General features: G+C 62.0%; 45 protein-coding genes (2 of these 45 cut by a window edge). 23 read left to right on the forward strand and 22 right to left on the reverse strand.

Annotation, left to right across the window (positions count from 1 at the left end; translation table 11 throughout):
- The 3 genes from AC3A5O_RS09590 to AC3A5O_RS09600 form a co-directional block, all read right to left on the reverse strand.
- Positions 1–842, reverse strand: the 5' portion of a protein-coding gene (locus tag AC3A5O_RS09590; protein ID WP_305470208.1) for a DUF6279 family lipoprotein. The gene continues 25 nt to the left of window position 1, outside the view; the window shows 842 of its 867 coding nt (coding positions 1–842); it begins with the start codon at positions 840–842; the stop codon falls past the left edge of the window.
- Positions 843–922: 80 nt separating this feature from the next.
- Complete coding sequence (locus tag AC3A5O_RS09595; RefSeq protein WP_122569061.1) at positions 923–1633, reverse strand: TorF family putative porin; 711 nt, start codon at positions 1631–1633, stop codon at positions 923–925.
- A gap of 196 nt (positions 1634–1829) precedes the next feature.
- Positions 1830–2018: a hypothetical protein gene (locus AC3A5O_RS09600; RefSeq protein ID WP_018607615.1), complete on the reverse strand. Its 189-nt coding sequence runs from the start codon at positions 2016–2018 to the stop codon at positions 1830–1832.
- A gap of 339 nt (positions 2019–2357) precedes the next feature.
- Here AC3A5O_RS09600 and AC3A5O_RS09605 point away from each other — a divergent pair, with 339 nt between their 5' ends.
- On the forward strand, positions 2358–3194 hold the full coding sequence (locus AC3A5O_RS09605) for a CvfB family protein (protein ID WP_122569060.1): 837 nt from the start codon (positions 2358–2360) through the stop codon (positions 3192–3194).
- A 400-nt stretch (positions 3195–3594) separates the two neighbouring features.
- Positions 3595–5049, forward strand: coding sequence for an NCS1 family nucleobase:cation symporter-1 (locus tag AC3A5O_RS09610; RefSeq protein ID WP_487753148.1), 1455 nt, complete (start codon positions 3595–3597; stop codon positions 5047–5049).
- Here AC3A5O_RS09610 and AC3A5O_RS09615 read toward each other — a convergent pair whose 3' ends face one another.
- Entirely contained in the window at positions 5050–6222 is a 1173-nt protein-coding gene (locus AC3A5O_RS09615) for an MFS transporter (protein WP_305470213.1), read from the reverse strand. It lies immediately after the preceding gene.
- A gap of 104 nt (positions 6223–6326) precedes the next feature.
- Here AC3A5O_RS09615 and ptrR point away from each other — a divergent pair, with 104 nt between their 5' ends.
- The gene (gene ptrR / locus AC3A5O_RS09620; RefSeq protein ID WP_122569056.1) at positions 6327–7220 is read left to right on the forward strand and encodes a putrescine utilization regulator PtrR; all 894 of its coding nucleotides are present in this window, start codon (positions 6327–6329) and stop codon (positions 7218–7220) included.
- Between the two features lie 139 nt (positions 7221–7359).
- Positions 7360–7488: a PA1414 family protein gene (locus AC3A5O_RS09625; RefSeq protein ID WP_003198971.1), complete on the forward strand. Its 129-nt coding sequence runs from the start codon at positions 7360–7362 to the stop codon at positions 7486–7488.
- Between the two features lie 209 nt (positions 7489–7697).
- On the opposite strand, the gene AC3A5O_RS09630 is transcribed toward AC3A5O_RS09625, so the two are convergent.
- The 4 genes from AC3A5O_RS09630 to speB all read right to left on the reverse strand — a co-directional run bounded on the left by AC3A5O_RS09630 (position 7698) and on the right by speB (position 12218).
- Positions 7698–9086 carry a sodium:solute symporter family protein gene (locus tag AC3A5O_RS09630; protein ID WP_122569054.1) on the reverse strand — a complete coding sequence of 463 codons (1389 nt, stop codon included), beginning with the start codon at positions 9084–9086 and terminating at the stop codon, positions 7698–7700.
- Positions 9087–9284: 198 nt separating this feature from the next.
- Positions 9285–10799, reverse strand: a complete 1515-nt coding sequence (locus tag AC3A5O_RS09635) for a purine-cytosine permease family protein (protein WP_305471161.1) — start codon at positions 10797–10799, stop codon at positions 9285–9287.
- Between the two features lie 51 nt (positions 10800–10850).
- The gene (locus AC3A5O_RS09640; protein ID WP_305483005.1) at positions 10851–11258 is read right to left on the reverse strand and encodes a YybH family protein; all 408 of its coding nucleotides are present in this window, start codon (positions 11256–11258) and stop codon (positions 10851–10853) included.
- Positions 11259–11267: 9 nt separating this feature from the next.
- Positions 11268–12218 (reverse strand): agmatinase, encoded by a 951-nt coding sequence (gene speB, locus AC3A5O_RS09645; protein WP_487753149.1) that lies wholly within the window; start codon positions 12216–12218, stop codon positions 11268–11270.
- Positions 12219–12558: 340 nt separating this feature from the next.
- Here speB and AC3A5O_RS09650 point away from each other — a divergent pair, with 340 nt between their 5' ends.
- Positions 12559–13452: a LysR family transcriptional regulator gene (locus AC3A5O_RS09650; protein ID WP_003184133.1), complete on the forward strand. Its 894-nt coding sequence runs from the start codon at positions 12559–12561 to the stop codon at positions 13450–13452.
- A 2-nt stretch (positions 13453–13454) separates the two neighbouring features.
- On the forward strand, positions 13455–14051 hold the full coding sequence (locus AC3A5O_RS09655) for a tRNA-uridine aminocarboxypropyltransferase (protein WP_487753150.1): 597 nt from the start codon (positions 13455–13457) through the stop codon (positions 14049–14051).
- Between the two features lie 147 nt (positions 14052–14198).
- Here AC3A5O_RS09655 and AC3A5O_RS09660 read toward each other — a convergent pair whose 3' ends face one another.
- From AC3A5O_RS09660 to AC3A5O_RS09670, 3 genes are all read right to left on the reverse strand, one after another.
- Complete coding sequence (locus tag AC3A5O_RS09660; protein WP_122569050.1) at positions 14199–15563, reverse strand: HlyD family type I secretion periplasmic adaptor subunit; 1365 nt, start codon at positions 15561–15563, stop codon at positions 14199–14201.
- Between the two features lie 249 nt (positions 15564–15812).
- Positions 15813–17972 (reverse strand): type I secretion system permease/ATPase, encoded by a 2160-nt coding sequence (locus tag AC3A5O_RS09665; RefSeq protein ID WP_122569073.1) that lies wholly within the window; start codon positions 17970–17972, stop codon positions 15813–15815.
- A 30-nt stretch (positions 17973–18002) separates the two neighbouring features.
- Complete coding sequence (locus AC3A5O_RS09670; RefSeq protein ID WP_122569049.1) at positions 18003–19361, reverse strand: TolC family outer membrane protein; 1359 nt, start codon at positions 19359–19361, stop codon at positions 18003–18005.
- Positions 19362–19816: 455 nt separating this feature from the next.
- Between AC3A5O_RS09670 and AC3A5O_RS09675 the strand changes: the two genes are divergently transcribed.
- Positions 19817–27649 (forward strand): retention module-containing protein, encoded by a 7833-nt coding sequence (locus AC3A5O_RS09675; protein WP_487753151.1) that lies wholly within the window; start codon positions 19817–19819, stop codon positions 27647–27649.
- A 161-nt stretch (positions 27650–27810) separates the two neighbouring features.
- On the opposite strand, the gene AC3A5O_RS09680 is transcribed toward AC3A5O_RS09675, so the two are convergent.
- Positions 27811–28206, reverse strand: a complete 396-nt coding sequence (locus tag AC3A5O_RS09680; RefSeq protein WP_122569046.1) for a YbaN family protein — start codon at positions 28204–28206, stop codon at positions 27811–27813.
- Between the two features lie 8 nt (positions 28207–28214).
- Positions 28215–28802: a UPF0149 family protein gene (locus AC3A5O_RS09685; RefSeq protein WP_060738682.1), complete on the reverse strand. Its 588-nt coding sequence runs from the start codon at positions 28800–28802 to the stop codon at positions 28215–28217.
- A 419-nt stretch (positions 28803–29221) separates the two neighbouring features.
- Between AC3A5O_RS09685 and recQ the strand changes: the two genes are divergently transcribed.
- From recQ to AC3A5O_RS09700, 3 genes are all read left to right on the forward strand, one after another.
- Positions 29222–31348 (forward strand): DNA helicase RecQ, encoded by a 2127-nt coding sequence (gene recQ / locus AC3A5O_RS09690; RefSeq protein ID WP_122569045.1) that lies wholly within the window; start codon positions 29222–29224, stop codon positions 31346–31348.
- 117 nt (positions 31349–31465) lie between these two features.
- A complete protein-coding gene (locus tag AC3A5O_RS09695) occupies positions 31466–31900 on the forward strand; it encodes a MarR family transcriptional regulator (protein WP_003199001.1) in 435 nt (144 codons plus the stop codon).
- Positions 31901–32019: 119 nt separating this feature from the next.
- Positions 32020–33990, forward strand: coding sequence for a FimV/HubP family polar landmark protein (locus tag AC3A5O_RS09700; protein ID WP_487753152.1), 1971 nt, complete (start codon positions 32020–32022; stop codon positions 33988–33990).
- A 167-nt stretch (positions 33991–34157) separates the two neighbouring features.
- On the opposite strand, the gene AC3A5O_RS09705 is transcribed toward AC3A5O_RS09700, so the two are convergent.
- Positions 34158–36347 carry a patatin-like phospholipase family protein gene (locus AC3A5O_RS09705; RefSeq protein WP_122569043.1) on the reverse strand — a complete coding sequence of 730 codons (2190 nt, stop codon included), beginning with the start codon at positions 36345–36347 and terminating at the stop codon, positions 34158–34160.
- Between the two features lie 71 nt (positions 36348–36418).
- On the opposite strand from AC3A5O_RS09705, the gene AC3A5O_RS09710 reads away from it, so the two are divergent.
- Positions 36419–36706: an Rdx family protein gene (locus AC3A5O_RS09710; protein ID WP_060738678.1), complete on the forward strand. Its 288-nt coding sequence runs from the start codon at positions 36419–36421 to the stop codon at positions 36704–36706.
- On the opposite strand, the gene AC3A5O_RS09715 is transcribed toward AC3A5O_RS09710, so the two are convergent.
- Together AC3A5O_RS09715 and AC3A5O_RS09720 are read right to left on the reverse strand one after the other, a co-directional pair.
- Complete coding sequence (locus AC3A5O_RS09715) at positions 36700–37590, reverse strand: DMT family transporter (protein WP_122569042.1); 891 nt, start codon at positions 37588–37590, stop codon at positions 36700–36702. The genes AC3A5O_RS09710 and AC3A5O_RS09715 overlap by 7 nt on opposite strands.
- A 356-nt stretch (positions 37591–37946) precedes the next feature.
- Positions 37947–38696 (reverse strand): helix-turn-helix transcriptional regulator, encoded by a 750-nt coding sequence (locus AC3A5O_RS09720; RefSeq protein WP_122569041.1) that lies wholly within the window; start codon positions 38694–38696, stop codon positions 37947–37949.
- A 135-nt stretch (positions 38697–38831) separates the two neighbouring features.
- Between AC3A5O_RS09720 and AC3A5O_RS09725 the strand changes: the two genes are divergently transcribed.
- A complete protein-coding gene (locus AC3A5O_RS09725; protein ID WP_122569040.1) occupies positions 38832–39650 on the forward strand; it encodes a UDP-2,3-diacylglucosamine diphosphatase in 819 nt (272 codons plus the stop codon).
- Positions 39651–39774: 124 nt separating this feature from the next.
- On the opposite strand, the gene AC3A5O_RS09730 is transcribed toward AC3A5O_RS09725, so the two are convergent.
- Together AC3A5O_RS09730 and AC3A5O_RS09735 are read right to left on the reverse strand one after the other, a co-directional pair.
- Positions 39775–40365: an HD domain-containing protein gene (locus tag AC3A5O_RS09730; protein WP_305470222.1), complete on the reverse strand. Its 591-nt coding sequence runs from the start codon at positions 40363–40365 to the stop codon at positions 39775–39777.
- A gap of 12 nt (positions 40366–40377) precedes the next feature.
- Positions 40378–40689: an Mpo1-like protein gene (locus AC3A5O_RS09735; protein WP_122569038.1), complete on the reverse strand. Its 312-nt coding sequence runs from the start codon at positions 40687–40689 to the stop codon at positions 40378–40380.
- A 160-nt stretch (positions 40690–40849) separates the two neighbouring features.
- Here AC3A5O_RS09735 and AC3A5O_RS09740 point away from each other — a divergent pair, with 160 nt between their 5' ends.
- On the forward strand, positions 40850–41911 hold the full coding sequence (locus AC3A5O_RS09740; protein WP_122569037.1) for an AraC family transcriptional regulator: 1062 nt from the start codon (positions 40850–40852) through the stop codon (positions 41909–41911).
- Here the strand turns inward: AC3A5O_RS09740 and AC3A5O_RS09745 are convergent.
- On the reverse strand, positions 41868–43322 hold the full coding sequence (locus AC3A5O_RS09745; RefSeq protein WP_122569036.1) for a TrkH family potassium uptake protein: 1455 nt from the start codon (positions 43320–43322) through the stop codon (positions 41868–41870). The genes AC3A5O_RS09740 and AC3A5O_RS09745 overlap by 44 nt on opposite strands.
- 161 nt (positions 43323–43483) lie before the next feature.
- Between AC3A5O_RS09745 and AC3A5O_RS09750 the strand changes: the two genes are divergently transcribed.
- A complete protein-coding gene (locus AC3A5O_RS09750) occupies positions 43484–44053 on the forward strand; it encodes an NAD(P)H nitroreductase (protein ID WP_305491892.1) in 570 nt (189 codons plus the stop codon).
- 219 nt (positions 44054–44272) lie between these two features.
- Here AC3A5O_RS09750 and AC3A5O_RS09755 read toward each other — a convergent pair whose 3' ends face one another.
- From AC3A5O_RS09755 to phhA, 3 genes are all read right to left on the reverse strand, one after another.
- Positions 44273–45466 (reverse strand): amino acid aminotransferase, encoded by a 1194-nt coding sequence (locus AC3A5O_RS09755; protein ID WP_487753153.1) that lies wholly within the window; start codon positions 45464–45466, stop codon positions 44273–44275.
- Positions 45466–45822, reverse strand: a complete 357-nt coding sequence (locus tag AC3A5O_RS09760) for a 4a-hydroxytetrahydrobiopterin dehydratase (protein ID WP_003184087.1) — start codon at positions 45820–45822, stop codon at positions 45466–45468. Before AC3A5O_RS09760 ends, AC3A5O_RS09755 begins: the two co-directional genes overlap by 1 nt.
- A 99-nt stretch (positions 45823–45921) precedes the next feature.
- Positions 45922–46707 (reverse strand): phenylalanine 4-monooxygenase, encoded by a 786-nt coding sequence (gene phhA, locus AC3A5O_RS09765; RefSeq protein ID WP_122569033.1) that lies wholly within the window; start codon positions 46705–46707, stop codon positions 45922–45924.
- A 310-nt stretch (positions 46708–47017) separates the two neighbouring features.
- Here phhA and AC3A5O_RS09770 point away from each other — a divergent pair, with 310 nt between their 5' ends.
- The 9 genes from AC3A5O_RS09770 to AC3A5O_RS09810 form a co-directional block, all read left to right on the forward strand.
- Positions 47018–48571, forward strand: coding sequence for a sigma-54-dependent transcriptional regulator (locus AC3A5O_RS09770; RefSeq protein WP_122569032.1), 1554 nt, complete (start codon positions 47018–47020; stop codon positions 48569–48571).
- A 130-nt stretch (positions 48572–48701) separates the two neighbouring features.
- On the forward strand, positions 48702–49403 hold the full coding sequence (locus tag AC3A5O_RS09775) for a WbqC family protein (RefSeq protein WP_122569031.1): 702 nt from the start codon (positions 48702–48704) through the stop codon (positions 49401–49403).
- Positions 49404–49455: 52 nt separating this feature from the next.
- Positions 49456–52992: a glycosyltransferase gene (locus AC3A5O_RS09780; protein ID WP_487753154.1), complete on the forward strand. Its 3537-nt coding sequence runs from the start codon at positions 49456–49458 to the stop codon at positions 52990–52992.
- 44 nt (positions 52993–53036) lie between these two features.
- On the forward strand, positions 53037–53765 hold the full coding sequence (locus tag AC3A5O_RS09785; RefSeq protein ID WP_122569029.1) for a class I SAM-dependent methyltransferase: 729 nt from the start codon (positions 53037–53039) through the stop codon (positions 53763–53765).
- Positions 53762–54610, forward strand: coding sequence for an NAD-dependent epimerase/dehydratase family protein (locus AC3A5O_RS09790; RefSeq protein ID WP_122569028.1), 849 nt, complete (start codon positions 53762–53764; stop codon positions 54608–54610). The genes AC3A5O_RS09785 and AC3A5O_RS09790 overlap by 4 nt, the downstream gene beginning before the upstream one ends.
- A complete protein-coding gene (locus AC3A5O_RS09795; protein ID WP_487753155.1) occupies positions 54607–55584 on the forward strand; it encodes an ATP-grasp domain-containing protein in 978 nt (325 codons plus the stop codon). The genes AC3A5O_RS09790 and AC3A5O_RS09795 overlap by 4 nt, the downstream gene beginning before the upstream one ends.
- Entirely contained in the window at positions 55565–56242 is a 678-nt protein-coding gene (locus AC3A5O_RS09800) for a metallophosphoesterase family protein (protein WP_122569026.1), read from the forward strand. Before AC3A5O_RS09795 ends, AC3A5O_RS09800 begins: the two co-directional genes overlap by 20 nt.
- A 51-nt stretch (positions 56243–56293) precedes the next feature.
- Positions 56294–57445: a dTDP-4-amino-4,6-dideoxygalactose transaminase gene (rffA, locus tag AC3A5O_RS09805; RefSeq protein WP_122569025.1), complete on the forward strand. Its 1152-nt coding sequence runs from the start codon at positions 56294–56296 to the stop codon at positions 57443–57445.
- A gap of 174 nt (positions 57446–57619) precedes the next feature.
- Positions 57620–57671, forward strand: the start of a protein-coding gene (locus AC3A5O_RS09810) for a flagellar basal body rod protein FlgF (RefSeq protein WP_122569024.1). Its footprint extends 686 nt past the window's final position; only the first 52 of its 738 coding nucleotides appear in the window; the start codon lies at positions 57620–57622; the stop codon falls past the right edge of the window.

Below are 57671 nucleotides of genomic sequence, written 5' to 3' on the forward strand. Positions count from 1 at the left end.
TTCAAGTCAGTGAAATCCTTCTTCACCCCGTCGATTTTCTTCAGCAGCCGTTCGCGCTGGGGCGGGGTGCTTTCGGCCATCAGGTCCACCAGCAGGCTGCGGGCCTGGGCTTCGGTTTTGCTGAATGCCTCGCGGTAGGCAGGGGTCCAGAGGCTTTCGCGATTGACCAGCAGTTGCTCGATGCGTTTGGGAAAGTCGGGGCTGTGGCGTTGGGCCACGGCTTCGCTGAACTGGTTCTGCCAGTGCGCGCGGTTGGCGATCCATTGCTGGTTCTGGTCGCCGAGGGCGGTGGACCAGGCTGTCACCCGTTGGCGCTGGGCGTCATTGAGTGGACCGAGCCAGTCGTCCAGGCGTTTGACCATGCGTTCGCTGCGTTCCTGGATCTGCTCCTGCAGCGTCGGCTTGAGGTATTGCTGCTGGCGTTTGCGCTGGTCCTTGACGAAGGCGGCGTCCATGTCGGCGACTTGGTCGTCGCTCAGGCCTTGCAGCAATTCGATGGCCGAGGGGGTGATTGCCCGGGCGGTTTCGGCGATGGCGGCCTTGGCTTCCCGGGTGCGCTGTTGTAGGGCTTGGTCGGTCACCTGGTTGGTCTGCACCATGGTTTCCAAACGGTCCAGCCAATCGAGGTAGCCGGGCAACTGGGTGGTGCAGTGCCAGGTCAAGTGGTCCTTGAGGCGTTCGTTGAACCAGTCTTTTTGCTCGCCTTTGATGTCCAGGTAATCGTTGAGGGTCCAGGGGATGATCAGGTCGAGGTTGCGGTACGCCAAGCCGACTCGGCTACAGGCAGTGAGCGTCAGCAACAGGGCGATGACCATGGCGATGCGTGTGAACCAGCGCGACATGAGCGAGTCCTTGCAAAAACGTAAGTGTCTTGTTTGAGCATGGCAGGCGCACGGCAGTTCAGCCGATTAATGCGTAACGCTTAGTAAAAAGGATGGGCCATCTTGAGGGTCAGCAGGCTGTCGCATTCGCTGTTGTGGCCGGAATACGCCGAGCAGCTGCTGCCGCTGAGGCTTGAGTCGCTGTAGATCAGGTCCAGGTCGATGCCTTTCCAGGGACGGGAAATTTTCAATGACCAGTCGCTGAAACTGCCTACATAACCGTTCTCCACCGAAACCGGTGTATTGAGCTGGTGGGTGGTGTATTTGGCGCTGATGCCAATGCCGAACGGCACGTTGCCGCCCAAGTCGGCAAACAGTGTGCTGTTCTGTTTGTCTGGATCGTTGCTCAAGGCCGCGCCGAAACGGCTGCCGAGCACGGTCAGGCCGCCATAGAACTCCTGGCTGTCGAGGGTATCGAGGGTGGGGTAGCTGTAGTGGATCAGGCCGACTTCGTAGCCCAGGGTCTGGTCGAAGGGTTGTTTAAAGCCCATGTAGGAATCGACTTCAAGGTCGGCGGATACGCCCGCGCTGGGCGACCACTGGCCGACGTACCAGCCGCTGTCGTGGCTCAGGTCCAGGCCACCATGGAACGAACCGGTGCTCGACGGCGTGACCAAGCCCTGGGCCATGCTGCGGCTGGGGGTGGTGCCAAGCTTGAGGTCGAAGTCGCCGAGTTCGCGCTGGAATACCTGCCCATGGACGAGGGAGCACGAGAGCAGGCTGAATGTCAGCGGAACAATGGGGATGCGCATGCTGCATTCCATCAATAGCGAGGAAGCCGGAACGATAACTAAGCTGAAACGCTTGAGTTAGAGAGGTGAAAGCATACCGGCGAATGCTCGGCAGTGAGGGCCGTTCGTCGATTCATGGGAAATGGGTAGAGCGGGGAGGGGTTCCAGTCCAAGCGCTTCGAAGCTCAAAGCGCTTTGGGACCAGGTGACGCGCAGGTTACTTCTTGCCCAGGCTGATCTGCTTGGACGGGCCGAATGTCTGGCCGCTGACGCCTTTGGCAATTTGCTGGATCTCGCCGCCGGACTTGAGGAACGCAGCGATCTGGTCGTTGATCGACTCGCTGGTTTCAACGGCTGGAGCTGGCTTTGCTTTGCTGTTGGATGCTTTTACGCGCATGACGGCCATTAACCTGTAGATAATTAATTGGGCCAGGCATCGTACAGGAAATACTTGACAATTGCTTGGCAAATATCCTTCTGAATTATCGTTGTCGTGATGGGAATAATGCGCGGTTATCCGGCAATTATTGCCCTAAGCCACTGTTTTAAATAACAACCGTGTGAAAAATAGTGTGCCGATGGCAAGCGGTACGCACCGTCGCTCGCCTGACGAATGGCCCTGTCCGGAGTGAAAACCCAGGAAAATCAACGGTTGTGCCAGGCCTTGCCGGCAAACCTTGCCGGCGGCCACGAATCGCGCCGCAAAACCGGGTAGAATGCCGCCCACGCAATGAGGGTATTGGAAATGGCTTTAGTCGGGCGCTACAACAGTTTGCAAGTGGTTAAACACACTAACTTCGGTTTATATCTGGACGGCGGTGCGGACGGCGAAATCCTGCTGCCCAATCGATATATTCCCAAGGATATTCCCAGTGAAGATGAAGATTGGCTCAATGTTTTCATTTATCTGGACAGCGACGACAAATTGATCGCCACCACGGAAAAACCCAAGGTTCAGGTCGGTGAATTCGCCAGCCTGAAAGTGGTTGAGGTCAACAGCATCGGCGTGTTCCTGGACTGGGGCCTGCCCAAGGACCTGTTGCTGCCGTATTCCGAAGAAAAACGCCAGATGACCGCCGGCGAATACTGCGTGGTGCACGTCTACCTCGACAAGCACACCCGTCGCATCACCGCCACGGCGCGCCTGGATCGTTATCTGGACAAGACCCCGGCCAACTACACGCCGGGCCAGGAAGTGGATTTGCTGGTCGCCGAAGCCACCGACATGGGGTTCAAGGCGATCATCAATAACAAGCACTGGGGCTTGATTCACAAGAATGAAATCTTCAAGTTCATGCGCGCCGGTAAACAGGAAAAAGGCTTCATCAAGGAAATCCGCCCGGACGGCAAGATCAGCCTGAGCCTGCAGCCTGTGGGCCAGGAAGCCGCCACCAGCCTGAACGCGAAGATCCTCGCCAAGTTGCGGGAGAACGATGGCACCCTGGCAGTCAGCGACAAGAGCGACCCGGCGCTGATCAGCAGCCTGTTTGGCGTGAGCAAGGGCAACTTCAAGAAGGCCATTGGTGCGCTGTACAAGAATGGGCAGATTGTCATTCATGCGGATCGCATTGAATTGAGCTGATCTTCAGTCGAGCCACTGCATCTGTGGCAAGTAAGGGTTTATGTGGCCAGGGAGGCGAGCTGTGGGAGCAAGGCTTGCCCGCGATGAAGGCGATGCAGTCTTTCTGAAACCGAGGCGCCTGTTTCGCGAGCAAGCTTTGCTCCCACATAATAGCGACGCGCCGCGACTTTCCTCTGTATACAAACTCCTGCACCTTTAGCATGCACCCACGCCCTGTTCGTGGGCGTATGCCTGCTCCTGCTCAACTTTAACCCCCACTGCACACCCCGGTTTGTCTCACATCCAGCGCCTATGGCACGCATTCTGCGTAGTAACGCGTATACAAACCATGCCGGCTCCCGTGCGCAGTATGGTGAGCAGGTCGATACGGGGGCACGGCGGTACACAAAGGAGCCCCGCAATGTCCGAGCAATTGCCCAACGGCTACAGCCCCCGCCTCTATAACCAGGACCTGGGCCCGCTGCCGCAGAAATGGAATTGGTACAACATCTTCGCGTTCTGGATGAGTGATGTGCACAGCGTGGGCGGCTATGTGTTTGCCGCCAGCCTGTTCGCCTTGGGCCTGGCGAGTTGGCAGGTGCTGATTGCCTTGCTCGGAGGGATTTGCATCGTGCAGTTGATCGCCAATCTGGTCGCCAAGCCGAGCCAGCAGGCGGCGGTACCTTATCCGGTCATTTGCAGGCTGGCGTTCGGCGTGTTCGGGGCGAATATTCCTGCGGTCATCCGCGGTTTGATCGCCGTGGCTTGGTACGGCATTCAGACGTACCTGGCTTCCAGCGCGCTGATCATCGTGGTGCTGCGGTTTTTTCCTGCAATGGAAATCTATGCGACGCCGCATTTTGCCGGTTTGTCCTACTTGGGTTGGTTCGGTTTCCTCAGCCTGTGGTTCGTCCAGGCGCTGGTGTTCTGGACCGGCATGGAGTCTATCCGTCGTTTCATCGACTGGGCCGGCCCGGTGGTGTATGCCGTGATGTTTCTGTTGGCCGGCTGGATCGTGTGGAAGGCCGGTTGGAGCAATATCAACTTCACCCTGTCGGAAAAGTCCTTGTCCGGCTGGCAGGCTTTCGGCCAGGTGATCGTGGCGACGGCTCTGGTGGTGTCGTACTTTTCCGGCCCGACCCTGAATTTCGGCGATTTCAGTCGTTACTGCCGAAGCATGTCTGACGTGCGCCGGGGCAATTTCTGGGGGATGCCGGTGAATTTCCTGGCGTTCTCCTTGGTCACCGTGGTGATTGTTTCAGGGACCTTGCCGGTGTTCGGCGAAATGCTCCATGACCCGATCGCCACCGTGGCGCGCATCGACAACGACGTGGCCGTCTTGCTGGGCGCCTTTGCCTTCGTGACCGCCACCATCGGCATCAACATTGTCGCCAACTTCGTCTCGCCGGCGTTCGACTTCGCCAACGTCGCCCCCAGCAAGATCAGTTGGCGTGCCGGCGGCATGATTGCGGCGGTGGCGTCGATTTTCATCACGCCGTGGAACCTGTTCAACAACCCCGAAGTGATCCACTACACCCTGGACGTGCTGGCCGCATTCATCGGCCCGCTGTTCGGGATCCTGCTGGTGGATTACTACCTGATCAAAAAACAGCAGATCGACGTCGACGCGCTGTTCAATGACGGGCCTAGCGGGCGCTATTACTACAGCGGCGGCATCAACTGGACCGCGGTCAAGGCGCTGATTCCGGCGACGCTGATGGGCGTGGCGATCACTTTCACGCCGCTGCTGCAACCGATGGCCAACTTTGCCTGGTTTACCGGTTGCTTCCTCGGCGGGGTGTTGTATTTCGCCTTGGCGCGACGGGAGCCGGCCGCGCAGTTGAGCAAAGCGTTGAGCCCGGCCGGTCAGGCCTGATCAACGCAGGGCGGTTTGGGCGCAAGGGCTCGTCGCGCCCCGGCTGGCGGGCCGCAGCAACAGGCCACCGGCCAGCACCAGGCCGCTACCAGCAATGATCAACGCCGGTTGCAGGCCGCCGCTGAAATGGCTGCTCAGCGCCGCCAGCAGGGGCCCGCTGAGCTGGCCCACGGCAAAGCAGGCGGTCAACAGGCCAGCGTTGCGCTGGGTGGCGTGAGGCGCCAGTTCCCGGGAGCGCAGCATCACCAGCTGCATGCAGGCCAGGAACGGTGCACCGCACAGGATCACCCCCAGCGCCAGCCCTGGCCCACTGCCCAGCAGACAGGCAAACACCCCGGCGGCTTGCAGCCAGAGCGTACCGATCAGCCAGCGGCCGGTGCTGTTCGGGTTGGGGCGACGCAGGCTGACCAGCAAAACTCCGGTGGCCGCAGCCAGGCCAAAGCAGGGCCAGAACAGGTCGGCCAGCCATTGTCCGTGGAACTGCGCCGAGGCCATTTGCGACAGGAACGTGGCCGGAATGATGTAGCCCACGCCGTACAGGGCGTACACCACTCCGAGCCGAGCGATGCCACGGTTCGGTGACGCACTGACCGGCATTGCTACGGGCGCGGCTGCGGCCGGTCGAGGCAGGATCGGCAAGATCACCAGCAACATCGCCAAGGCTACGCCGGCATACACCAACCACAGGGTCGCGGAGGTCTGCCCCAGCAGGTTCGAGCCCAACGCCAACAAACCTGTCAGGAAAATCCCCAAGCCCGGTCCGGCAAACACCAGTGCGCCGAGCCGTGGCCGTCCCGCCGCTGCGGCCAAGGGTTGGCTCAGGGCGGTGATCATCACCATCACCCAGGCGCTCGCCACGCCGGTGCCGAAGCGCAACGCCAGGTGCGGCCAGAAGCCCCAGGCCCAGAACGACGCCAGGGTCAGCAGCACGCACAGCCACAGGCCGCCGAGCAACCGTCGCCGCACCTGTTCCGGACGACGGGCGAACATGGCGTCCAGCGCGCCGAGGAAATAACCCAGGTAGTTGGCGGCGGCAATCAGACCGGCGGCGGTCAAGTCGACCTGACCTTCGCCGATCAAATGAGGTAACTGCGGTGTGAGGGCGAAGCGGCCAATGCCCATGGCCATCATCAGCGCGATGAAACTGCCGAGCAGGCGAATAAAAGGTGACATGGTCGTTCTCCGGGTGTCGGGGCGAATGACCGTCAGGCTAGGACTGATTGACTTTCATTAAAAATGAATAATAGTGAGTAACTTGTTCTTTTTTGGAGAAGGTTATGGAGTTCAGCCAACTGCGGATTTTTCAAGCCGTGGCCGAGGAGGGTTCCATCACCCGGGCGGCCGAGCGCTTGCACCGGGTGCCGTCGAACCTGTCGACCCGGCTCAAGCAGCTGGAAGAGCAGCTGGGCGTGGACCTTTTCCTGCGCGAGCGTCAGCGTTTGCAGTTGTCGCCGGCAGGAAAAGTCCTGCTGGACTATGCGGCCAAGCTGTTCGCCTTGCACGACGAGGCCCATGCCGCCGTGCAGGGCGGGCAGCCAGCCGGGGATTTCCTGCTGGGCACGATGTACAGCACGGCGGCGACGCATTTGCCGGACCTGCTGGCGGCGTATCACCGGGCGTATCCGGCGGTGAACCTGCAAGTGCAGTCCGGGCCGAGTGGCGAGTTGTTTGAAGGGTTGCTCACAAATCGGCTCGATGCGGCGCTGGTGGATGGTCCGCTGGAGTTGGCGGGGCTGGATGGCGTGCCGTTGTGCGACGAGCGGTTGGTGCTGATCACCGAGGCCGATCACCCGCCGGTGCGCAGTGCGCTGGATGTGCAGGGTCGCGCGGTGTTCACGTTCCGGCGTGGTTGCTCGTACCGGATGCGCTTGGAAGCCTGGTTTGCCCATGACCATGCAACCATGGGTCGGGCGATGGAAATCGAGTCTTACCAAGGGATGCTGGCGTGTGTGATCGCCGGGTCCGGGGTGGCGTTGATGTCTGAGTCGATGCTGGCCAGCCTGCCGGGCCGCGAGCGGGTGACGGTGCATCCGCTGGCAGAGCCGTTTGCCAGCGCCACCACCTGGCTGATGTGGCGCAAAGGCATGGTCGGGGCCAACCTGAACGCCTGGATCGAATTGCAACAACAGGCCTGGCCGCGAGCGCCAATGATCACGGCGCAATCGGCTTGAACTCCGGGAGGTGGATTTGGATCAATTCAGTAACAGATCATTGCAAACTGAGACGAGCATTGCGTAGAACATCGGACTATTATCAGTGCGAAGGGGCCACAGAAATCTGCCGCTCGCACCACCCTGAGGGGGCACCACGATGAAAGAGAAAATCCAGAACTGGCTTCACGACTTGGGTGTCGCGCTTGGCCTGATCGAGCCGCCGATGCAACCGGTACCGATCCGCACCGATGACGAGCAACGCCGCCGCCAACCGCGCCGCCGGTAAACACACCGCAGAATTTGGAGAGATCGCAGCTCCGGACCATTTCAATTGAGATGGGCCGGAACTGCGATCTTTTTATTTCTGAAGACAGAATCTGTGGGAGCGAGCTTGCTCGCGATGACGGGGGAACATTCAACAGGTGTGTTGCCTGTACAGCCGCTATCGCGAGCAAGCTCGCTCCCACAGGGGGTTTCATTGCCAAGGGTTGTCGGTCAAACCGCCTTGGTTACCACACCCGGCCGTGGCGCCAACACACTCACCAGCACAAAACTCACCAGCGCCACGCTTAGGCTGTAGTAGATCGGCGTGTTCGCGTCCAGGCCGTCCTTGAGCATGAAGAACAGTGCGGTCAAGAAGCCCAGCGACATGCTGGTGATCGCGCCGGCGGTGGTGGCGCGTTTCCAGTAGATGGCGCCGATCAGTGGGATCAGCATGCCGCCCACCAACAGGTTGTAGGCCAGGGTCAGGGCGCTGATGACGTCGCTGACCACCAGGGCGATCACCAGGACCACCGCCCCCATCAGCAGGGTCGCGATGCGGTTCTCGTGGACATCGCCACTGCCGCTCTCACGGCCCTGGCGCAGACGGGGCAGCAAGTCCTGGACGACCGTGGTGGACGCCGCGAGCAAGCCCGCTGCGGCGGTGGACATCAAGGCCGCCAGGGCCGCGGCGATCACCAGCCCGCGAATACCGTTGGGCAGGCTGGTCTGCACCACGCTGGCGAAAGCGTTGTTGACGTTCGCAAGGTCCGGCAGCAAAACCTTGGCCGCCATGCCGATCAACGCCCCGGCCAGGCCGTACAGCACGCAGTACAGGCCGGCTGCGGTGCCGGCCACTTTGGCCACGCCTTCGCTGCGAGCAGTGAACACCCGCTGCCAGATGTCCTGGCCGATGAAGATGCCGAAGAAGTAGATCAGGAAGTAGGTGAGGATGGTGTCCCAGCCAATGGCGGTGAAGTCGAAGTAGCTGGCCGGCAGCTTGGCCACCATCGTGTCCCAGCCGCCGGCGTCGACGATGGACATCGGCATCAGCAAGAACACCAGACCCACGGTCATGATCAAGAATTGCACGATGTCGGTGAGGGTCAGCGACCACATGCCACCGATGGTGGAATACAGCACCACCACGCCACCGCCCACCAGGATCGACACCCAGAACGGCAGGCCGAACAGCACCTGCATCACGGTGCCGATGGCGATGGTCGAGGTGGCACCGATCATCAGCGCATACACCAGCATGATCAGCGCACTGGCCTGGCGCGCGGCCGGGTTGTAGCGGCGCTCCAGCACTTGGGTCACGGTGTAGATCTTGAGCTTGAGCAACGGCTTGGCGAGGAACAGGCTGAGGCCGACGATGCCCAGGCCGATGGCGCCGCACAGCCAGAACCCGGAAATGCCATAGACGTAGCCCAGGCGCACGGTGCCGATGGTGGACGCACCGCCCAGGACGGTGGCGGCCATGGTGCCCAGGTAAAAGCCCGGGCCGAGGTTGCGCCCGGCGACCAGGTAGTCGTCACGGGTCTTGGCGCGGCGCATGCCGTACCAGCCGAGGGCGATCATGCCGGTGGCGTAGATGAGAACGACGATTAAGTCCAAAGCCATGGTGGCGTGTCTCCGATTGTCTTTTTTATATGGGACGAGGCGGTGCTGTCCCTGGCACTGCAGCCTCAGTGCGAACGAGCTGTTGTGGCGAGGGGGCTTGCTCCCGCTCGGTTGCGCAGCAACCGCTAAAAGCTTGGAGCTGCTGCGCAGCCCAGCGGGAGCAAGCTCCCTCGCCACAGGTATTTCGTTGATCTCGGGTCAGGCGGTCTGTCTGAGGGAGGGTTTATCGATTGGCTCCGAAGCATCCTGGCTTCGCGGATCCCCCGGCCCATACACCGCCGCCGGCTCTGGAAACAGCCCCAGCAACGCCAGGTACACCACCGAGGCCAGGCCCAGGGTCACCGGCAGGCTGATGTCGATCCCGCCGGCCAGTTCCCCCAGCGGCCCGACGAACTGCCCCGGCAGGTTGACGAAGCACAACCCCACCAACGCGCTGGGAATCCACGCCCCCAGGCCGCGCCAGTTCCAGCCGTGGCTGAACCAGTAGCGCCCGCCGGTTTCGCCGCGGGTGAATACTTGCAGGTCATCCGGGCAGTAGAAGCCGCGGCGCACCAGCAGGCCGATGATCATGATCACCATCCACGGCGTGGTGCAGGTGATGATCAGCACCGCGAAGGTCGACACGCTCTGCACCAGGTTCGCCGCGAAGCGCCCGATGAAGATGAACGCAATCGACATCACGCCGATCAGCAGCGTCGCCTTGACCCGCGACAGCACCCGTGGGAACACGCTGGACATGTCCAGCCCGGTGCCATACAGCGACGTGGTGCCGGTGGACATGCCGCCAATCACCGCGATCAGGCACACCGGCAGGAAGAACCACCCCGGCGACACCGCCAGCAACCCGCCGACGTAGTTGTTGGCCGCGATGTAGTCCGGCGCCTTGATCGCCACGATGGTGGCGGTGGCGAGGCCGAACAGGAACGGGATCAGCGTCGCCAGTTGCGCGGCGATCACGGCCAGCATGATGCGGCGTTTGGGGGTATTGCGCGGGATGTAGCGCGACCAGTCGCCCAGGAACGCACCGAAGGAAATCGGGTTGCTCATGGCCACCAGCGCCGCGCCGATGAAGGCGGCGTAGAAGCCCGGCTGGCCGAGGCTGACCGTGCCGGCGAACTGGCTGTCGAAGGTCGGTGCGAAGGCGAAAATGCCCAGCAGGAACAGCAGGCTGGCGGCCCACACGGCGATGCGGTTGACCCACAGCATGAAGCGGAAGCCGTAGATGCACACCGTCAACACCAGCAGGGCGAACAGGCCGTAGGCCAGGCCCAGGCTCAGGTCGGTTTCCGGTACGCCGACCAGCCGCTTGGCGCCGCCGATCAACGCATCGCCCGAGCTCCACACCGACAGCGAGAAAAACGCGATGGCGGTCAGCAACGAGAGGAACGAGCCGACGATGCGCCCGTGCACGCCGAAGTGCGCACCGGAAGACACCGCGTTGTTGGTGCCGTTGAGCGGGCCGAACAGGCCCATCGGCGCGAGAATGATCGATCCCACCAACACCCCCAGCACAATCGCCCAGACCCCAGCCTGGAACGACAGGCCGAACAGCACGGGGAAACTGCCGAGCACGGCGGTGGCAAAGGTATTGGCGCCGCCGAAGATCAGGCGAAACAGGTCGCCCGGGCCGGCGGTGCGTTCGTGGTCCGGGATCTGTTCGACCCCGTTGGTTTCAATGTGCGTAAGGCTTTTATCGTTATTGTTATTCATGATCTGCTCCGATCATCGAGGCGCACTCATCGTGTGTGAGCGTCGCCTGTTTGGCTAAGGGGGTGGCAGCCCTTCCGGCATTGCGGACAAATGTTCATGACAGGCCAGCCATAGGCCTTGTTGTTCTTGGCGAAACACAATGGTTTCGCGCTCCTGGCTAAGGTGAAGCTCCCCTTGCATGCGCAGCTCGGTGGCCACGTCATGGATGAAAATCGCCACGTCCCCTTGCAGGCTGACGAAGGCGTTGCTCGAGGTACAAGCGAGCACCTCGAAGCCATCCTCGGACCGCCAGCGATCCCACAACGCCTGGTAGGCATCGCGTGACAGCAGGGGCTGTCCGAGGGTGTAGAACACAAAACTCGCATCGGCCGTGAACGCACCGAAGTAGGCGTCGCGGTCATTGCGGGCGAAGGCCGCCACCAGTTTTGCGGCGGCCTCAAGTACCTGATCGTGATCGTTCATGGCGGCGCCTCAGCGATGAACCACGCCGGGCAGCACGCAGAGCATCTCGTACAGCAGGTTGGCGCCCAGCAGCGAGGTGTTGCCGGTGGTGTCGTACGGCGGCGAGACTTCTACCAGATCGCAACCGACCAGGTCGAGGCCCTGGCAGCCACGCACGATTTCGATCGCCTGGATGGTGGTCAGGCCGCCGATTTCCGGGGTGCCGGTGCCGGGTGCCCAGGCCGGGTCGATGCCGTCGATGTCGAAGCTCAGGTACACCGGGCCGCCGCCGACTTTCTCACGCACTTCGGCCATCAGCGGTGCCAGGGACTTGTGCCAGCACTCTTCGGCCTGGACCACGCGGAAACCCTGGTTGCGGCTCCAGTTGAAATCGTCGGCGGTGTAGCCCTGGGCCCGCAGGCCGATCTGCACCACGCGGTCGCAGTCGAGCAGGCCTTCTTCCACGGCGCGTCGGAAGGTGGTGCCATGGGCGATTTTCTCGCCGAACATGTGGTCGTTCACATCGGCATGGGCGTCGATGTGCACCAGGCCGACCTTGCCGTGTTTCTTGTGGATCGCCCGCAGGATCGGCAGGGTGATGGTGTGGTCGCCGCCCAGGGTCAGGGGGATGACGTTGTGTTCGAGGATCTTGTGGTACGACTCTTCGATGATCCGCACCGCGTCCATCAGGTTGAAGGTGTTGATCGCCACATCACCGATGTCCGCCACTGACAGTGAGTCGAACGGCGCGGCGCCGGTGGCCATGTTGTAGGGGCGGATCATCACGGATTCGGCGCGGATTTCGCGGGGGCCGAAGCGGGTGCCAGCGCGCAGGGAGGTGCCGATGTCCAGCGGCACGCCGACGAAGGCAGCGTCGAGGCCGGCAGCGGTTTGCAAATGAGGAAGTCGCATCATGGTGGCGATGCCGCCGAAGCGCGGCATTTCGTTGCCGCCCAGTGGTTGGTGAAGAATCTTGTCCACGGGTAGGGCCTCATCGTTGTTTTATTTATCAGGGGCCGATTCTGCGAAAAGCTTTTGCCGTGAAGAATCGCTGGCGGCAAATACTTAGTTCAGATTTTTCTAAACTAATGTTGGAGGGGGCGATAGACTTCGCAGCAGTGCAGTCCTGGAGGACAGGATGCCCCTGTGGCGAGGGAGCTTGCTCCCGCTGGGCAGCGAAGCGGCCCCAAAACCATTCACCTCGGTGAGTCAGACAGACCGCGTTGCCAGGTTTTACGACGGCTGCGCCGCCGAGCGGGAGCAAGCTCCCTCGCCACAACAGCGCGACAAGTTCTATCCATGTGTGATCGGGAGACACCCAATGGCCAACGCTCTACCCGACCTGAAACTGCTGCGCATTTTCGTCAGCGTGGTCCGGCACCAGGGGTTCGCCAATGCCCAGCACGAGCTCAACCTGTCCACGTCGGCCATCAGCACCTACATGAGCCAGTTGGAATCGGCCTTGGGCCTGGTGCTGTGTCATCGCGGCCGGGGCGGGTTCAGCCTGACCAGCAAGGGCGAGTTGTTCCACCAGGAAACCCTGCGCCTGTTGGGCGAGCTCGAAGGGTTCGAGCAATACGCCGCCGCGCTCAAGGGGGAACTGCGCGGCACGTTGAACCTGGGGGTGATCGACTCGACGGTCAGCGACAAGGCCTTGCCGTTCGCCGAAGCCATCGGTGCCTACAGCCAGGAGCATCCGGCGGTGCATTTGCATCTATCCGTCATGAGCCCTTACGAGCTGCAACTCGGCGTGCAGGACAACCGCCTGGACCTGGCCATCGGTGCGTTTTCCACGCGCATGAGCGGGCTGGTCTACATGCCGCTGTACCGCGAGCAGCACTGGTTGTATTGCAGCAACCGCCACCCGTTGTTCAACGAGCGGCGCATTCCTGAACAAGTCATCACCCAGCAGCGCATGGTCGGGCGCGGTTACTGGAGCCAGGCTGAACTGGCCCGCCACGGCTTCAAGCACAGCGCGGCGACGGTGGAGAGCATGGAGGCGCAGTTGATCCTGGTGCTGTCCGGTGCCTATGTCGGTTACTTGCCTGAGCACTACGCCCAGGCTTGGGTCGACAAGGGCGACTTGCGCGTGCTGCTGCCGGCGACCTTCGGCTATCAGGCGCCGTTTTCGATGATCGTGCGCCGTGGTCGCAGCCGCGAGCCGTTGATCCAGACCTTCCGTGACTTGCTCAAAGCTCAACTGAATCAGGCCTGACCATGTCCAGAATCCAATGCCCGCGTTGCCAACGACCGCAGAGCCATTGCCTGTGCCCGTTGATTCCCAGCCTCGACAGCCGCACCCGCGTCTTGCTGCTGCAGCATCCCAGCGAAGTGGACCATGCCTTGAACACCGCCCGGCTGGCGGCGTTGGGGCTGCGCAATGCCGAGCTGATCGTGGGCGAGGTGTTCGAGGATTTGCCCCGGTTGCTCAATCAGCCGGGTTATCAGGCGCGGTTGTTGTTTCCCGCTGATGATGCGCAGCCGCTGCACGCCTACGAGCCGTCCGATGAGCCGCTGCTGTTGGTCGTTCCCGACGGCACCTGGCGCAAGGCGCGCAAGCTGCTGCACCTCAACCCGCTGCTGGCGGCACTGCCGAGGGTGACGTTGGCGGAGGGCGGTGTGTCCCGCTACCGCTTGCGCAAGGCGCCCGGGCCGGGGGCGTTGTCGACGGTGGAGGCGATTGTCCAGGCGTTGCAAGTCCTGGAAGCGCCAGAGAGCTTCGAACCTTTGTTGAGGCCGTTCGAGGCGTTGATCGAGGGGCAGATTGCGGCGATGGGGGCGGAAACGTTTCGGCGTAATCATGCTGAAAAATAGGGTGTGGTTGCCGGCCTCATCGCGAGCAAGCTCGCTCCCACAGTTGATCTTCTGTGCCCACAAAATGTGTGATCAGCACAGACCACTGTGGGAGCGAGCTTGCTCGCGATAGCGGTAGAACAATCAATGAAAGTCTCAGCTCAAGGCTTACCGCTCACGCATCGCCTCGGTCCGCGCCTTCAACACTGGCTTGAGCAAGTAATCCAGGACACTTTTCTCCCCGGTGATGATGTCCACTGTCGCGACCATTCCCGGAATGATCAGCAACGGCTTGGCATCCCCGCCCAAGTGGTTTTTGTCGGTGCGCACCTGGATCAGGTAGAAGCTGTTGCCCTTGTCATCGGTAATGGTGTCGGCGCCGATCAGTTCGAGCTTGGCACTGAGCCCGCCATAGATCGTGTAGTCGTAGGCGCTGAACTTGACCATGGCTTTCTGGCCAGGGTGCAGGAACGCCACGTCTTGGGGGCGGACCTTGGCTTCGATCAGCAGGTTGTCTTCCAGGGGCACGATTTCCACCATGTCATTGCCCGGCTGCACCACGCCGCCGATGGTGTTGACCTTCAGTTGCTTGATCACCCCATGCACTGGCGAGACCACGGTTGTGCGGGTCACGCGGTCGTCGATGGCGATGCTCGATGCGGTGATCTTCGACAGTTCGGTGCGTTTCTCGTTGAGGTCCTTGGCCGCCTCGGAGCGGAAGGTCTGTTCCGATTCGTCGATCTTGCTCTTGATCTCGTTGATCGCCGATTCGGCCCGGGGAATCGCCAGGGTGGTGGCGTTGAGCGAACCGCGGATCTCCACCGCGCTGCGCTTGAGCCGCAGGATCTCCACCGGCGATACCGCTCCGGTGCGCACCAAGGGGGCGGACATGTTCATTTCTTCCTGCAGCAAGGCCAGGGCGGAGCTGAACTGACCTTGCTTGGAGCGAAACTCTGCCAGTTCCTGGGTCTTCTGCCGCAGTTGTTCGGTCAGGGTGCGTTGTTCGCTGGCCAGGCGCCGCTGGCGTTGTTCATACAGCGAGCGCTCGTCCTCGGCCACTTGCGGGGCCTTGGCGGTGACCTCTGCCGAAAGCGCGAACGGCCGCCCCTCGGCCTCGGCCGACAGGCGCTCGACCTGGGCTGTCAGCGCATAGCGGTCAGCCTCGCTCTCGCCCTTGTTCGACAGGAACCGTGTATCGTCCAGACGCAGCAGGGTGTCGCCCTTGTTCACCATTTGGCCTTCGCGCACGAATATCTCGGTGACGATGCCGCCCTCCAGGTTCTGGATCACCTGGATCTTGCTTGACGGAATCGCCTTGCCTTCGCCGGTGGTGACTTCCTGCAAGACCGCAAACTTTGCCCAGACCAGCCCGCTGACGATCAACCCGGCCGCCAGCCACACGGTAACCCGCGAGCGCCGGGGCGAATCCTGCAGCGTGGCGCCGGCAGTTTCCGGCATGAACTCGCTTTCGGCGCTTTTGCTGAAACTGCCGAAGTAGCTTCGGGCGGCTGAATCCGGGGTTTGAGCAGACATGGGGCGGTACCCGTTGGTTAAGTGAAATAAAGCCGAACACACATCTGTAGCTTGAAAGAGGTATCTGTGGGAGCAAGGCTTGCCCGCGATACAGGCGCCTCGGTTCCAGTGAGACCGCATCAGCTTCATCGCGGGCAAGCCTTGCTCCCACACAAACCTGTTCCCACACAAACCTGTTCCCACACAAACCTGTTCCCACACAAACCTGTTCCCACACAAACCTTGCTCCCACAGGTTGCGGTGTTGTTTCTATACCGCTGCGGAGCCTACCCGTCCCTTGCGCAGCGCATCGATCACCGCGTCCTTCGGCCCATCCGCCACGATCCGGCCGTTATCCAGCACCACCAGGCGGTCCACCAGGCTCAGCATCGAGGTGCGGTGGGTGACCAGCAGCACGGTCTTGCCCTGCACGTGGGTGTGAAGCTTCTGCCGCAAAACGTCTTCACTGCTGTTGTCCATGGCGCTGGTGGGTTCGTCCAGCAGCAGGATCGGTGGGTCGAGCAGCAAGGCCCGGGCCAGCAGCACGGCTTGGCGTTGGCCGCCGGACAGCAGCTGCCCGCGCTCGCCCACCGGCCGGTCAAAACCTTGGGGGTGCTGGCGCGCCAGTTCGGTGACACCGGTCAGCTCCGCCACTTCCAGCATGCGCGCATCACTGATGTAGCGGGCGCCCAGGGTGAGATTATCCCGCAGGCTGCCGGCCAGCAGCGGCAGGTCATGGGCGACGTAGCCGATCTGTTGGCGCAGGTCGGCGACGTCCAGTTGCCGCAGGTCCAGCCCGTCCAGCAGCAACTGGCCTTCCTCTGGTGCATAGAAACCCATCACCAGGCGCGCCAGGGTGCTCTTGCCCGAGCCGCTGCGGCCGATGATCCCGACCCGTTCGCCGGGCTTGAGGCTGAAGCTGACGCTCGCCAGCGCTGGGGCGCTCTGGCCGTTGTAGTGGAAGGTCACGCCGCTGACGTCCAGTGCGCCCTGCAACTGGGTGCGATCCAGCGGCCGCTGCTTGGCGTCACGCTCCTGGGGCAACGCCATCAGGGCGTCGGTGCTGCGCATGGTGAGCTGGGCTTGCTGGTAGCGGGTGATCAGCCCGGCGATCTGCCCGAGGGGGGCGAGGACCCGGCTGCCGAGCATGTAGGTCGCCACCAGCGCGCCGACGCTGAGGTTGCCGGCGATGATGCTGTAGACCCCGGCGACGATGGTCGCCATGCCCGCCAGTTGTTGCAGGAACAAGGTGCCGTTGGTCGCCAGCGCCGAGAGGTTGCGCGCATGGCTGTCCAGGCGGGTGAGGGCGCCGTGGGTGCTTTCCCATTGATGCTGGCGCTCGCTTTCGGCGCTGCAGGCCTTGAGGGTTTCCAGGCCGCCGAGGGTTTCGATCAGCAGGGCCTGGCGCTGGGCGCCGAGGGCCAGGCTTTTTTCCACGGTGTCGCGCAGGCGCGCCTGGATGATCATCGCGAAAACAATGGTGATGGGAAACGCCACCACGGGAATCACCACCAGCCAGCCGCCCAGCAGGCCGATCACGACTAGCATCAGCAGGGCGAAGGGCAGGTCGATCAGGCTGGTGAGGGTCACCGCCGTGAGGAATTCGCGCAGGCCCTGAAAGTCGTGGATGCTCTGGGCGAAGCCGCCGATGGTCACTGGCTTGGCCTTCATCGCCATGCCGGTGATGCGTTCGAACAGCGTCGCGGAAAGAATCACGTCGGTTTTCTTGCCGGCGGTGTCCAGCAGATGGGCGCGTACCACCCGCAGCACCAGTTCGAAACCGGTGCCGATCAACAGCCCCACGGCCAGCACCCACAAGGTCGACGTGGCCTGGTTCGGCACCACGCGGTCGTAGGTCTGCATGACGAACAGCGGCACCATCAGCCCCAGCAGGTTGATCAGGAAACTCGCCAGGATCGCGTCGCTGTACAGCCAGCGCGACAGTTTCAGGGTGTCGCGAAACCACGCCTCGACCCGTGGCACCAGCGGGGCGCGCAGGTCTTCGAGTTCATGACGCGGCCGGGCGAATAGCGCCTGGCCGCTGTAATCGGTGGTCAGTTCCTCGCGGCTGACCCACTGTTCGCCACCCTCGGCTTCGCTGGGCAGGATCAGTGCCTTGCCATCTTCGCCCCAGCGCCGCAATACCGCGCAGCGCCCACCCGCCAGGATCAGCATCACCGGCAGGTTCAGGGGTGAGATGTCCGCCAGCTCACGACGCAGCAGCCGCGCCTGCAAGCTCGCCCGGGCCGCTGCGCGGGGCAGCAGGTCCAGGCTCAAGCGTTGGTGCGCCATAGGGAGCCCGGCGCTGAGGCTGGCGCGACTGACCGTCGCGCCATGGAGTTTGCAGAGGATCAGCAGGCCGTCCAGCAAGGGATCATCGAAGTTCAGGCGCGGATCGGCGCCGGGGATTGTGGGTTCCATGCTGGTCACGTCGGTCGCTCCCATTTGTGTGGAGGGGGGCTACTTCAGTTCCGGCAGCCGTGCCTGGTTCTTGACTTCGGTTTGCGCGACCGTATCGGCAGGCAGCACGATCCGTTGTTTGTGCAACAGCAGGCCCATGTTCGCCAGCACCCGGTACATCGAGTACTCCTCGGTGTAACGCACTTCGGTGTAGCGACGGTTGGCGTTGTACAGCTCGTTTTCGCTGTCGAGCACGTCGAGCAAGGTCCGTTGGCCGAGACCGAACTGATCCTGGTACGCGGCACGCACGCGGGAAGTGGTTTCGGCGTATTCGCGGGCGGTGGGGGTCTGTTTGCGGGCGTTGAGCATCGCGTTCCAGGCCAGGCGCGTGTCTTCGTTGAGCTGGCGCAGGGCATTGTTGCGGATGTCCATGGCCTGGTTGATCTGGTGGGCGTTGGATGCCAGCCGTGCCTTGTCGCTGCCACCGCGGAACAGGTTGTAGTTCATCACCACGCCGACCCGCCAGTTGTTGTCGTGGCCTTCTTCGCCGCCGAGGTTGTTGTTGGCGCCCACCGCCGCTTCGGCATCGAAGCGCGGGTAGAACGGCGACTTCGCCACTTCATATTGGCTCTCGGCGGACTGTATGTCGGCCTGGGCCGATTTCAGGTAGGGGTTGTTATCCACCATGCTTTGCTGGGCTTCGCGCAGGTCGGCGGGGATTTCGCCTTTGGTCGAGGGCGGCGTTTCCAGCTCATCGGGCATGCGCCCGACCACGCTGTAGAAGTTCGCCTCGGCGTCGGCCAGGTCCACCTGGGCGGTGTCGTAGTTGTTTTCCGCCAAGGCGCGACGGGCATTGGACTGGTCGGAGTCGGCCGTACTGCCCACCCCGCGCTCGGTGCGCAAGCCGATCTGGTCGTTGACCCGCAGGTGCGCCTGCAGGTTGTTCTTGGCCAGGGTCACCAGCTCGCGACGCTTGAGCACTTCCAGGTAGACCTCGATGGTGCGCAGTGCCAGATCCTGGGCAGTGCCCTGGGCGTAATAGGCCCGGGAGTTGACCACGCCTTGGGTGCGCTGCACTTCATTGGCGGTGTTGAAGCCGTCGAAGATCATCTGCCGCAAGCGCAGCTCCGATTGGGTGTAGGTCAGGATATTGGTGTGGTGGTTGCCTAGCGCCCGGGTGTTGGTGTTGTCGCTGTAGCCACGGCCATAACCGGCATTGAGATCCACCGACGGGAAAAAGCCCCCTCTGGCGACCTTGACGTCTTCATTGGCCGACAGACGGCTGTCCACCCGTTGCGCCAGTTCCGGGTGAGTCGCGATGGTGCTCTGGATCGCTTCGGTCAATGACATGGCCTGCGCCTGAGAAGAGCAGGCCATGGCCAGCAAAACCGCGCTGCAGAGGGGGGTTAGAACGCGCATGGGGTGCATCTCCTGAGGTCTGTAGTGCTTCGCTTGTCGCCAAAATATTGACGTGTTTAAGATCAAAACCGTTTCAACCTTGTAACAACACAGCTAAGAACATCCTGAGCAAAACCTAAGAAGAATTTCTCATAAGACTTATTCCGAAAAAAACTTATGTACTTAAAAAAAACCGGCACATTGTTCAAAGCGAAAGCCTTTGAATCTGCGGGTTCTGACGGATTTTAGGCGTCAATAAAAGTTCCATTCAGATTTTTAAGCGACGTGAAGAAGTGCCGAAAGGGCGATGTGAGAAGCGGGTTTTTGTGACGGTTTTTTGTCGTTTAGGCGAAATGCCAGCACCTTCTGCTATCCCGAAAGCTGGCAGATTTTCCAGCTTTTTTGGTCGCCAAACCTAAGGACGAATTCTTCACCCAGACAGGTGCCGATTGCGGTCGGCAACGGAGGAAATGCACATGGCAGCGCTCATCGGTATCGTCAGCAAAGTAGTCGGGCAAGTTTTCGCAGAAGCGGCCGGTGGCCTGCGGCGGCCTTTGGTCGAAGGCGATCGGCTCTATGCCGGCGAACACTTGGTCACCGGTGCCGAAGGGGCCGTGGCGGTTCATCTGCAGAACGGCCAGTCATTGACCCTGGGCCGCGGAAGCGACCTGACTCTGACCCCGCAGCTGCTGGCCAACCATGCGCCTCATGTCGATACGCCCGACACGACGACGCCGAGTGACGCGCAACTGACCGATGTGCAAAAGCTGCAGCAAGCCATCGCCGCCGGAGCCGACCCGACCCAGACCGGTGAAGCCACCGCTGCTGGCCCCGAAGGTGGTAACCCGGGGGGCGTGGGTGGTGGGCACAGTTTTGTGCTGCTGGAAGAAGTTGGCGGGGAGGTCGATCCGCTGATCGGTTTCCCGACGGCCGGGTTCAACGGGATTCCCGAGTTTCCGCAGCTACGCTTGGCCGGTGACCCGGATAACACTGGCGACGATGCAACCGTGCCGCCAGTGACCCCTGAGACGCCGGACAACCCCGTGACCCTCGACGGGGTCAACGTCGAGGGCGGCGAGCTGACCACCAACGAGGCCAATCTGGCCGATGGTTCGGCCAGCAATCCGGGGGCGCTGGTGCAAAATGGCACCTTCACGGTGTCCGCGCCTGACGGGCTGAGCAGCCTGAGCATCGGCGGCATCAACGTGATCAGTGGCGGTGTGCCCGCCGGCTTTCCTCAAACCATCACCTCGGCGCTGGGCAACACGTTGACCATCACCGGTTATGACCCGGCTACGGGAGTGGTCAGCTACACCTACACCCTGACGGACAATGAAACCCATCCTGCCGGTGGCGGTGCCAATAACATTACCGAGCAGTTCCCAGTGGTGGCCGTCGACACCGACGGTGATACGGCCACCGGCACCCTGGACGTCAACATCACCGATGACGTGCCCCAGGCGATTGACGACAGCCACGCCAGCACGGCGTCGGAAACCCTGGTCACTCTTACCGGCAACGTATTGCCCAACGACCACCAGGGCGCCGACCGGATCCCCACCGGCCCCGACAGCGGGCCGATCATTGGCGGGACGTTCACCGGCACCTACGGCACGCTGGTGCTCAACCCCAACGGCACGTACACCTACACCCTGAACACCAGCGACCCGCAATTCGTCGCGTTGCATGGCGGGGGCAGCGGCACCGAAACCTTCACCTACACCCTGACCGACGCCGACGGCGACACCAGCACCGCGAACCTGGTATTGCAGGTGCACAACAATGACGATCCGGTGGTGTTGGTGGGCTTGGATGCTGAAGGTGGCGAGCTGTCGTTGCAGGAGAAAAACCTCAGTGATGGCAGCAGCCCGGACGCGTCGGCCCTGACCCAAAGCGGCACCTTTACCGTGACCGCGTTGGACGGTGTGCAGACCCTGAGCGTGGGGGGGATCAATGTGGTTGTAGGTGGTGTGGCAGCGGGTTTCCCTCAGTCCATCACCACCGCACTGGGCAACACCCTGACCATCACTGGCTACGACGCCGCTACCGGTGTAGTGAGTTACAGCTACACCTTGCTGGACAACGAAGCTCATCCAAATGCCAATGGCGCCAACAGCGTTAGCGAGCAATTCGCCGTAGTTGCCACTGACGACAACGGCACCACCGCCAACGGCAATTTGGACGTGAACATCGTCGACGACCTGCCCAAGGCCGTAGATGACAGCAACGCCAGCACGGCTTCGGAAACCCACCTGACCCTGACCGGCAGTGTGCTGACGAATGACACCCAAGGCGCGGACCCTGTAGCGTCCGGCCCAATCACCCCCGGCACCTTCACTGGCACTTACGGCACCCTGGTGCTCAACGCCGACGGTTCCTACACCTACACCCTCAACACCGCTGATGCCGACTTCAAAGGTTTGCATGGCGGCGGCAACGGCAGCGAAACCTTCACCTACACCCTGACCGACGCTGATGGCGACACCAGCACCGCGAACCTGGTGCTGCAAGTGCACAACAACGACGACCCAGTGATTATCACTGGCCTCGACACCGAGGGTGGTGAGCTGTCGTTGCAGGAGAAAAATCTCAGCGATGGCAGCAGCCCGGATGCATCGGCCCTGACTCAAAGCGGGACGTTCACGGTGACCGCGCTGGATGGTGTGCAGACCCTGAGTGTGGGTGGCATCAATGTGGTGACGGGCGGCGTAGCAGCCGGTTTCCCACAATCGATCACCACTGCTCTGGGCAACACGCTGACCATCACCGGCTACAACGCCGCTACCGGTGTAGTGAGTTACAGCTACACCTTGCTGGACAACGAAGCTCATCCAAATGCCAATGGCGCCAACAGCGTTAGCGAGCAATTCGCCGTAGTTGCCACTGACGACAACGGCACCACCGCCAACGGCAATTTGGACGTGAACATCGTCGACGACCTGCCCAAGGCCGTAGATGACAGCAACGCCAGCACGGCTTCGGAAACCCACCTGACCCTGACCGGCAGTGTGCTGACGAATGACACCCAAGGCGCGGACCCTGTAGCGTCCGGCCCAATCACCCCCGGCACCTTCACTGGCACTTACGGCACCCTGGTGCTCAACGCCGACGGTTCCTACACCTACACCCTCAACACTGCCGATGCCGACTTCAAAGGTTTACATGGCGGCGGCAATGGCAGCGAAACCTTCACCTACACCCTGACCGACGCCGACGGCGACACCAGCACCGCGAACCTGGTGCTGCAAGTGCACAACAACGACGATCCGGTGATCATCACCGGCCTCGACACCGAGGGCGGTGAGCTGTTGTTGCAGGAGAAAAACCTCAGCGACGGCAGCAGTCCGGACGCATCGGCTCTGACTCAAAGCGGCACGTTCACGGTGACGGCGCTGGACGGTGTGCAGACGTTGAGCGTGGGCGGCATCAATGTGGTTATAGGTGGTGTGGCAGCGGGTTTCCCTCAGTCCATCACCACTGCGTTGGGCAACACCCTGACCATCACCGGCTTCAACGCCAGCACGGGCGTGGTCAGCTACAGCTACACCTTGCTGGACAACGAAGCCCATCCAAACGCCAACGGCGCCAACAGTGTTAGCGAGCAATTTGCCGTAGTTGTCACCGATGACAACGGCACCACCGCCAACGGCAATCTGGACGTGAACATCGTCGATGACTTGCCTACCGCTCATGCTGACTCCGCCTCGGTGGATGAAGGCGGGACGGTCAGTGGCAACGTCCTGAACAACGATGAAGGCGGTGCCGACGGGCCGGCTGCGAGCGGTGCGGTGATCGGCGTGCGTGCTGGCAACGACACCTCGACCCCGGCGATTGGCGGCCTGAATACCCAGATCAACGGCACCTACGGCTACCTGACCCTGGACGCCAACGGCAACGCCGTCTACCACAGCAACCCGAACACCGTCAGTGCCCCAGGTGCAACCGATGTTTTCACCTACACCGTGCGCGACGCCGATGGCGATGAAAGCACCACCACCATCACCATCGATGTTCATGACGTCTGCCTAGTCGCCACGCCCGACCAAGAAATCAGCGTCTACGAAAAAGCCCTCGACCTGAACCAGGACGGCCAGGACCTGGCTCCCGGCACCGTCACCGGCAGCGCTCCGAGCGCCACCAGCGAGACCGCCAGCGGCAGCCTCGTCGGTTCGATCAGCGGTGCCGTGGGCGCAGTAACCTTCGCGCTGGTGGGCAACGCTACGGGTGCTTACGGTCAACTGTCGCTTCAGCCGGACGGTTCGTATACCTACACCCTGACCTCGCCAGCCACCACTACGCCTCACGCCAACGATGGCCCGAATGTCCTGAGCGAAAGCTTCACCTATCAGGCCACGGATTCCTTGGGCAACACCGTCACCAGCACCATTGTCATCGACATCGTCGACGACGTGCCCAACGCCCATGCCGATTTTGCCTCGGTACTGGAGGGTGGCACGGTCAGCGGCAATGTGCTGGACAACGACGTGCTTGGCGCGGACGGTGGCATGGTGATTGGCGTGCGCGCCGGTAATGACACCTCGAACCCTGCTGTCGGTGGCCTCAACAGCCAGATCAACGGCACTTACGGCTACTTGACCCTGGACGCCAACGGCAACGCCGTCTACCACAGTAATCCGAACACCGTCAGCGCCCCGGGCGCGACCGATGTCTTCACCTACACCGTGCGTGACGCCGACGGCGACGAAAGCACCACCACCATCACCATCGATGTCCATGAAAGCTGCCTCGTTGCCACATCGGACCAGGAAATCAGCGTCTACGAAAAAGCCCTCGACCTGAACCAGGACGGCCAGGACCTGGCCCCCGGCACCGTCACCGGCAGCGCTCCGAGCGCCACCAGCGAGACCGCCAGCGGCAGCCTCGTCGGTTCGATCAGCGGTGCCGTGGGCGCAGTAACCTTCGCGCTGGTGGGCAACGCTACCGGTGCTTACGGTCAACTGGCGCTTCAGCCTGACGGTTCGTATACCTACACCCTGACCTCGCCAGCCACCACTACGCCTCACGCCAACGATGGCCCGAATGTCCTGAGCGAAAGCTTCACCTACCAGGCCACGGACTCCTTGGGCAACACGGTCACCAGTACTATCGTTATCGACATCGTCGACGATGTGCCCAAGGCCCACTGCGATTTCGCCTCGGTGGTAGAGGGCGGGACAGTCAATGGCAACGTGCTGGACAACGATGTACTCGGTGCCGACGGCGGTGCAGTCATCGGTGTGCGTGCCGGTAACGACACCTCGACCCCGGCCATCGGCGGCCTGAACAGCCAGATCAACGGCACCTACGGCTACCTGACCCTGGATGCCAACGGCAACGCGGTCTACCACAGCAACCCCGACGCTGTTGGCGCCCCCGGCGCGACCGATGTCTTCACCTACACCGTGCGTGATGCCGATGGTGATGAGAGCACCACGACCGTCACCATTGACGTGCACAACAGCTGCCTCGTCGCGGAAACCGACCACGACATTACCGTCTACGAAAAAGCCCTCGACCTGAACCAGGACGGCCAGGACCTGGCCCCCGGCACCGTCACCGGCAGTGACCCGAGCGCCACCGGTGAAACCGCCAGCGGTAGCTTGGTCGGGTCGGTCAGCGGGGCCACGGGCGCCGTCACCTTCACCCTGGTGGGCAACGCCACGGGTGCCTACGGCCAGTTGTTGCTCCATCCTGATGGTTCGTACACCTACACCCTGACCTCGCCAGCTACGACGACGCCCCACGCCAATGATGGCCCGAATGCTCTGAGCGAAAGCTTCACCTACCAGGCCACGGACTCCCTGGGCAACAGCACCACCGGCAGCCTCGTGGTGAGCATTGTCGATGACGTGCCAAAGGCCGTTGCGTCCGAGCGTTCGGTCACGGCGGTGGAGGTCGATTCGAACCTGCTGATCGTGCTCGACGTCTCCGGCAGCATGAAAGACGCCTCCGGCGTGCCGGGGCTCTCGCGGATGGAACTGGCCAAACAGGCGATCAGCGCCTTGCTCGACAAATACGACGACATGGGCGATGTGAAAGTCCAGCTCGTGACCTTCAGCGGCAGCGCCACCGACCAGAGCACCATGTGGGTGGATGTGGCAACTGCCAAGACGCTGATCTCCGCGCTGAACGCGCACGGCGACACCAACTATGATGCTGCCGTAGCGATGGCCAAGACTGCGTTCGCAAATTCCGGCCAACTGACCGGCGCACAGAACGTCGGCTATTTCTTCTCCGACGGCAAGCCGACCTTGGGCGAAATCGGCACGGCAGACGAAACCGCTTGGAAAGCCTTCCTCGACGCCAACGGCATAAAGAACTACGCCATTGGCCTGGGCAGCGGCGTCAGCAATGCTCACCTCGACCCGCTGGCCTACGACGGCAGCGCCCACACCAACACCAACGCGGTAGTGGTCACCGACCTGAACCAGCTCAACTCGGTGCTCTCCGGCACCGTGCAAGGCGCGCCGGTTACCGGCAACCTGTTGGATGAGGGGGGCTCGTTCGGCGCCGATGGCGGGTTTATCAAAAGCCTGGTGGTCGATGGCACCACGTACAGCTACGACCCGACGGCCAACGGTGGTCACGGAGCACTGACCGCCAGCGGCGGGCTCAACCATGGCTCCTTCAATACCGCCACCAATACATTGAGCATCGCCACCGACCACCACGGTACTTTGGTGGTCAACCTGGATACCGGTGCGTTCAGCTACACCTCCCAGACGGCCACCAGCACTTTGATCACCGAGCACATCGGCTACACCGTCAGCGACCATGACGGTGACCTGGCGAGCTCTAACCTGGTGATCAACGTCGTGCCCAACAGCCCGCCGATCGCTGTTGACGACAACATCATCACCAATGTGCTGTCGGGCAACATCGTGATCCCGGGCGAATTGCTGCTGGGTAACGACAGCGACGCCAACGGCGATCCACTCACCGCATCACCCACCAGTTTCAATACCGGATGGGTCGCCAAAGGCGCGGACTTCACCGGCAGCACCGGCACGGCCAGCTTCACCGGCAACAACGTGCAGTCGATCAACCTCAGCCGCAGTGCCTTCGTCGCCAATACCGCGAGCATGACGGCGATGCTGGTGGTCAGCGGTGCACTGGGGATGGTCTCCAACAACAACGCCAACGATGAAGACCGCCTCAACATCAGCCTCAAACAGGGCGAAACCCTCACCCTGGACCACAACCTGTCGGCCGGTCGCATTGCGATGGAGTATTCACTCAATGGCGGGCCCTTCATCGCGATCAACGACGGGGCTTCGTTCACCGCGGCAGCGGATGGCAATTACCAGATCCACGTCACCAACATTGCCAATCCCGGCGGCGGTAATGCCAACGCTGCGGAAAACTATCAACTGACCCTGACGGTCGACTATGCCGGGGCGCAGGACAAAACAGCGGATTACCACGGCAGCTACACCGCCAGCGACAACCACGGCGGCAGTGACAGCGCATCGGTAGGCATCAGTTATCAGGCGGGCCATACCCTGACGGGCACCAGTGGCGACGATGTGCTGTTGGCCGGCAACGGCGACGACACCCTCAACGCCGGCGACGGCAACGACATCCTCAGTGCCGGTTCGGGCAATAACACCTTGCATGGCGGGGCAGGGGATGACGTGCTCTACAGCGGCACGGGCAATGACCTGCTCGATGGCGGCAGCGGTAACGACACCGCCAGCTACGCCCATGCCACATCAGCGGTCACGGTGAACCTGGGACTGTTGGCGGCGCAGAACACCCTGGGCGCCGGCACCGACACCCTGGCCGGCATCGAAAACCTCGTCGGCTCGAACTTCAATGACACCCTCACGGGCGATGGCGCCAGCAACCGCATCAACGGCGGACTTGGCAACGACGTGCTCAATGGCGCTGGTGGCGACGACGTGCTGATCGGCGGCTTGGGCAACAACACCCTCACCGGCGGCAGCGGCGCCGACACCTTTCAATGGCAGGCGGGCAACAGCGGCCACGACGTGATCACCGACTTCGCGCTCGGCGTCGACAAACTCGACCTGTCCCAACTGTTGCAAGGAGAGAACGGCAGCGCGGCGTCACTGGATGACTACCTGCATTTCAGCGTGAGCGGCAGCGGTGGGTCGGTCGTCACCAGCATCGACGTCAGCTCCATTGCCGGTGCCACGCCGAACCAGACCATCGACCTGGCCGGCGTCAACCTGGCCAGCCACTACGGCGTCACGCCGGGCGCGGGGGGAATCATCGGTGGAGCGGACACGGCGACCATCATCAACGGCATGTTGAATGATCATTCGTTGAAGGTGGACACGGTGTGAGGGCTGCTGTGGCGAGGGGATTTATCCCCGTTCGGCTGCGCAGCAGTCGCAAACCGGTCGGTAGGGGTCATCTGTTGCTGCGCGGCGTCTGGTTTTGGGGTTGCTTCGCAACCCAGCGGGGATAAATCCCCTCGCCACAGGGGAATGCGCCGCACTCATACTCAAGGTTTTCGCAGTGTCTTCTGCCTGAGGATATACACCGTCACCAGCACCGCACTGGTGAGCATGAACCCCCGCGCCCATGGCAGCGGCACCAGGTAGCAGGACAGCAGGATGCTCGCCCACATCAGCCCGATGGCATAGACCTTGCCCTTGAGCGGGATGCCGTTGCCGCTGAGGTAGTCGCTGATCCACGGGCCCAGGCGGGGATGTTCCACCAGCCACTGGTAGAAGCGCGGCGAACTGCGGGCGAAGCAGGCCGCGGCCAGCAGCAGGAAGGGGGTGGTAGGCAGGACGGGAATGAAAATGCCGATGACCCCCAGCACCACGCTCAGCCAGCCGATGGCCAGTAGAGCGTAACGCAGGATCAGCGGGCGGTTGCCGACTGGCGAGGGCACCCGGTCACTCAGTGGTGGCGCGGCTTGAGGATCGCCGGTTTCTCGTCCGGGGCGTTGCACAGCAGGTACAGGGCGGTGAGGGCTTCGGGGATCTGGACGATCATGTCGTCCATCAGGTTCGCGTCGGCGGCGATGTCGGAAAACTCCGGTTGCTCGTCGAACAGGCCGGAACCGACCATGATCGGCAGCAGCATTTCGCTGACTTCCTCTTCGGCGGTTTCGAACCAGGCGGCTTCGCGCAGGAACACGCCTTCCATGAAGCCGATGCACCAGCCACGCAGTTCCGAATCGTCCGGGTCATCGCCCAGGTCCAGTTCGCACGGCAGCTCGAATTCTTCGTCGGACGCCAGTTGACGGGCGATGTGGGCCTTGAGGCCGACCAGGGTGGCTTCGATTTCGGCGCGCTGGGCTTCGTCGCTGTAATGCGGCTCTTCGGCGAACAGGGCATCGATCCACTCACGGTCCGGCACCGTTTCGGCGCAGATCGACAGGGCGGTCAGATAGCCGTGAGCGGCCACGTAGTCCAGCGCTTCCTCGTGCAGCTCATCGGCGTCGAGGAAGACTTGCAGGCGGGTCAGTTGCTCAGCGAAGGACATTACGGGCTACCTTGGGGAATAAACAATGCGGGAATTCTAGGCCTTCTTGAGCGCCCAGGCCAGCCGCGTGGTGTATTTGCCTCTCGACGGTCCGAGGGTCGACACAAATGGGGGGGGCACCGCAGATCAAATGTGGGAGCGAGCTTGCTCGCGATGAGGGTATGGCATTCAACACTGCCGAAGCTGATCCACCGCTATCGCGAGCAAGCTCGCTCCCACAGGGACTGGGGCAACCGGAAGATCGCCAGCACCTCTTGTCAGCAGCGCCCTTTGCGGCGAAGGCCTCGGGTATACTGCCGCGTTTTGTGATGCCCTGCGGCGTCCCGCCGGTTCGAAACGCGCACTTACGATTTGCCGGTGCAGCGTGTGCGATTCTGAACCAGCCTTGCAGGGATGTTTCGGTGATTTTTGGAGTTTCTATGCTCGAACAGGCTCAACGCGTCCTCAAGGACATCTTCGGCTACGACAGTTTCCGTGGCCGCCAGGGTGCCATTATTGAGCGTGTGGCCAGCGGTGGCGATGCCTTGGTGCTCATGCCCACCGGCGGCGGCAAATCCTTGTGCTTCCAGGTGCCGGCGCTGCTGCGCAACGGCCTGGCGGTGGTGGTTTCGCCGCTGATCGCGCTGATGGACGACCAGGTCGCGACCCTCGAGGAACTGGGGGTCGCCGCCGCTTCGCTGAACTCCACCCTCAGCGCCGAGCAACAACGGGACCTGGCGACGCGGATCAAGCGCGGTGAAGTCAAGATGTTGTACCTGGCCCCGGAACGCCTGGTACAGCCGCGCATGCTGGCGTTCCTGCAGAGCCTGGAAATCGCCCTGTTCGCCATTGACGAAGCCCACTGCGTATCGCAATGGGGCCATGATTTTCGGCGTGAATACCTGCAGCTGGGGCAATTGGCGGAACTGTTCCCCGACGTGCCGCGCATCGCCCTGACCGCTACCGCCGACAAGCGTACCCGCGAGGAAATCGTCGAGCGCCTGCACTTGCAGGATGCCGAGCGGTTCCTGTCGAGCTTCGACCGTCCCAATATTTTCTACCGCATCGTGCCCAAGGAGCAGCCGCGCAAGCAATTGCTGGCGTTCCTCGCCGAGCGCCGCAGCGATGCCGGCATTGTCTATTGCCTGTCGCGCAAAAAGGTCGATGAAGTGGCGGCGTTCCTGTGTGAGCAAGGGTTCCCGGCGTTGCCGTATCACGCCGGCCTGCCCAACGACCTGCGGGCCTATCACCAGAAGCGCTTCCTCAACGAGGAAGGCCTGATCATGGTGGCCACCATTGCGTTCGGCATGGGCATCGACAAGCCCAACGTGCGTTTTGTCGCGCACCTGGACCTGCCCAAGTCCCTCGAGGCGTACTACCAGGAAACCGGGCGTGCCGGCCGTGATGGCTTGCCGGCCGATGCCTGGATGGCCTACGGCCTGCAAGACGTGGTGATGCTCAAGCAGATGCTGCAGAACTCCGAAGGCGATGAGCGCCACAAGCGCCTGGAGCAGCACAAGCTCGACGCCATGCTCTCGCTGTGCGAAGAAACTCGCTGCCGTCGCCAGACCTTGCTGGCCTATTTTGACGAAGACATGCCCCAGCCTTGCGGGCATTGCGACAACTGCGTCGATGGCGTGGAGACCTGGGACGCCACCGAACCGGCCCGCCAGGCCCTGTCGGCGATTTTCCGCACCGGCCAGCGCTATGGCGTCGGGCACCTGGTGGACGTATTGCTGGGCAAGGACAACGAGAAGGTCCGCAACTTCGGTCACCAGCACCTCTCGGTGTTTGGCGTGGGCAAGGCGCGCACCGAGAGTGAGTGGCGCTCATTGTTCCGGCAACTGGTGGCTCGCGGCCTGGCGGACATCGACCTGGAAGGCTACGGCGGCCTGCGCCTGAGTGCGACTTGCCGGCCGTTGCTCAAAGGCGAGGTCACCCTCGAACTGCGCCGCGACCTCAAGCCGGCAACGGCGGTCAAGAGCAGCAAGAGCCAGGCCAGCCAATTGGTACGCGGCGAAGAGCGCGACCAATGGGAAGCCTTGCGCGCCTTGCGTCGCAAGCTGGCCGAGGAACACGGCGTACCGCCGTACGTCATCTTCCCCGATTCGACGCTGCTGGAAATGCTCCGCAGCCAGCCCACCTCCCTGGCGGAAATGGCCCGGGTCAGCGGCGTGGGGGCGCGCAAGCTGGAGCGTTATGGCGAAGCCTTCCTCCAGGTCCTGGGGGGCGAAGCCGAAGCGCCGAAAGCGGTGGCCGATGTGCGCCACGAGCTCATCACACTGGCCCGGGCTGGCATGACACCGGTGCAGATCGCTGGGCAATTGCAGTGCTCGGAGAAAAACGTCTACACGATGCTGGCCGAGGCCATCGGCAAACAGCAGTTATCCCTGGATCAGGCGCTGGATCTGCCCGAGGAACTGATGGGCGAAGTACAGGACGCGTTCCTGGATGGCGAAGGCGAATTACCGCCAGTATCCGAAGTCGCCGCGCTGTTTGTCGGACGGGTGCCCGAAGGTGTGCTGTACTGCGTCAGGGCTGCGTTGCAGTCGGAATTTGAAGTCTGATCAGTGAGTTGCGCTCCTTTAACGATTCAGTACAAGGCGAGCCTTGCTTGAATCCAAAGCTCATGCTTAGCTGACTAATAATTAGTTTTTCTCTATTTCAGATCTGATGAGTTTTTTATGCCGTTAACCGATCAACACCGTTTTGGCATGCAGTTGGCGCAAATGTCCCGAGGCTGGCGGGCCGAACTGGACCGCCGCTTGGCCGGGCTGGGCCTGTCCCAGGCGCGCTGGCTGGTGCTGCTGCACCTGGCCCGTTTCGAACAGGCGCCGACCCAGCGTGAACTGGCCCAGAGTGTCGCCGTCGAAGGCCCGACTCTGGCCCGGTTGCTCGACAGCCTGGAAACCCAGGGGTTGGTGCAGCGCCAAGCCGTGGCCGAGGACCGTCGGGCCAAGAAAATCGTGCTCTGCGCGCCGGCCTTACCGTTGATCGAACAAATCGAAACCATTGCCACACAGTTGCGACGGGAGCTGTTCGAAGGGGTCGACGAGGCGGACATGCGCGTCTGCATGCGGGTTCACGGCACGATCCTGGCCAACCTGGAAAAATCCTGAGGCAGATCCCTGGCGTCAGACTTTTGAGATTCGTCGGTTAGCGAACTATAACCAGTAGTAAGCGCTCCTATTGGGAGCGTTTACGCCGAGGTTGGTTTTGGTAATCGAAAGGGATACCCATGCTTGAAAGTTTGCAGTCCACGTTGCGCAGTTGGATCAACGTGTCGATCGTCGTGGGTGCCTTGGGGTTTCCGGCCTTGGCGTCAGCGCTGGGGCTTGGCGAGATCACGCTCCATTCCGCCTTGAACCAGCCGTTGCGTGCCGATATCGCCCTGGTCGATGTGGCCGGGATCGGCGAAGGTGAACTGTCGGCCAGCCTGGCGAGTCCGGACGATTTCAATCGTGCGGGTGTGGAGCGGGTGTTCTTTCTCAATAATCTTCGCTTTACGCCGGTATTGCGCGGTGAGCGCAGCTTCATTCGGGTGACCTCCAGCAAACCGGTGGAGGAACCCTTCCTTAATTTCCTGGTGCAGCTCAATCAGCCCAACGGGCGCTTGCTGCGCGAATACACTGTGCTGATCGACCCACCGGGCTCACCGGGTATCGTGCCGGCCCGTGACGAACCGTCCACGGCCCCGCAGCCTGGGACGCCGAGCCAGGCCACACCGGCCATCAAGCCGCCCCCGGCGGTACAGGGCAAGCGCTATACGGTCGTGCAGGGAGACAGTCCCTGGGTGATTGCCCAGCGCCTGCATGACGCCGGGAGCAACGCGTCGGTCAATGAGTTGATGCAAGGGATCCAGGCCTTGAACCCCGGAAGCGACCGGCTCTCCATCGGCCAGCGTCTGTTATTGCCCGACTCGGCCGTGCTGCCGACATCGGTTGCAAGCACCGCCGGCCAGGCCTCCGCCGCGTCCGATGAGCAGTTGGCCGCCAGCGTGCTGCAGAACCAGCAACAACAGAAGACCATTGAGGAACTGCAGGCGCGGCTCCAGGCCCAGGATGAGGAAATCGCCGGCCAGCGCCAGCAGATCAGCGAATTGCAGACCCGGCTGGCCGAGACGGCTCCGGCCCCCGTTGCGTCGGCGCAACCGCAACCAGCGCAGCCTGCGTCGGAGCCGGCTCCAGATGTATCCCCCGTTACCGAACCGGCCGCTGAGCCTGAGGGCATCAATTGGACATGGGTGGCGGGGTTGGTGGCCTTGTTGGGATTGCTCGCCTTGTTATTGTTCATTCGACGTCGCCAACAGCAGGCCGAGTTGGAACCGATGACCGAGCGCCCCGAGCCGATGCTGGAGGCGGGCGACGACACCTTTGCATCAATCCCCGACCCGGAGCCATCCGAGGCCGCGACCTCGTTCAACAACGGTGATGCGCCCCTGGGTGATGTGCTGGAAGGCGTCGGGATCTACCTGACCTACGGCCGTTTCACCGAGGCCGCCGGGCTGTTGCGCGCGGCATTGCTGGCCGAACCGGAACGCACCGACCTGGGCCTCAAGTTGCTGGAAGTATTGGGCAAGCAGGGCGATGTCATCGGTTTCCAGGCCCAGGAACATCATCTGTTGGCACAAGGCGTCGATGCCGGGACGCTGGAGGATATCCGCGGGCGCTATCCCAAGGTGGCCCTGATCAGCGCACCGACAGTGGAACAGGCGCAACCCTTGGTACCGGCTCCTGCGCCTGAACCTGAACAGGCGCCCAGTGACGAGTTCGAGCTGGACCTGGAAGCACTGTCCATGGAAACCAGTTGGGACCTGGCGGATGACCAGGGCACGCCGGCTGAAGAAAATCTTGCTGCACCACTGGCTGTCGACAGTACCGAGGGCTTGTCGCTTTCAGGTTTCGACGAACCGGAGTTGCAGTGGGAGGCTCCCCTGGAAACCGAGTCGCTGGACGATGCCTTTCTCGATGGCTTTGCCGATGAGGAGCAGGCGCTGGAATTTGAGCCGCTGGCCCTTGAACCTGTCGCCCTGGACACCCTGTCCCTCGAACCCCAGGCCCCGGAGCATTCGGTCAAACTGGAGCAGGCACAGAACTGCATCGACGATGGCGACCTGAAGACCGCCGTCACCCTGCTTGAAGAGCTGCTCGAAGAGGGTGACGAACCCCTCAAGCAGACCGCCCGGGTGCTGCTGGCGGGGATTCGCTAAGTACCATCGAAGTTGTAGTGGCTGGCCTCATCGCGAGCAAGCTCGCTCCCACAGGGATTTGCGTAAGCATCGAGCTCGCGACCGCCAGGGAACCCTTGTGGGAGCGAGCTTGCTCGCGATAGCAATGGGTCAGGCCATCACTCCAGCCCAGGCAAACACCCAACCCCTCAAAACGTCTGCCCCAGGTTCAGGTACACCGCCTGTTCATCGTCGTCGTTAAAGCCATAGCTGAAGTTCAAGGGCCCTAGCGGTGTATCGAAACCTAGGAAAATACTGGCGGCGTTGATGTAACCACTGTCGAACTCGTTGTCGTTGTTCCAGGCCCGGCCGCGCTCCAAGGAGCCACCGATGTACAGCGGGAAGTCCAATGGCAGGTAGGCCCGCGGTGTGAGGCGTCGGTAATACACGGCACGCATCAGGCTCATGTTCTGCCCGGATACCCCATCTTCGCGAAAGCCCGACAGTTGCCGCGCGCCACCGAGCACAAAGCTGGAGGTCACCACCTCCGCAGTATCCAGGGTACGGCCATAGCGCCCGCCCAGGATGAAGGTGTCCGGGCCGCTGCTCAGGGCCTTGTCCAGTTTGAATTCCCACTGGCGGTAACGCTGGTCGGAGCCCAGCCCCGGTTCGTATTGGCGCCAGCTCAGGCCGATGTCTTCCCCTTCATGGGGAAAGTACACGCTGTCGAGGGAGTCGAACGAATACTTCAGTTCGTAGAACCCCTCGTTGAAATTCTCGCTGGGTTGGTCGTGGTCGCCGATGCGCACATCGGCCTTGCCCCAGGCCTGGCCGACACCGAAGCGGATTTCGCCGCTGTTGCCGATCTGGCGGCCCACATTGAGCCCGAAGCCATAGCGTTCGACGCGATACTGGGCCACTGGATCGTTGTCCAGGATCGACTCCACGTTGCGGGATTCGAATTGCCCATAGGGGGCTATGAAGTAGCGCGAGCCAACATCCAATGGCTGATAGAACTCGCTGTACAACTCCTGCTTGTCGCCGATCTGCGCCCGGGTCAGCCACTCGGCGCCCAGGCGATTGATGCCGTTGACCCGATAGCTGGCCCCCAGGTTGAAAGCGCTGTCGCCGCGCATGTCGTCCGACAGGCTCAGCCCCAACCGCAGGTAATCGGTGCCGGTGCGTCGGCCCCGGGCGCTGATCACCAAGGTGTGGTCCGGGCCCTTGTGGACCACGCGGTATTGCACCTGTTCGAAGTAGTCCAGGCCGTACAACGTGCCCATGTCGGTTTGCAGGCGCCCCAGGTCCAGCGGCTCGCCGATTTGTTGGCGAATGTAGTAGCGAATCACGTCATCGCCGACTTTCGAATCGTTCTCCACACGAATGGCGGTGATGACCGGCGTGCGTTCGCTGGGCGTGCGTGCGGCCATGAGTTCGGCGTCGGGCGCCTCGGACGGGCGCAGAGGGGCCAGGCGTGCCTCGAGTATCCGGGTGGCGCGGTAGCCGGCGTCGATCATGTCCCGGGCCCGGCCGAAGTCGGTGGAGCCGAAGCTCGCCAAGGCCGGCTGGATCAATACGTCGCTTTTTTTCAGGGTGGCCAGTTGTTCTTCAGAGTTGCGCCGGGTCATCAGGGTGGTCGACTGGTTCAGCACGTCGACCACCGTGACCAGTTGCTTGCGGGTGCGCAGCGGCGTGCCGATATCGACCACGATGGCCACGTCTACGCCCATGTCCCGGGCCACATCCAGCGGGATGTTGTCGGCCATGCCGCCGTCCACCAGCAACCGGCCGTCCAGCTCCACCGGGGCGAACACCGCCGGGATCGACATGCTGGCGCGAATGACCTTGGGCAGGTGGCCTTTGCGGAACACGACTTTTTCGCCGGTGGCGATGTCGGTGGCCACGGCGCGAAATGGGATCGGCAGTTTGTCGAAGTCCCGCGTGTCGCTGGCGTGGGCCAGCAGGCTTTCGAGCAGCAGGGCCAGGTTCTGGCCCTGGATGACCCCCAAGGGCAGGCCGAGGCTGCCGTCGTCACGAAAGCTCAGTTTCTGTTTCACCAGGAAATCGCGGTCATCCTGCTTGCGCCGGAACGGCACGTCCTTGCGTGGCGGCGCATCGGACAAGGCCTGTTGCCAGTCGATGCCCAGGGCGAGTTTTTCCAGTTCGTCGATCTTGTAGCCCGAGGCATACAGCCCGCCGATCACCGCGCCCATGCTGGTGCCGGCAATGGCGTCGATCTTGATGCCTTGCTCCTCCAGGGCCTTGAGCACGCCGATGTGGGCCAGTCCCCGCGCCGCGCCGCCGGACAGCACCAAGCCGATTTTCGGGCGTGGCGCTTCGACGGCCTGGACGAAAAAGGGCAACAGCAGCAGAAGCAGGAGGGGAAGCAGGCGGCGCATCGTCTATCTCGGGGCGGGCGATCAAAGGCAGGTATTATAACGACGCCTTCGAATCCAGGAGTTCACCCGCAATGACCGAACACAAGCCGGAAGTCGTCATCACGTATTGCACCCAGTGCCAATGGCTGCTGCGCGCCGCCTGGCTGGCCCAGGAACTGCTCAGCACCTTCGGCGACGACCTGGGCAAGGTGTCCCTGGTGCCGGGTACCGGCGGTGTGTTCCACATCAGTTGCGACGGTGCGCAAATCTGGGAGCGCAAGGCCGATGGCGGTTTTCCCGAGGCCAAGGTCCTCAAGCAGCGGGTCCGCGACCGGATCGACCCGGAGCGGGACCTGGGCCACAACGATCGGGTTCAATGAGACGCGGCCTGGGCTCCCACCCCCGGTTTCTTCGAGCTGCCCAGTTGGCTTGAGATCACGATGGCCGCGATGATCACCACGCCGCCCAGCAGCATGCGCAGTGTCGGGCGTTCGTCGAACAGCCACCAGGCCATGGCGATGCCGTAGACCGGTTCCATGGCGAAGATCACCGCCGCCGTGCGGGCCTTGACAACCGCCAGGCTGGCGACGAACAGGCTGTGGGCCAGGCCGGTGCAGAACACGCCGAGCAGGCCGATCCACAACCAGTCGATGGGGCGAACGTCGCTCAGTTGTGGCGCGGCCATCGGTAGTAGGCACAACCCGACCACCACGTTCTGGCACAGCGCGGCCTGCACCGGCGGCACATGCGCGGCGCCGGCACGGTTGGTCAATGACAACAGGGAAAACAGCAGCCCCGAAGCCATGGCCCACAGCAGGCCGGTGGTGGCACCGCTGGCCAGGTCGAAGTTCGGCGTGACCAACACCAGGCCGACGCTCACCAACACCACCAGCCAGATTTCATTGGCGCGAATCCGCTCGCGGAAGATCAGCCCCTCGAGCAATACCGTGAAGGCTGGGAAACTGGCGAACCCCAACGTGGCGATTGCCACGCCGGCCACCTTCACGGCGATGAAGAAGCTCACCCAGTGCGCGGCCAGCAACAGGCCCCCGAGCAGCAATCGCCGGCCATCCTGTGCCCGCAGTTTCTGCCAGCGGCTGCTGCTGGCGAACCGGGCGAACATCGCCAGGGCCAGCACGGCGAAGACGGCGCGACCGAACACGATGACCGCTGGCGAAGCCGCGGCGAGTTTGCCGAAGACACCGGTCAGGCCAAACATGAGTGCGCCAATGTGCAGGGCGCCGAGGGCGGTACGAGGTGTCATTTCAATCCTTTCAACCGATAAGCCATAGCGGGACGGTGAGCGTCTTCTGAGGGAGCGAGCTTGCTCGCGATAGCGGTGGTTCAGGCAATGCAGAAATTGACTGACAGATAGCAATCGCGAGCAAGCTCGCTCCCACACTGGATTTTCAGCAGGCACAAAATTCATGCGCACCCAGTTCCCCTGTGGGAGCGAGCTTGCTCGCGATGAGGCCAGCAAACCCAACATCCATGCAACTGAACCACCGCCTTCGCGAGCAGGTTCGCTCCCACAGGACTGTTCCCCCTCACAGATTGCAGTATTTAAGCGCGGGTGGGGCGGCAGGGTCTGTCGCGATCCTAGCGATTTTTAACGCGCATCTAGCGTTGGCGCCGCAGCTTGCCCGGCGAGGCACCGAACTCTCGCAGCACCGCCGCGGCGAAAGCACTCTGAGAGCTGTAGCCGACCCGGTGGGCGATCTCGCCGATGGGCAGGTCCGACTCGCGCAACAACGCCACGGCCTGATGCAAGCGGCGGCTGCGGATGTACTCCATTGGGGTTTGTCCGCACTCGGCGATGAAGCGCGCATGCAGGCGTGCGCTGGAAAGGCCGGCGACCCGCGCCAGGTCCGCCACTTGCAGCGGGTAGGCGGCGTTCTGGTCGATGTGGGCGTTGAGCGCGGCGTAGGGCAGGCGCCGGCCACCGAGGGTGTGCTGGCGAACGCCATTGAGACTCGCCAGCAGCAGCACCGCGCCTTGCTGGGCAATCACCGGGTCGTCCACCGGGCTGCCCGCCAGCCAACTGACCAACTGGCTTTGCCCCGCGTCCAAGGGCAGGCGAGCGCTGTCGTCGAGCAAGCGGCGACTGGCGTCGGCATGATCCCCCAGGCATTGCCCGACCCAATCGTCACTGGGCACATCCAACACCAGGCAGCGACTGCCCTGGGGACTGCCACAGGCATGATGGGCTCCGGCGGGTACCACCACGAAACTCTGTTGCACCACCTGGCTGCCACGCCCTTCGACCTCGAAGTCCAGCGCGCCGGACAACCCGAACACCAGTTGCGCGTGGTCGTGGCTGTGGACAATCAAATCGTGGCTGTAGTGGCGTAGCGTGAGGATCGGTCGCATCGCGGTCTCCCGGGTCAGGCCGCCAGCATACACCGAGGGCACACCGCCTCGCGCTGTCATGGAATGGACTTGTGTTTGTCATGGGTCATTAACCGCTGGCGTGCACAGTGGCGAAAACGATCAGAGGGTTGCCCAATGACCAGCGCCGAGCTCGCCAAACCCAGCCGCAAGCAGCGTGTTCGCACCCTGTGGATTTCCGATGTGCACTTGGGCACCCGGGATTGCCAGGCCGAGCACTTGTCGCAGTTTCTCAAGGGCTACCACGCCGACAAGATCTACCTGGTGGGTGACATCATCGATGGTTGGAAATTGCGCGGTGGCATGTATTGGCCCCAGGCCCACACCAACGTCATTCGCCGCTTGCTGACCATGAGCAAGCGCGGCACCGAAGTGATCTACGTCACCGGCAACCATGACGAATTCCTGCGGCGCTATTCGAAGTTGATCCTGGGCAATATCCAGTTGGTGGACGAAGCGGTGCACGTCACTGCCGATGGCCGGCACCTGTTGGTGATCCATGGCGACCAGTTCGACGTCATCACCCGTTACCACCGTTGGTTGGCGTTCCTCGGTGATTCGGCCTACGAGTTCACCCTCACGCTGAACCGCTGGCTCAATCATTGGCGGGCCCGTTATGGCTACGGCTACTGGTCGCTGTCGGCGTACCTCAAGCACAAGGTCAAGACCGCTGTCAGCTTCATCAGCGATTTTGAAGAAGCCATCGCCCACGAGTGTGTGAAGCGCGAGCTGCATGGCGTGGTCTGCGGGCACATCCACCATGCCGAGATGCGTATGGTGGGTGAGGTGGAATACCTCAATTGTGGCGATTGGGTCGAATCCTGCACCGCGCTGATCGAGCATTGGGATGGGTCGATCGAGTTGTATCGGTTGGCTGAGGCCCAGGCGCGGGAGGCGTTGGTCAAAGCTGAGTTGAAAGTGACCGAGCCGGTGTAGGCCTTCATGACGCCATCGCGGGCAAGCCTTGCTCCCACATGTACTCACTGTCTATGAGAGCAGGCAACACCTGTGGGAGCAAGGCTTGCCCGCGATGGACCGCGCAGCGGCCCCCAGAAATCTGTCAGCCAGAAGGCTGCTCCGTCATCGCCGCCTTGTAGATCGACTGCTTCGGCGCGGCAAACACCCTTTCCAGCATCGGCTCGAAGAAACTCAACGGCAGTGTGTCGTACTCGGGATCGAACGCCGCTGCGTCATATTTCGCACAAAAGTCGACCGTCGCCTGGTACTGCGGATGTTCGAAAAACTGCTCGCGCAGGTACCGGTCCATGCCCAGGTGATGGAAGAAGTAATAACCCTGGAAAATCCCGTGCTTCTCCACCATCCACAGGTTCTCGGCGCTGACGAAGGGCTTGAGGATCGCCGCGGCGATGTCCGGGTGGTTATACGAACCGAGGGTGTCGCCGATGTCGTGGAGCAGGGCGCAGACCACGTATTCCTCGTCCCGCCCGTCCCGGTAGGCGCGGGTGGCGGTTTGCAGGGAATGGGTCAGGCGATCCACCGGGAACCCGCCGAAATCGCCGTCCAGCAGTTTCAAGTGGGCCAGGATCCGCCCCGGCAATTGCCGTGCGTAGGCGCTGAAGTCGGCCGCGATGATCGCCCAGTCTTGTTGAGTCCCTTCCTGCATGTGGGTAAAGCGCGCATGGTTGCTCATGGGTAGTCCTTATCAGAACGCGACCTTGCCCCGCAGCATGTCGCGGTACATGACGAAATCGCCGAGCAGGCTGTAGAGCGGATGCTGGAAAGTGGCGGGACGGTTCTTTTCGAAGAAGAAGTGCCCGACCCAGGCGAAGCCGTAGCCGGCGACGGGCAGGGCGAGCCACAGCCACCCGCTACCCACGACGAGGGCGAGGACGAACACCAGGATGACCAGGGAGGTGCCGATGAAATGCAGTCGTCGGCAGGTGCTGTTGCTGTGTTCGCTGAGGTAATACGGGTAAAACTCGGCGAAGGTATTGAATCGTTTAGCGTTTTCCACGACGGCTGACTCTGTGGTTATTGTTCTGGCGACCGATGCATCCAGCGGCTTACTTTGAGTCTAGAGCCATGATGTGCAACAGCCAGTGACAATCAGCGCCACTTTAGTATCCTTCGCAAATCCAGCCGTACCCTGCGGCTCGTCATGCAAGTAAAACGTCATGAGCGAACGAACCACTTCTTCAAGCTGGGCTATGGGGATTGTCAAGGCGTTGGAAATGGACGGCCTGGATTGTCGGGTGCTGTTCAAGCAACTGGGGCTGGACTTTGATGCACTGGACGATCCGGATGCGCGTTTCCCCCAGGATTCGATGACGCGGCTCTGGCAACGGGCGGTGGAATTGTCGGGTAACCCGGCCATTGGCTTGAACATGGGTAAGGTGGTGCGCCCAGCCTCGTTCCACGTGGCGGGTTACGCCTTGATGTCCAGTCGCACCCTGGTGGAGGGTTTCCAACGGCTGGTGCGTTACCAGCGGATCATTGCCGAAAGCGCCGACTTGAGTTTTCGCCAGTTGGAAGAGGGCTACGGGTTGATCCTGACGGTGCATGGCGACCATCTGCCGCCGACCCGTCAAAGCGCCGAAGCGTCCCTGGCGTGTGCGCTGGCCCTGTGCAGTTGGTTGACCGGGCGCACCCTGCGCCCGGTGAAGGTGTTGTTCCAAGGCGCGGAGCCCTCGGACCCGGCGCCTTATCAGCGAGCCTTCCCCGCGCCGCTGGTGTTCGGTGCGCCTTATGACGCGCTGATCTTTGAACGGGCCGACATGGAGGCGCCGCTGCCGACGGCCAACGAAGCCATGGCCCAGCTTCACGACCGGTTTGCCGGGGAGTACCTCGCGCGTTTTTCGGAAAGCCGCGTGACCCACAAGGCGCGACAAGTATTGTGTCGGCTGCTGCCCCAGGGCGAACCCAAGCGAGACGTGGTGGCGCAGACGCTGCACCTGTCGCAGCGCACCTTGCAACGGCGCTTGCAGGAAGAAGGCACCAGTTTCCAGAGCCTGCTCGAAGACACCCGTCGCGAACTGGCCGAGCAGTACCTGGCGCAGTCGGGCATGACGTTGCTGGAGATCGCCTATCTGCTGGGGTTCGCCGACCCGAGCAATTTTTTCCGGGCGTTTCGCCGCTGGTTCGACACCACACCCGGCGAATACCGGGCGCGATTGGCTAGCCAGCCGGAACCGGTCAGTGGCGCCAGAACGCCGGGATACACAGCACGAACACCGTGATGATCTCCAATCGGCCCAGCAGCATGCCCGCCGACAGAATCCATTTGGCCGCGTCCGGCAACGGTGCGAAGTTGCCGGCCGGTCCGATGGTTTCCCCCAGCCCCGGGCCGACGCCCGACACGGTACTGGCCGCGCCGGTCAGGGCCGTCATCCATTCCACCCCCAGCAGTGACAGCAGCAGGGCGATCACGCAAATGGTGATGGCAAAGAAGAACGAGAACGTGAGGATCGAACGGACGATCTCTTCGTCGAGGCGATGACCGTTGTATTTCTGCTTGATCACCGCGCGGGGGTGGATCAGTTGATTAAGGTTGGCCCGAAGCAGGATGTAGGCGACCTGGAAGCGGAAAATCTTGATCCCGCCGGCCGTCGACCCCGAACAACCGCCAACGAACCCCAGGTAGAAGAACAGCATCAGCGAGAAATTGCCCCACAGGCTGTAGTCCCCCAGGGCGAAGCCGGTGGTGGTGACGATGGACGTCACGTTCAGCGCCACGTGCCGCAGCGCGTCCAGCCAATGCAGGTCGGTGGTGGCCCAATACCAGGTGCCGAGCACCAGCCAGGTCACCAGCAGCACGCCGATAAGCCCCTGGACCTGCTGGTCCTTGATCAGCGCCCGGCGATTGCCTCGCAGCGTCGAGACATACAGGGCAAACGGCAGGCTGCCGAGGATCATGATGACGATGGCGACCCAGTGCACCGCCGGTTGGGTCCATTTGGCCAAGGACAGGTCCGAGGTGGAGAAACCGCCGGTGGAGATCGCCGACATCGAATGGTTGATAGCATCGAACAGGCTCATCCCGGCCCACCAGAGCGCCAGGGTGCCGAAAATGGTGATGCCCACGTAGGACGCCACGATCAGCCGCGCCACCATGTGGGACCGGGGCATGACTTTTTCCGAGCGGTCCGACGACTCGGTCTGGAACAGCCGCATGCCACCAATGCGCAGCAAGGGCAGGATCGCTACCGCCATGCCGATGAAGCCGATACCGCCGAGCCAGTGCAGCAACGAGCGCCACATCAGGATGCCCGGAGACATGGTGTCCAGGCCGCTCAGCACGGTAGCGCCGGTGGCGGTGATGCCCGACATGCTTTCGAAGAACGAGTCCGTATAGCTGATGTGCTGGGTCAGCAGGAACGGCAGCGCAGCGAAGATGCACACCACCAGCCAGCTGCTGACGGTCAGCAGGTACATGTCCCGCGGTCGCAGGTGGATGTGTTCCGGGCGCCCGGGAAGCACCAGTGCCAGGCCGGCGACGAAGGTGATCATGCTCGACCAGAGGAACGACGGCAGGTCGCGGGTGCGCTCGAAGACCATCAGCGTGATCATGGGCACAACCATGAAGATCGCCAGGGTGATCAGGAAGATGCCGATGATGAAACCAATGATCCGCAGGGTCGGCAACGCCATGAAGTCCGCTCAGGCTGAAAGGGAAGGGCGCCATTCTACCTGCGACAAGCGGCATGTAAACCAGCAGCCGGCGGGGCCTGGGCGCCTGGCCGCGGAATTTGCGCTAACGGACTCGCCGCACAGCAACTAGAATAGCCAAACATTTTTTCAGGAGGTGGCCGATGCAGGCTCTCGACGCTTTGCTCAACCGTGTTTCCGTCCCGCGCCTGGTGGAGCCGGCCCCCACGCCGGAACAGCGCGAACTCATGTTCGCCGCGGCCATGCGCGCGCCGGATCACGGCCAGTTGCGGCCATGGCGCTTTCTGACGATCGAGGGGCAGGCGCGGCATCGCATGGGCGAACTGCTGGCCGAAGCGGCGAAGTTCAATGACCCGCTGGTACCCGAAGCCGTCGTGGAAAAAGCCCTCAACGGCCCTTTGCGCGCGCCCCTGGTCGTGGTGGTGATCGCCCGCCTGCAGGACCATTTCAAAATCCCGAAATCCGAGCAACTGCTGGCGGCCGGCTGCGCGGCCCATGGCATCTTGTTGGCTGCGTACGCCCAAGGTGTCGGTGGGGTGTGGCGTACCGGTGAGCTGGCGTATTCGCCGCATGTGGCCAGGGGACTGGGTCTTGAAGATGGGGAAGAGGTGATCGGATTCCTCTATCTGGGCACGCCGCAGAAAGAAGCGCGTACGGCACCGCAGGAAGATGTTGGGCAGTTTGTCCGCGAGTGGACTGGCCCGCAGGTCTGACGTCTGGCGCAGCTTCTGTGATGAAGAGGACTTATCTGTGGCGAGGGGATTTATCCCCGTTGGGCTGCGCAGCAGCCCCCAAGAATGCCTGGATAGAGGCAGCCTGACACTCCGAGGTGTCGGGTTTAGGTGCTGCTTCGCAGCCCAGCGGGGATAAATCCCCTCGCCACAAATAAATCCCCCACCACAAAGGGACGTGTTCAGCTATTTAAGGGCTGGTTATCTGCAAACGTCCGCAATCGCCTCTGCCAACAGATCCAAACGCGTGGCGTCGATGCCGGCCACATTGGCCCGGCCGGTGCCGACCATGTAGACGCTGTGGCGCTCGCGCAGATGCTTGACCTGTTCCGGCGTCAGGCCAGTGTAGGAAAACATCCCACGTTGCACGCCGATATGGGCGAAGCGCTCGCGCAAACCATGGAGTTCGAGGGCTTCCAGCAAGCCGCTGCGCAATTGCGCGATGCGCAGGCGCATGGTCTGGACTTCATCGGCCCACAGGCTTTTGAGTTCCGGGTTGCCGAGGATGGTCGCCACCACGGCCGCGCCATGGTCCGGCGGCGTCGACCACAGGTTGCGGGCGATATTGGCCAGTTGGCTGCGGATATCCAGCAGCTTCTCGCCATCCCGGGCGCAGACGATCAGCGCACCGGTACGGTCGCGGTACAGACCGAAATTCTTCGAACAGGAACTGGTGACCAGCACTTCCGGCAGGGCCTGGGCAAACAGCCGGACCGCCCAGGCGTCCTGCTCCAAGCCATCGCCGAAGCCTTGGTAGGCAAAGTCGATCAGCGGTAGCAGGTCGCGGCTGCGCACCACCTCCAGCACCTGACGCCATTGCTCATGGGACAGGTCGAACCCGGTGGGGTTGTGGCAGCAGGCGTGCAGTAGCACCACATCGCCTTTGGGTGCCTGGCTCAGGGTCGCCAGCATCGCCTCGAAATCCAGGCGGTTATCGGCGCCCACATACGGGTAGTGACTGACCTTGACCCCGGCCGCGGCGAAGATGGTTTCGTGGATCGGCCAGGTCGGGTTGCTCAGCCATACGCCACGGCCCGGCAGGCACTGGGCGATGAAGTCGGCGCTCAGGCGCAGGGCGCCGGTGCCGCCCGGTGTCTGGGTGGCGCCGGCGCGTTTTTCGCTGATCAACGGCGAGTCGGCCCCCAGCACCAGCGCATTGATCAACTGGCCGAACGCGGCGTCGCCATGGCCGCCGATGTAGGTCTTGGTGGTCTGGCGATCCACCAGCCGCTGCTCGGCCTGCTTCACTGACTGAAGAATCGGCGTCAGGCCCTGGGCGTCCTTGTAGACCCCCACGCCCAGGTCGAACTTGCTCGGGTTGCTGTCCGCCCCGTAGGCCTCCATCAGGCCGAGGATCGGGTCGCCGGGTACCCGGCCGATGGCATCGAAATGCATTACTTGCGGCCCTCGGCGGTCTTGGCCACGTCATCGGTGCGGGCGGCCATGATGAAGTCATTGCGGTGCAGGCCCTTGATGGAGTGGCTCCACCAGGTCACGGTGACTTTGCCCCATTCGGTGAGCAGGCCTGGGTGGTGGCCTTCGGCCTCGGAGATCTCGCCGACGGCATTGGTGAACGCCAGGGCGTGCTTGAAATTCTTGAACAGGAAAACTTTCTCCAGTTGCATCACGCCGTCGCGCACTTCGATGTTCCAGTCGGGGATCTGCTTGATCAGCACCGGCAGTTCTTCGTCGCTGACTTGCGGGGCATCGGCGCGGCAGGCTTCGCAATGGGCTTGGTTCAGAGTGTTCATGGTGTGTTCCTGGATCGAATATTTGGAAAACGTCGATGCACCCACGCTAAAGCAAAGCCGCGTTGTGCAACAGACTCAATTGGGCTTAAAAGATGCGGTTCACGCTGCTTTTGGTGGGAATTTCGGGGCATGCAAGCCCAGCTCCCGACCGCGCTTGACCATGCCCATGATGTCTTCGTGGGCCAGGTCGAACAGCCGCTTGAGCTCGGGCAGCACGAAATACACCGGTTGCAGGATGTCGATGCGATACGGCGTGCGCATGGCTTCCAACGGATCGAACGCTTGATGCTCCGGCTCGTCCGACAGGCAGTACACAGTTTCCTTGGGCGAAGACAGGATGCCGCCGCCGTAGATGCGCCGGCCCTGCGGGGTCTGCACCAGGCCGAACTCGATGGTCATCCAATACAGGCGCGCCAGGTAAACCCGTTCTTCCTTGGACGCCTGTAGGCCGAGCTTGCCGTAGGTGTGGGTAAATTCCGCAAACCAGGGGTTGGTCAGCAGCGGACAGTGGCCGAAGATCTCGTGGAAAATGTCCGGCTCTTGCAGGTAATCCAGCTCTTCCCGCGTACGAATAAAGGTCGCCACCGGAAACTGCTTGCTGGCGAGCAATTCGAAGAAGGTCTGGAAGGGGATCAGCGCCGGTACCCGGGCGACTTGCCAGCCGGTGGTCGCGCCTAGCACCTTGTTGATTTCGTCCAGTTGCGGGATGCGGTCGTGGGGCAAGCCCAGCTTGTCGATGCCGTCCAGGTATTCCTGGCACGCACGGCCTTCGATGACTTTCAGCTGGCGGGTGATCAGCGTGTTCCACACTGCGTGTTCTTCGGCGGTGTAGTGGATAAAACCTTGCGCATCGGGCTCGCGGGCCACGTACTGCGTCTGCTTCATGCTGTTCTCCTGCTGATTTCCCTCAGGGGGAAGGCTGTTTGTTTTTATGTCCAGCGATGCATTAGAGATAACGCGAAGCAGGGATGTGTGCAGCCGGCAGACGAGAGTTCGTATGGCGATAACGAGGCAATTTCGTAAAGTTTTCGTTACGTATTGAGCGGTGCGTCGATGTTGTCGGGATTTTTGACTGGGAAATGGCCTACAGCTGTCACATAATCTTGACGTTTATTTGCGCTGCCATGCAGAAAACCTTGTGGTGAGGGAGCTTGATGGCGCGCCTTTCTATATCAATACGCACCCGGGCCTTTTCATGCGCATCAAAGTCCATTGCCAGAACCGCATCGGTATCCTGCGAGACATCCTCAACCTGTTGGTGGAGTACGGCATCAACGTCGCCCGGGGGGAGGTCGGTGGTGAGCATGGCAATGCGATCTACTTGCACTGCCCGAACCTGATCAACATCCAGTTCCAGGCGTTGCGTCCGAAATTCGAAGGCATCGCCGGGGTATTTGGCGTCAAGCGCGTAGGCCTGATGCCCAGCGAGCGTCGGCACATGGAACTCAACGCCTTGCTCGGCGCTCTGGAGTTCCCAGTGCTGTCCATCGACATGGGTGGCTCCATCGTCGCGGCCAACCGGGCGGCGGCGCAGTTGCTCGGGGTGCGTGTCGATGAGGTGCCGGGGATTCCCCTGTCCCGCTACGCCGAGGATTTCGACTTGCCGGAACTGGTGCGCGCCAACCAGTCGCGCATCAACGGCCTGCGGGTCAAGGTCAAGGGCGATGTGTTCCTGGCCGACATCGCGCCACTGCAATCGGAACACGACGACAGCGAAGCCATGGCCGGGGCGGTGCTGACCCTGCACCGGGCCGACCGGGTCGGCGAGCGGATCTACAACGTGCGCAAGCAGGAGCTGCGCGGCTTCGACAGTATTTTCCAGAGCTCGAAGGTGATGGCGGCGGTGGTGCGTGAGGCCCGGCGCATGGCACCGCTGGACGCGCCGCTATTGATAGAAGGCGAAACCGGCACCGGCAAGGAACTGCTGGCGCGTGCCTGTCACCTGGCCAGTCCGCGCGGGCAATCGCCGTTGATGGCCCTCAACTGTGCCGGGCTGCCGGAGTCCATGGCCGAGACCGAATTGTTCGGCTACGGCCCCGGTGCCTTTGAAGGCGCACGGGCCGAAGGCAAGCTCGGCCTGCTGGAGTTGACCGCCGGCGGCACGCTGTTCCTCGACGGGGTAGGAGAAATGAGCCCGCGCCTGCAAGTGAAATTGCTGCGCTTCCTGCAGGACGGTTGCTTCCGGCGCGTTGGCAGCGATGAAGAGGTGTACCTGGATGTCCGGGTGATCTGCGCCACCCAGGTCGATTTGTCCGAACTCTGCGCCCGGGGCGAATTCCGTCAGGATTTGTACCATCGCTTGAACGTGCTTTCGTTGCACATCCCACCCCTGCGCGAATGCCTCGATGGCCTGGCGCCGCTGGTGGAGCACTTCCTCGACCAGGCCAGCCGCCAGATCGGCTGTGCGCTGCCCAAGCTGGCCCCGGCGGCGATGGAGCGTCTGAGTCACTACCACTGGCCAGGCAATGTCCGGCAGTTGGAAAACGTGCTGTTCCAGGCCGTTTCCCTGTGCGATGGCGGCACGGTGAAGGCCGAGCATATTCGTTTGCCGGACTACGGTGTGCGCCAACCCCTTGGCGATTTCTCCCTCGAGGGCGGGTTGGACGAGATCGTCGGACGCTTCGAGAAAGCCGTGCTGGAGCGCCTGTACGCCGATCATCCCAGCAGCCGGCAACTGGGCAAGCGGCTGGGGGTTTCCCATACGACCATCGCCAACAAGTTGCGTGAATATGAGGTGGGCAAGGACTGAGCCTTGGCGGGGGCGTTTTTTCCCTGGTATGGGATTTGCTAGATCGTGGCTGTCCCCCGCTTATTCAGAGTAGGTGGCGATTTTTTGACAGGGCTGAGGCCCGGTTTCGGCTGCGTACGTGAGGCTCAGGATGCAAAAAAAAATAGCTGTGGTGCAGTCGAACTACATCCCTTGGAAGGGGTATTTCGATCTGATCCGCAGCGTCGATGCGTTCATCCTGTACGACGATGTCCAGTACACCCGGAGTGACTGGCGCAACCGCAACAAGATCAAGACTGCCCAGGGTGAGCATTGGCTCAGTATTCCGGTCAAGAAGAAGGGCCGTCTCGGACAGTTGATCAATGAAGTCCAGATCACCAGTGCGGATTGGGCCGCCGCGCACTGGAAGACGATTGAGCAGAGCTACCGGCGCGCACCGTGCTTCGCCCAGATGGAGGCGCCGATTCGCGCGCTCTACGAGCAGGCAGCCGACCTCACCCACCTGACTCGCATCAACCACCTGTTCATCGCCGGCTTGTGCCCCCTGCTGGGCATCCATACACCGCTTCACCGTTCCGAGGACCTGGGTGGCGTAGAGGGCAAGAACGAACGCCTGATCCATCTCTGCCAGGCTCTCGGGGCCAACGAATACCTCTCTGGACCCGCCGCCAGTCACTATCTCGACGAAGCGGCGTTCGCCGCCAACGGGATCGCCGTGTCGTACATGAGCTATGCCGGTTATCCCGAGTACCCGCAGGTGTATGGCGAGTTCCAGCACGCGGTCAGCGTCATCGACCTGTTGTTCAACACCGGCGCGGATGCATCGGCTTTTCTGGAGAAAAGGGCTGCCTGAGCGGGCCTTGCCAGTGACACCCTTTTTGATTTGATTCTGGAGATTGCACCCGATGTCGAACCTTGCGCAGCTGGACGCTCATTCGCTTGAACAGGCGCTGGCGCGTCTGCGGCTGATGTATGCCAAACCCGAGCATCCGTACTACTTCCTGGCGCCGGCCTACCGTGAGTCGTCGTCGGGCGTCGTCTCGCTGCACTACCTCTGCCACATGCTCAATCTCAGTGGTCGTGAGGCCTACATCTGCGGTACCGAAGTGGTCAATCCAGACCTCAAGACACCCGTGATCGATTCCGCAATCAAACAGCGCCATGCGGCGGCGGGCAAGGTGCCGATCGCGGTTTATCCCGAGGTGTTCCCAGGCAATCCGCTCAACTGTTCGGTCGTGGCGCGTTTTCTCCTGAATTTCGAGGGGTTCCTCACGGGAAATGGCATGAACGCCGCGCCCACCGACCTGTTTTTCTATTACGCCGCCCGGCTCGCCGAGCATCGTGGTGACCTTGACGGTGACCTGTTGTGCCTGCCGGCGATCGATATCGAAATGTTCTCGACGGTGGGCGCCGCAGCTGTGCGTAAAGGGAGCTATCTCTACCAGAACCGCCACCCGTTGGACCAGATCGACTATGCGCTACTGCCAGCGGATGTCCGCCTGCTGAGCATGGCCAATCCCTTGTCCTTGCCTGAGCTGGCCGAGCTGCTGCGCAGTGCGGAAGTGATGTACAGCTACGAGTGGTCAATGACCTGCGTCATGGCAGTGCTGTGTGGCTGCCCGGTGATCTTCATTCCGGGGCATGGCGTCGACCAGCCACTGCTCGACAATAGTTTCTTCGGCAGCGTCGGCTTTGCCATGCTCGATCAGCCCAACCCGTTGGAACAGGCGCGGGCAAGCCTCGGTGATGCCTTGCATCGTTACGTCGAACGCACCGCGTCTTTCTGGCAGCAGCTGGACGTGTTCATTGCAAAAACCCAGGCGTCTGCCGCTCGAGAGGCGGTTGGAAATCGTCTGGGGGCGCTCGACTGGTTACGCCAACGTTACCCGACGGCGCAGCAATTGCGTCAGATCAACGAGCAGTTGGCGAGCTCGGCTGCACCCAGTTTCACTGTCCTGGTCCGCGATGACGGCAATCAGTTGGCGCTGGCTCATACCCTGGACAGCCTGGATCGACAGTTATACCAGCGCATCCATGTGTGTGTGATGGGGGCCACTGACCCGGGGCGTGCCAACGTTCATTGGCTGGCGTGCGATCCCAAGCAACCGGCAACCGCGATCAATGGCTTGCTCGAGGGCGTCCAGAGCGATTGGTTCATGCTGGTGGAGGCGGGGGAGGAGTTCATCGCCGCAGGGTTGCTGGTGACGGCTCTGAATCTGCTTGATGCGCCTGACGGGTGCCTGGCGGTGTACGCCGACGAGGCGCAGCGTACGGGCGGTGTGATCGACCTCTCGTTGCGACCCGATCTGAACCTGGATTTGTTGTTGGCGTTTCCGGCCAGCCATTCCCGTCACTGGCTGTACCGTCGTGAGGCGCTGGTGCGCTTGAGCGGTTTTGATAATGCCTGCGGTGAGGCTTTTGAATTGGCCTACCAACTGCGCTTGATCAGCGAGCAGGGCGCGGCGAGCGTCGGTCATGTCAACGAACCCCTGTTGATCGCCAATGAGGTGCGGCAGTCGGAGTGCGCGGACGAGCGTGCGGTCATCGATGCGCATCTGCAAGCGCGTGGTTACGCTCAGGCGCGAGCGATTGCGTTGGAGCCGGGCCGCTATCGTATCGACTACGGCCACGAGCGGCAGGCCTCGGTCAGTATTCTGATTTACCTGGAAGGACAGTTGGCGAATTTCCAGCGTTGCCTGGAAAGCCTGCTGACGCAGACCCGCGCGGTGGACTTCGAGGTCTTGCTGGTTGAGCCGGGCAACGACGAGCCTGCATTGCTGGAGTGGCTGGGGCTGGTCGAGGAAATGGGCGAAGGCCGGTTCCAGGTGCTGCGGTTCATGCCCGGGCAGTCGCGTGCGGCCATGTGCAATGCGGCGGCTCAAGAGGCGCGCGGCGAGTATCTGCTCTGGCTCGATGCGCAAAGCGTTGTGCTTGAGCCTGGGTGGCTGCAAGCGTTGCTCAATCACGCTCAGCGTCCGGAAGTGGGCGCCGTGGGAGGCAAATTGCAGGATAGCCAAGGCCGCATACGACAAGCGGGCCTGGTGTTGGGACAGGGCGGCGTTGTCGGTCGGGCGTTTGAGGGCCTGCCATCCCAGGCCGCAGGTTACATGGGGCGGCTTGGGCTTGAGCAGAACTGCTCCGCAGTGGGCGGTGAATGCCTGATGCTGCGGCGGGACCTGTTTCTCGAGGCCGATGGTTTCGACACCGATCCGCTGCTGGCGCCCTGGACCGATCTCGACCTGTGCCTGAAGCTGCAGCAGGCCGGTTACCTGAACGTCTGGACGCCTCACGCGCGGCTGTTGGTCAACCCGGCGGCAGATGCCCGTGCAAGTAGCGAGCAGGAGGATGTCTTGTTCGCGCGCTGGTTGCCGCAGTTGGCCCGCGACCCGGCCTACAATGCCAACCTTTCGCTGCGCGCCGGCGAAGGTTTTGTCCGGGAAAACAAGGACCTGTGCTGGTATCCCCTGCAAGGCAGCGTGCCAAGGGTGCTGGTTTTTGTCACCGAGCAGCGGGCGGGTGCTTATTCGCGACTGGTCCAGCCGTTCAGCACGTTGCTTGACGCGGGGCAAATCGAAGGCGCGGCGGTTTCGAGCCTGCTGTCGCCGGTGGAGATCGAGCGCCTGGCGCCGACGACCGTCGTGTTGCAGCGCCCCCTGGATGACGCCGGGCTGCTCGCCCTGAGCCGCCTGAGGGCGTTTTCCAAGGCCTTCACCGTCTACGAACTGGACGGCTACTTGCCGCAGATGGAATTGAAGGGCGATTACGCTGCCGATGAACTGTTGGAACGGCTGCGGTTCGGCATGCTGCAAGCCGATCGGGTGCTGGTCCCCACGCCAGCGCTGGCCGAACTGTTGCAGGGCCAGCATGACGACATCCGCGTGCTGGAAACCCTGCTGCCGGCCGCCTGGGGGCGTGTACAAAGCAAGCGAGGCATGGGGCCCAAGCCGCGCCTGGGTTGGCTGGGCGGCAAGGATACTCAACTGCTGGCGGACGTGCTGCCCGCGTTCGCTGGCGAAGTGGACTGGGTGGTGCTGGGCGACTGCCCCGCGTCACTGCAGCCTTTCCTGAAGGAACTCCATCCAGCTGTCGCGCAGCAGCAGTTGGCTGGGGCCATGGCAGCCTTGAATCTGGATCTTGCATTGGTACCCATGGCTGAAACCCTGGGTAATGCCTGCTCGGGTGACCTGCGTGTCCTGCAGCATGCCGCGTGCGGCCATCCGGTCATTTGCAGCCGGGTGCCGGGTTTTGTCGGCGGCGAGGTATTGCCGTTGTCCCGGGTCAGTAACGAGGCGCGAGACTGGATCCGGGCGATTCGCTTGCACCTGGAAGACCGTGAGGCTTCCGCGACGCTGGGGGACGCCTTGCAGTCGACGGTGCGGGCGCAATGGCTGCTCGAAGGCGAGCGCCTGGACGCCTGGCGACGAGCCTGGTTGGCCGATTGATCCCTACTAATATGACCTTGGTCGCTCAGCGGAGAACCTGTGACATGAGCAACGATCTCGATACCTTCATCGCAGCCTACAGCGACAGCTTTGGCTACGCGTTTGACAACAACATCATTCTCAATTGGTATCCCCAACGCATCATGGCGCTGTGCACCAAGGAGCAGAGCCTGCTGGAGCTTGGTGTTGGCCATGGCTTCAGCACCCACCGCTTCTCGCAGTTCTTCAGCGAGCACACAGTCATCGACGGCTCCGCATCGGTGATCGCCCAGTTCAAGTCCCAATACCCGGACAATACGGCCGAGATCGTCGAAAGTTATTTCGAGACATTCGACACCGACAAGCGTTTCGATCTCATCGTGATGGGTTTTATCCTTGAACATGTCGATGATCCACAGACCGTACTGCAAAGGTTCAAGCGCTTCCTTGCTCCGGGCGGTCGTTGCTTCGTGCTGGTTCCCAATGGCGAATCCCTGCATCGGCGGTTCGGTCATGCGGCCGGACTGCTTGGCGACATGACGGCGCTGGGCAGTGGCGATCTGGAGTTGGGCCATATGCGCAGCTACTCGCTACAGACCCTGACCGCTGAAATTGAAGCCGCGGGCCTCCAGGTAGTGCGCAAGGAAGGCGTGTTCCTCAAACCCTTCACCACCGGGCAATTGAAAGACTTGAACTTGAGTCCGGACATCATTCAAGCCATGTGCACCGTAGGTGTCGATTATCCAGAGCTGTGTTGTGCAATGATGCTGGAAGCGACAGTCACCTCGTCATGAAAAGCCTGGTCATAGGAAGTACTTCAGTCATTGGCAAGGCCGTCGCCCGGGAGTTGTCGCGCTATGGCCAAGTCAAATTGGCGGGGCGCCGGGACGCTGATATTGCCTTTGACTTGAATAGCCAGCTGCCCGGCGCCTGCGACGAGCGCTTCGACGTGGTCGTGTTGGCAGCGGCCGATTTTGGCGGCGGCCAGCCAGATGATCTGATTCGCGCCGAACGGGTCAACAGTGTCGGTACATTGGCGGCCTGCCGCCTGGCCGAACATTGCGGGGCGCGTCATTTCATTCTGCTGTCGTCGCGTTGGGCCAGTCACCAGGCGACGGATCCTTACTTTGGCATCTACTCGCTGTCCAAGCGCCATGGCGAGGAAGTGGCGAGCCTGTATTGCCAGGAGCGCGGCATGGCGTTGACGGTCCTGCGCATCAGTCAGGTCTACGATGACGGCGAGCAGTGCCGGCCTCACCAACCGTTGCTGTATGCCATTGCCGACAAGGCGCAGGTGGGGCGCACCGTCGAGCTGTATGGCAGCAACGACGCCAGGCGCAACTACTTGCATTTGAGTGACCTTGCCGAGGTCTGCGCGCGGCTGGCAGAGCAGGGTGTTACGGGCTTGTACAACTGCGGCCACCCTGACAGCCCCCGTCTTTCCGAGATTGCCCGGGCCGCGTTCGAGGCGTTTGGCAAGCCGTCGGACGTCCGCTTCCTGCCGGAAAAGAACGATATCCCAGATTTGCCTCCCTTTGACTGTGGGCATGATTTGTACGAGCAAATAGGTTTCGTCCCGCGAATCGATGTTCGCCAGGGTTTTGAGCGGATGAGAGCGCACCGGGAGAGCCTGTCATGAAGACTGTCATGGTGACAGGCGTCGGCGCCATCATGGGTTACGGCCTGCTCAAGTCGCTGCGTGCGGCGGACCCTTCTGTTCGGCTGGTCGGCACCGATATCTACGACGACGCCGTCGGTCGCGGCTGGTGCGATGTATTCGTGCAGGCTCCTTTGACCGCTGACGCGGGGTACGCCCAGTGGCTGGGCGATACGCTGGCCAGGCACGAGGTCGACCTGCTGATTCCTGGGATCGAGCAGGATGTCCATTGGCTGTCGGATAGCCGAGCGTTGTTGGCGACGTTCGATTGTCAGGTTGTGCTCAACAACCAGCGCTTGATTGATCTTTCCAAAGACAAGTGGGCCATGGACCAGGCGCTGGTGGCGCTGGGAGATGCCAGCCGTATTCCCAGTCTGCTGTCGGGGGATTTTCACGCGCTCAAGGCGGCCTTGGGCCTGCCGTTCCTGCTCAAGCCGCGCCGAAGCTACGCCTCCAAAGGGCTGGTCTGGGTTCGCGAGGAGCGCGACTTCACGCCTCACGCGGCCCTGCTCGGTGACTACCTCATGGCGCAACCCATCATTGGCAGCGCGGCCGACGAATTCACCGTGGCGGCGTTTGGCGATGGCCGGGGAGACACCGGTCCGATCATCAGCTTCCAGCGCAAGTTGGCGTCGGACGGGTCAACCGCCAAGGCCTGGGTATATCAGGACGATTCGCTGGATAAAACAGTCGCCAGGTTGTGCCGCGCCTTCAAACCGGTGGGCCCGACCAACTTGCAATTCCGTCGTGGCAGCGATGCCTCCTGGAGCCTGCTGGAGATCAATCCGCGAATATCTTCTACCAGTTCGATACGACGCGCATTCGGCTACAACGAGGCGGCCATGTGCCTGGATTTTTACCTCGATGGCAAGACATCGGGCCAGCCGATCATCCGCAGTGGTTTCGCCGTTCGTTATATAGAGGATTTCATTGTCTATGATCGGGATCATTTCTGACGTACATGGCAATTACAGCGCCTTGCGGACAGTGCTTGCCAAGCTGGATGAGCTGGGTGTCTCGCGGATTATCTGCCTGGGTGACACGGCGGGTTATTACAGCCAGGTCAATGAGTGTTGCGAGGCCCTGCGCGAACGAAACATTTTCTCCGTGATGGGCAATCATGATTGGTACCTGGCGAAGAATGAGCGCTGCCCTCGTTCCAATAGCGCCAATGCCTGCCTGGATTATCAACAGGGCGTCATCACTTCGCAGAATCTGGCCTGGCTGGGATCGCTCCCGGAGCGCTCGACCCTGCATGAATTAAGCATCGTCCATGGCGGCTGGAACGATCCGCTGGACGAATACGTACGACCCTCGCAAGCGTATTTCGCGCCGTTGCCTGGCCGCTATTTCGCCTCAGGCCATACCCACGTCCAGTACTTGTGGAGCGGGGAGGACAAGGTCTATTGCAACCCCGGTTCCGTCGGCCAGCCACGTGATGGCGATCCCCGGGCAGGCTTTGCGACCTGGGACGGTGAAACCTTCAATCTGCACCGGGTTGCATACGCGATTGGTGAAACCCAACAGGCCATGAAGAACGCCGGGTTTACCCCGTACTTTTATGAAAATCTTGATATCGGCAGTCAGATAGGCGGGCGGATCAGTGCGGTTTGAAGTTTTGTGCTGTGCGCCACCCATGACCATGCCTCCCCTGGGAAGTTTGCAATGAGCAAAGAAACGATACTCTTCAATCGCCCGTATATGACTGGCAAGGAACTGGATTACATTGCCCAGGCCAAGTTCGGCAACATGCTCGCCGGTGATGGCCCGTTCACCAAGCAGTGCCACCGCTGGCTGGAGTCCCACACGGGGTGCAACAAGGCATTGCTCACTCACTCCTGTACCGCTGCGCTGGAAATGGCCGCTCTGCTGCTGGACATCCAGCCTGGCGACGAAATCATCCTGCCTTCCTATACCTTCGTTTCCACGGCCAACGCCTTTGTGTTGCGCGGCGCGGTGCCGGTTTTCGTCGATGTACGTCCTGATACCCTGAACCTGGACGAGCGCCTGATCGAGGCGGCGATCACGTCACGGACCAAGGCGATCGTGCCCGTCCATTACGCCGGCGTGGCCTGCGAAATGGACACTATCCTGGCTATTGCGCGCAAGCATGGGCTGGCGGTGGTCGAGGACGCCGCGCAAGGGGTGATGTCAACCTACAAGGGCCGAGCCTTGGGCAGTATTGGCGACCTTGGCGCATTCAGTTTTCACGAAACCAAGAACGTGATCTCGGGGGAGGGCGGGGCGTTGCTGGCCAATGAGCCTGCCATGGCACTGCGCGCCGAGATCATTCGGGAAAAAGGCACCGATCGCAGTCGATTCTTCAGGGGCGAGGTGGACAAATACACTTGGCAAGAGGTGGGATCCTCCTTTCTGCCCGGAGAAATGACGGCAGCCTTCCTTTGGGCCCAGTTGGAAGAGGCGCAAGCCATCACCAGCCGCCGCCTGGCGGTCTGGGACCACTACCATGCCGCTTTGGCGGGGCTTGAGCAGCAAGGGTTGCTGCGTCGTCCGATCGTTCCTGAACATTGCCAGCACAATGCGCACATGTATTACGTACTCCTCGCCCCTGGCGTGGAGCGCCAGGTTGTCCTCGAGACGCTCAAGAGCCACGCGATCTATGCGGTGTTCCATTACGTGCCGCTGCATTCATCCCCCGGCGGCGCGCGCTATGGGCGTGTTCATGGCTCAATGGAAATTACCGACGGTTATTCCGAGCGGCTGCTGCGTTTGCCGATGTGGCTCGGTCTATCCAAGGATCAACAAGACCGCGTGGTCGATGTGCTCGGCAGTGCTTTGGCAGCCCTTGCCACTTAGCGGCATGACACCGCCGGTTTTTCGTCTTCGATACAACTCGGCACTGCCCTCCTAATCCCCAGAGCCCTTTGTTTCAAGGGCCTGGGCCCGCCAGAAAAAAGTTGGTCTGCAAATTGCTTAAGGCTGTGCAACACAGCAGTGGGCGGCAAACGTCCGGCATGCAGAGGAACGACAGTGGACAAGTACCTTTATGTGGCAATGACCGGCGCCAGCCAGAACGCACTGG

The organism is Pseudomonas sp. Soil_N_39 (assembly GCF_057655955.1).

Coding starts and splice junctions, on each gene's coding strand:
- AC3A5O_RS09785 (WP_122569029.1), top strand. CDS start 53,037: ATGAGCAACGATCTCGATACCTTCATCGCAGCCTACAGCGACAGCTTT.
- AC3A5O_RS09725 (WP_122569040.1), top strand. CDS start 38,832: ATGACCAGCGCCGAGCTCGCCAAACCCAGCCGCAAGCAGCGTGTTCGC.
- AC3A5O_RS09790 (WP_122569028.1), top strand. CDS start 53,762: ATGAAAAGCCTGGTCATAGGAAGTACTTCAGTCATTGGCAAGGCCGTC.
- AC3A5O_RS09610 (WP_487753148.1), top strand. CDS start 3,595: ATGTCCGAGCAATTGCCCAACGGCTACAGCCCCCGCCTCTATAACCAG.
- AC3A5O_RS09775 (WP_122569031.1), top strand. CDS start 48,702: ATGCAAAAAAAAATAGCTGTGGTGCAGTCGAACTACATCCCTTGGAAG.
- AC3A5O_RS09770 (WP_122569032.1), top strand. CDS start 47,018: ATGCGCATCAAAGTCCATTGCCAGAACCGCATCGGTATCCTGCGAGAC.
- AC3A5O_RS09660 (WP_122569050.1), bottom strand. CDS start 15,563: ATGTCTGCTCAAACCCCGGATTCAGCCGCCCGAAGCTACTTCGGCAGT.
- ptrR (WP_122569056.1), top strand. CDS start 6,327: ATGGAGTTCAGCCAACTGCGGATTTTTCAAGCCGTGGCCGAGGAGGGT.
- rffA (WP_122569025.1), top strand. CDS start 56,294: ATGAGCAAAGAAACGATACTCTTCAATCGCCCGTATATGACTGGCAAG.
- AC3A5O_RS09795 (WP_487753155.1), top strand. CDS start 54,607: ATGAAGACTGTCATGGTGACAGGCGTCGGCGCCATCATGGGTTACGGC.
- AC3A5O_RS09615 (WP_305470213.1), bottom strand. CDS start 6,222: ATGTCACCTTTTATTCGCCTGCTCGGCAGTTTCATCGCGCTGATGATG.
- AC3A5O_RS09605 (WP_122569060.1), top strand. CDS start 2,358: ATGGCTTTAGTCGGGCGCTACAACAGTTTGCAAGTGGTTAAACACACT.
- AC3A5O_RS09760 (WP_003184087.1), bottom strand. CDS start 45,822: ATGAACACTCTGAACCAAGCCCATTGCGAAGCCTGCCGCGCCGATGCC.
- AC3A5O_RS09780 (WP_487753154.1), top strand. CDS start 49,456: ATGTCGAACCTTGCGCAGCTGGACGCTCATTCGCTTGAACAGGCGCTG.
- AC3A5O_RS09640 (WP_305483005.1), bottom strand. CDS start 11,258: ATGAACGATCACGATCAGGTACTTGAGGCCGCCGCAAAACTGGTGGCG.
- AC3A5O_RS09800 (WP_122569026.1), top strand. CDS start 55,565: ATGATCGGGATCATTTCTGACGTACATGGCAATTACAGCGCCTTGCGG.
- AC3A5O_RS09655 (WP_487753150.1), top strand. CDS start 13,455: ATGTCCAGAATCCAATGCCCGCGTTGCCAACGACCGCAGAGCCATTGC.
- AC3A5O_RS09755 (WP_487753153.1), bottom strand. CDS start 45,466: ATGCATTTCGATGCCATCGGCCGGGTACCCGGCGACCCGATCCTCGGC.
- AC3A5O_RS09675 (WP_487753151.1), top strand. CDS start 19,817: ATGGCAGCGCTCATCGGTATCGTCAGCAAAGTAGTCGGGCAAGTTTTC.
- AC3A5O_RS09625 (WP_003198971.1), top strand. CDS start 7,360: ATGAAAGAGAAAATCCAGAACTGGCTTCACGACTTGGGTGTCGCGCTT.
- AC3A5O_RS09740 (WP_122569037.1), top strand. CDS start 40,850: ATGAGCGAACGAACCACTTCTTCAAGCTGGGCTATGGGGATTGTCAAG.
- AC3A5O_RS09745 (WP_122569036.1), bottom strand. CDS start 43,322: ATGGCGTTGCCGACCCTGCGGATCATTGGTTTCATCATCGGCATCTTC.
- AC3A5O_RS09720 (WP_122569041.1), bottom strand. CDS start 38,696: ATGCGACCGATCCTCACGCTACGCCACTACAGCCACGATTTGATTGTC.
- AC3A5O_RS09650 (WP_003184133.1), top strand. CDS start 12,559: ATGGCCAACGCTCTACCCGACCTGAAACTGCTGCGCATTTTCGTCAGC.
- AC3A5O_RS09705 (WP_122569043.1), bottom strand. CDS start 36,347: ATGCGCCGCCTGCTTCCCCTCCTGCTTCTGCTGCTGTTGCCCTTTTTC.
- AC3A5O_RS09695 (WP_003199001.1), top strand. CDS start 31,466: ATGCCGTTAACCGATCAACACCGTTTTGGCATGCAGTTGGCGCAAATG.
- AC3A5O_RS09700 (WP_487753152.1), top strand. CDS start 32,020: ATGCTTGAAAGTTTGCAGTCCACGTTGCGCAGTTGGATCAACGTGTCG.
- phhA (WP_122569033.1), bottom strand. CDS start 46,707: ATGAAGCAGACGCAGTACGTGGCCCGCGAGCCCGATGCGCAAGGTTTT.
- AC3A5O_RS09730 (WP_305470222.1), bottom strand. CDS start 40,365: ATGAGCAACCATGCGCGCTTTACCCACATGCAGGAAGGGACTCAACAA.
- AC3A5O_RS09750 (WP_305491892.1), top strand. CDS start 43,484: ATGCAGGCTCTCGACGCTTTGCTCAACCGTGTTTCCGTCCCGCGCCTG.
- AC3A5O_RS09595 (WP_122569061.1), bottom strand. CDS start 1,633: ATGCGCATCCCCATTGTTCCGCTGACATTCAGCCTGCTCTCGTGCTCC.
- AC3A5O_RS09710 (WP_060738678.1), top strand. CDS start 36,419: ATGACCGAACACAAGCCGGAAGTCGTCATCACGTATTGCACCCAGTGC.
- AC3A5O_RS09685 (WP_060738682.1), bottom strand. CDS start 28,802: ATGTCCTTCGCTGAGCAACTGACCCGCCTGCAAGTCTTCCTCGACGCC.
- AC3A5O_RS09600 (WP_018607615.1), bottom strand. CDS start 2,018: ATGGCCGTCATGCGCGTAAAAGCATCCAACAGCAAAGCAAAGCCAGCT.
- recQ (WP_122569045.1), top strand. CDS start 29,222: ATGCTCGAACAGGCTCAACGCGTCCTCAAGGACATCTTCGGCTACGAC.
- AC3A5O_RS09670 (WP_122569049.1), bottom strand. CDS start 19,361: ATGCGCGTTCTAACCCCCCTCTGCAGCGCGGTTTTGCTGGCCATGGCC.
- AC3A5O_RS09715 (WP_122569042.1), bottom strand. CDS start 37,590: ATGACACCTCGTACCGCCCTCGGCGCCCTGCACATTGGCGCACTCATG.
- AC3A5O_RS09630 (WP_122569054.1), bottom strand. CDS start 9,086: ATGGCTTTGGACTTAATCGTCGTTCTCATCTACGCCACCGGCATGATC.